64 protein-coding genes and 4 tRNA genes are annotated in these 55,290 nt (G+C 59.9%); 13 read left to right on the top strand and 55 right to left on the bottom strand.

Features of this window, described 5'->3' with window-relative positions; genetic code table 11:
- Positions 1-919 precede the first annotated feature (919 nt).
- From V0R59_RS02200 to trxA, 3 genes are read left to right on the top strand one after another with little or no spacing between them, the layout of a single operon-like run.
- A complete protein-coding gene (locus V0R59_RS02200; protein WP_330073273.1) occupies positions 920-1,369 on the top strand; it encodes a YbaY family lipoprotein in 450 nt (149 codons plus the stop codon).
- Complete coding sequence (locus V0R59_RS02195) at positions 1,370-2,029, top strand: class I SAM-dependent methyltransferase (RefSeq protein ID WP_330073274.1); 660 nt, start codon at positions 1,370-1,372, stop codon at positions 2,027-2,029.
- Positions 2,030-2,060: 31 nt separating this feature from the next.
- Positions 2,061-2,933 carry a thioredoxin gene (gene trxA, locus V0R59_RS02190; RefSeq protein ID WP_330073275.1) on the top strand — a complete coding sequence of 291 codons (873 nt, stop codon included), beginning with the start codon at positions 2,061-2,063 and terminating at the stop codon, positions 2,931-2,933.
- Positions 2,934-3,032: 99 nt separating this feature from the next.
- Here trxA and V0R59_RS02185 read toward each other — a convergent pair whose 3' ends face one another.
- Positions 3,033-3,380 carry a hypothetical protein gene (locus V0R59_RS02185; protein ID WP_330073276.1) on the bottom strand — a complete coding sequence of 116 codons (348 nt, stop codon included), beginning with the start codon at positions 3,378-3,380 and terminating at the stop codon, positions 3,033-3,035.
- 132 nt (positions 3,381-3,512) lie between these two features.
- Between V0R59_RS02185 and V0R59_RS02180 the strand changes: the two genes are divergently transcribed.
- The 5 genes from V0R59_RS02180 (at position 3,513) to V0R59_RS02160 (ending at position 7,444) form a co-directional block, all read left to right on the top strand.
- Entirely contained in the window at positions 3,513-4,088 is a 576-nt protein-coding gene (locus V0R59_RS02180; RefSeq protein ID WP_330073277.1) for a DUF2796 domain-containing protein, read from the top strand.
- 46 nt (positions 4,089-4,134) lie between these two features.
- Complete coding sequence (locus V0R59_RS02175) at positions 4,135-4,854, top strand: ABC transporter ATP-binding protein (RefSeq protein WP_330073278.1); 720 nt, start codon at positions 4,135-4,137, stop codon at positions 4,852-4,854.
- Positions 4,854-6,119, top strand: coding sequence for an ABC transporter permease (locus V0R59_RS02170; protein ID WP_330073279.1), 1,266 nt, complete (start codon positions 4,854-4,856; stop codon positions 6,117-6,119). The genes V0R59_RS02175 and V0R59_RS02170 overlap by 1 nt, the downstream gene beginning before the upstream one ends.
- Positions 6,120-6,130: 11 nt before the next feature.
- Positions 6,131-6,652 (top strand): DUF3299 domain-containing protein, encoded by a 522-nt coding sequence (locus V0R59_RS02165; protein ID WP_330073280.1) that lies wholly within the window; start codon positions 6,131-6,133, stop codon positions 6,650-6,652.
- A 108-nt stretch (positions 6,653-6,760) separates the two neighbouring features.
- On the top strand, positions 6,761-7,444 hold the full coding sequence (locus tag V0R59_RS02160) for an OmpW/AlkL family protein (protein WP_330073281.1): 684 nt from the start codon (positions 6,761-6,763) through the stop codon (positions 7,442-7,444).
- A 124-nt stretch (positions 7,445-7,568) separates the two neighbouring features.
- Here the strand turns inward: V0R59_RS02160 and V0R59_RS02155 are convergent, their stop codons facing one another.
- Together V0R59_RS02155 and V0R59_RS02150 are read right to left on the bottom strand one after the other, a co-directional pair.
- Complete coding sequence (locus tag V0R59_RS02155) at positions 7,569-8,498, bottom strand: NAD-dependent epimerase/dehydratase family protein (protein WP_330073282.1); 930 nt, start codon at positions 8,496-8,498, stop codon at positions 7,569-7,571.
- Entirely contained in the window at positions 8,491-9,375 is an 885-nt protein-coding gene (locus tag V0R59_RS02150; RefSeq protein WP_330073283.1) for a sugar nucleotide-binding protein, read from the bottom strand. Before V0R59_RS02150 ends, V0R59_RS02155 begins: the two co-directional genes overlap by 8 nt.
- Before the next feature lie 292 nt (positions 9,376-9,667).
- Between V0R59_RS02150 and V0R59_RS02145 the strand changes: the two genes are divergently transcribed.
- The gene (locus V0R59_RS02145) at positions 9,668-10,711 is read left to right on the top strand and encodes a hypothetical protein (protein ID WP_330073284.1); all 1,044 of its coding nucleotides are present in this window, start codon (positions 9,668-9,670) and stop codon (positions 10,709-10,711) included.
- 21 nt (positions 10,712-10,732) lie between these two features.
- The gene (locus tag V0R59_RS02140) at positions 10,733-11,530 is read left to right on the top strand and encodes a TSUP family transporter (RefSeq protein WP_330073285.1); all 798 of its coding nucleotides are present in this window, start codon (positions 10,733-10,735) and stop codon (positions 11,528-11,530) included.
- A 3-nt stretch (positions 11,531-11,533) separates the two neighbouring features.
- Here the strand turns inward: V0R59_RS02140 and V0R59_RS02135 are convergent, their stop codons facing one another.
- Positions 11,534-12,352 (bottom strand): helix-turn-helix domain-containing protein, encoded by an 819-nt coding sequence (locus tag V0R59_RS02135; protein WP_330073286.1) that lies wholly within the window; start codon positions 12,350-12,352, stop codon positions 11,534-11,536.
- A gap of 178 nt (positions 12,353-12,530) precedes the next feature.
- Here V0R59_RS02135 and V0R59_RS02130 point away from each other — a divergent pair, with 178 nt between their 5' ends.
- Positions 12,531-13,973: an alanine/glycine:cation symporter family protein gene (locus V0R59_RS02130; RefSeq protein ID WP_330073287.1), complete on the top strand. Its 1,443-nt coding sequence runs from the start codon at positions 12,531-12,533 to the stop codon at positions 13,971-13,973.
- 92 nt (positions 13,974-14,065) lie between these two features.
- A complete protein-coding gene (locus V0R59_RS02125) occupies positions 14,066-15,055 on the top strand; it encodes an asparaginase (RefSeq protein WP_330073288.1) in 990 nt (329 codons plus the stop codon).
- An 87-nt stretch (positions 15,056-15,142) separates the two neighbouring features.
- Here the strand turns inward: V0R59_RS02125 and V0R59_RS02120 are convergent, their stop codons facing one another.
- Positions 15,143-15,655: a single-stranded DNA-binding protein gene (locus V0R59_RS02120; RefSeq protein WP_042123551.1), complete on the bottom strand. Its 513-nt coding sequence runs from the start codon at positions 15,653-15,655 to the stop codon at positions 15,143-15,145.
- A gap of 9 nt (positions 15,656-15,664) precedes the next feature.
- Positions 15,665-17,059: an MFS transporter gene (locus V0R59_RS02115; protein WP_330073289.1), complete on the bottom strand. Its 1,395-nt coding sequence runs from the start codon at positions 17,057-17,059 to the stop codon at positions 15,665-15,667.
- Positions 17,060-17,188: 129 nt separating this feature from the next.
- On the opposite strand from V0R59_RS02115, the gene uvrA reads away from it, so the two are divergent.
- Positions 17,189-20,023 carry an excinuclease ABC subunit UvrA gene (uvrA, locus tag V0R59_RS02110; RefSeq protein WP_330073290.1) on the top strand — a complete coding sequence of 945 codons (2,835 nt, stop codon included), beginning with the start codon at positions 17,189-17,191 and terminating at the stop codon, positions 20,021-20,023.
- 71 nt (positions 20,024-20,094) lie between these two features.
- On the opposite strand, the gene bfr is transcribed toward uvrA, so the two are convergent.
- From bfr to birA, 49 genes are all read right to left on the bottom strand, one after another.
- Positions 20,095-20,559 carry a bacterioferritin gene (gene bfr / locus V0R59_RS02105; RefSeq protein WP_330073291.1) on the bottom strand — a complete coding sequence of 155 codons (465 nt, stop codon included), beginning with the start codon at positions 20,557-20,559 and terminating at the stop codon, positions 20,095-20,097.
- A gap of 243 nt (positions 20,560-20,802) precedes the next feature.
- Positions 20,803-21,189 (bottom strand): 50S ribosomal protein L17, encoded by a 387-nt coding sequence (gene rplQ, locus V0R59_RS02100; protein ID WP_009397469.1) that lies wholly within the window; start codon positions 21,187-21,189, stop codon positions 20,803-20,805.
- Between the two features lie 42 nt (positions 21,190-21,231).
- Entirely contained in the window at positions 21,232-22,233 is a 1,002-nt protein-coding gene (locus V0R59_RS02095; RefSeq protein ID WP_003186012.1) for a DNA-directed RNA polymerase subunit alpha, read from the bottom strand.
- A 22-nt stretch (positions 22,234-22,255) separates the two neighbouring features.
- A complete protein-coding gene (gene rpsD, locus V0R59_RS02090; RefSeq protein WP_075805180.1) occupies positions 22,256-22,876 on the bottom strand; it encodes a 30S ribosomal protein S4 in 621 nt (206 codons plus the stop codon).
- Between the two features lie 15 nt (positions 22,877-22,891).
- Positions 22,892-23,281: a 30S ribosomal protein S11 gene (rpsK, locus tag V0R59_RS02085; protein ID WP_002555466.1), complete on the bottom strand. Its 390-nt coding sequence runs from the start codon at positions 23,279-23,281 to the stop codon at positions 22,892-22,894.
- Between the two features lie 30 nt (positions 23,282-23,311).
- A complete protein-coding gene (rpsM, locus tag V0R59_RS02080) occupies positions 23,312-23,668 on the bottom strand; it encodes a 30S ribosomal protein S13 (protein WP_330073292.1) in 357 nt (118 codons plus the stop codon).
- A 131-nt stretch (positions 23,669-23,799) separates the two neighbouring features.
- Entirely contained in the window at positions 23,800-23,916 is a 117-nt protein-coding gene (gene rpmJ, locus V0R59_RS02075) for a 50S ribosomal protein L36 (protein ID WP_002555468.1), read from the bottom strand.
- Between the two features lie 26 nt (positions 23,917-23,942).
- On the bottom strand, positions 23,943-25,274 hold the full coding sequence (gene secY, locus V0R59_RS02070; RefSeq protein ID WP_330073293.1) for a preprotein translocase subunit SecY: 1,332 nt from the start codon (positions 25,272-25,274) through the stop codon (positions 23,943-23,945).
- Positions 25,275-25,709 carry a 50S ribosomal protein L15 gene (gene rplO, locus V0R59_RS02065; protein WP_330073294.1) on the bottom strand — a complete coding sequence of 145 codons (435 nt, stop codon included), beginning with the start codon at positions 25,707-25,709 and terminating at the stop codon, positions 25,275-25,277.
- Positions 25,710-25,712: 3 nt separating this feature from the next.
- Complete coding sequence (gene rpmD, locus V0R59_RS02060; protein WP_010220317.1) at positions 25,713-25,889, bottom strand: 50S ribosomal protein L30; 177 nt, start codon at positions 25,887-25,889, stop codon at positions 25,713-25,715.
- Between the two features lie 2 nt (positions 25,890-25,891).
- Positions 25,892-26,392, bottom strand: a complete 501-nt coding sequence (gene rpsE, locus V0R59_RS02055; RefSeq protein WP_042123536.1) for a 30S ribosomal protein S5 — start codon at positions 26,390-26,392, stop codon at positions 25,892-25,894.
- 3 nt (positions 26,393-26,395) lie between these two features.
- Positions 26,396-26,746, bottom strand: a complete 351-nt coding sequence (rplR, locus tag V0R59_RS02050) for a 50S ribosomal protein L18 (protein WP_042123534.1) — start codon at positions 26,744-26,746, stop codon at positions 26,396-26,398.
- Between the two features lie 10 nt (positions 26,747-26,756).
- On the bottom strand, positions 26,757-27,290 hold the full coding sequence (rplF, locus tag V0R59_RS02045; protein WP_042123531.1) for a 50S ribosomal protein L6: 534 nt from the start codon (positions 27,288-27,290) through the stop codon (positions 26,757-26,759).
- 12 nt (positions 27,291-27,302) lie between these two features.
- Positions 27,303-27,695 carry a 30S ribosomal protein S8 gene (gene rpsH, locus V0R59_RS02040; protein WP_330073295.1) on the bottom strand — a complete coding sequence of 131 codons (393 nt, stop codon included), beginning with the start codon at positions 27,693-27,695 and terminating at the stop codon, positions 27,303-27,305.
- 209 nt (positions 27,696-27,904) lie between these two features.
- Positions 27,905-28,210 carry a 30S ribosomal protein S14 gene (rpsN, locus tag V0R59_RS02035; RefSeq protein ID WP_075805186.1) on the bottom strand — a complete coding sequence of 102 codons (306 nt, stop codon included), beginning with the start codon at positions 28,208-28,210 and terminating at the stop codon, positions 27,905-27,907.
- Positions 28,211-28,223: 13 nt separating this feature from the next.
- Entirely contained in the window at positions 28,224-28,763 is a 540-nt protein-coding gene (gene rplE, locus V0R59_RS02030) for a 50S ribosomal protein L5 (RefSeq protein ID WP_009397500.1), read from the bottom strand.
- A gap of 20 nt (positions 28,764-28,783) precedes the next feature.
- Positions 28,784-29,098 carry a 50S ribosomal protein L24 gene (gene rplX, locus V0R59_RS02025; protein ID WP_009397501.1) on the bottom strand — a complete coding sequence of 105 codons (315 nt, stop codon included), beginning with the start codon at positions 29,096-29,098 and terminating at the stop codon, positions 28,784-28,786.
- Positions 29,099-29,109: 11 nt separating this feature from the next.
- The gene (gene rplN, locus V0R59_RS02020) at positions 29,110-29,478 is read right to left on the bottom strand and encodes a 50S ribosomal protein L14 (protein ID WP_009397502.1); all 369 of its coding nucleotides are present in this window, start codon (positions 29,476-29,478) and stop codon (positions 29,110-29,112) included.
- Between the two features lie 23 nt (positions 29,479-29,501).
- Entirely contained in the window at positions 29,502-29,768 is a 267-nt protein-coding gene (gene rpsQ, locus V0R59_RS02015; protein ID WP_003255478.1) for a 30S ribosomal protein S17, read from the bottom strand.
- Positions 29,769-29,770: 2 nt separating this feature from the next.
- Positions 29,771-29,962, bottom strand: a complete 192-nt coding sequence (rpmC, locus tag V0R59_RS02010; protein ID WP_002555481.1) for a 50S ribosomal protein L29 — start codon at positions 29,960-29,962, stop codon at positions 29,771-29,773.
- Entirely contained in the window at positions 29,962-30,375 is a 414-nt protein-coding gene (rplP, locus tag V0R59_RS02005; protein ID WP_009397508.1) for a 50S ribosomal protein L16, read from the bottom strand. The genes rpmC and rplP overlap by 1 nt, the downstream gene beginning before the upstream one ends.
- Before the next feature lie 12 nt (positions 30,376-30,387).
- Positions 30,388-31,074, bottom strand: coding sequence for a 30S ribosomal protein S3 (gene rpsC / locus V0R59_RS02000; RefSeq protein ID WP_009397510.1), 687 nt, complete (start codon positions 31,072-31,074; stop codon positions 30,388-30,390).
- 13 nt (positions 31,075-31,087) lie between these two features.
- Complete coding sequence (gene rplV, locus V0R59_RS01995; protein WP_003103908.1) at positions 31,088-31,420, bottom strand: 50S ribosomal protein L22; 333 nt, start codon at positions 31,418-31,420, stop codon at positions 31,088-31,090.
- An 11-nt stretch (positions 31,421-31,431) separates the two neighbouring features.
- Positions 31,432-31,707: a 30S ribosomal protein S19 gene (rpsS, locus tag V0R59_RS01990; protein ID WP_002555486.1), complete on the bottom strand. Its 276-nt coding sequence runs from the start codon at positions 31,705-31,707 to the stop codon at positions 31,432-31,434.
- A gap of 16 nt (positions 31,708-31,723) precedes the next feature.
- Positions 31,724-32,548 (bottom strand): 50S ribosomal protein L2, encoded by an 825-nt coding sequence (gene rplB / locus V0R59_RS01985; RefSeq protein ID WP_042123521.1) that lies wholly within the window; start codon positions 32,546-32,548, stop codon positions 31,724-31,726.
- Positions 32,549-32,562: 14 nt separating this feature from the next.
- The gene (gene rplW, locus V0R59_RS01980; RefSeq protein ID WP_010220306.1) at positions 32,563-32,862 is read right to left on the bottom strand and encodes a 50S ribosomal protein L23; all 300 of its coding nucleotides are present in this window, start codon (positions 32,860-32,862) and stop codon (positions 32,563-32,565) included.
- Positions 32,859-33,461 (bottom strand): 50S ribosomal protein L4, encoded by a 603-nt coding sequence (rplD, locus tag V0R59_RS01975; protein WP_330073296.1) that lies wholly within the window; start codon positions 33,459-33,461, stop codon positions 32,859-32,861. Before rplD ends, rplW begins: the two co-directional genes overlap by 4 nt.
- 12 nt (positions 33,462-33,473) lie before the next feature.
- Positions 33,474-34,109 carry a 50S ribosomal protein L3 gene (gene rplC, locus V0R59_RS01970; RefSeq protein ID WP_330073297.1) on the bottom strand — a complete coding sequence of 212 codons (636 nt, stop codon included), beginning with the start codon at positions 34,107-34,109 and terminating at the stop codon, positions 33,474-33,476.
- 81 nt (positions 34,110-34,190) lie between these two features.
- A complete protein-coding gene (gene rpsJ, locus V0R59_RS01965) occupies positions 34,191-34,502 on the bottom strand; it encodes a 30S ribosomal protein S10 (RefSeq protein ID WP_003186070.1) in 312 nt (103 codons plus the stop codon).
- Positions 34,503-34,643: 141 nt separating this feature from the next.
- Positions 34,644-35,837, bottom strand: coding sequence for an elongation factor Tu (tuf, locus tag V0R59_RS01960; RefSeq protein ID WP_330073298.1), 1,194 nt, complete (start codon positions 35,835-35,837; stop codon positions 34,644-34,646).
- A gap of 30 nt (positions 35,838-35,867) precedes the next feature.
- Positions 35,868-38,000 (bottom strand): elongation factor G, encoded by a 2,133-nt coding sequence (fusA, locus tag V0R59_RS01955; RefSeq protein WP_330073299.1) that lies wholly within the window; start codon positions 37,998-38,000, stop codon positions 35,868-35,870.
- Between the two features lie 30 nt (positions 38,001-38,030).
- Positions 38,031-38,501, bottom strand: a complete 471-nt coding sequence (rpsG, locus tag V0R59_RS01950) for a 30S ribosomal protein S7 (RefSeq protein WP_009397350.1) — start codon at positions 38,499-38,501, stop codon at positions 38,031-38,033.
- Between the two features lie 114 nt (positions 38,502-38,615).
- Positions 38,616-38,987: a 30S ribosomal protein S12 gene (rpsL, locus tag V0R59_RS01945; protein WP_003186084.1), complete on the bottom strand. Its 372-nt coding sequence runs from the start codon at positions 38,985-38,987 to the stop codon at positions 38,616-38,618.
- A 212-nt stretch (positions 38,988-39,199) separates the two neighbouring features.
- Positions 39,200-43,399 (bottom strand): DNA-directed RNA polymerase subunit beta', encoded by a 4,200-nt coding sequence (gene rpoC / locus V0R59_RS01940; protein WP_330073300.1) that lies wholly within the window; start codon positions 43,397-43,399, stop codon positions 39,200-39,202.
- A 65-nt stretch (positions 43,400-43,464) separates the two neighbouring features.
- Entirely contained in the window at positions 43,465-47,538 is a 4,074-nt protein-coding gene (gene rpoB / locus V0R59_RS01935; RefSeq protein ID WP_330073301.1) for a DNA-directed RNA polymerase subunit beta, read from the bottom strand.
- Positions 47,539-47,756: 218 nt separating this feature from the next.
- The gene (rplL, locus tag V0R59_RS01930) at positions 47,757-48,125 is read right to left on the bottom strand and encodes a 50S ribosomal protein L7/L12 (RefSeq protein WP_330073302.1); all 369 of its coding nucleotides are present in this window, start codon (positions 48,123-48,125) and stop codon (positions 47,757-47,759) included.
- A gap of 82 nt (positions 48,126-48,207) precedes the next feature.
- Positions 48,208-48,708, bottom strand: a complete 501-nt coding sequence (rplJ, locus tag V0R59_RS01925; RefSeq protein WP_009397369.1) for a 50S ribosomal protein L10 — start codon at positions 48,706-48,708, stop codon at positions 48,208-48,210.
- A 199-nt stretch (positions 48,709-48,907) separates the two neighbouring features.
- Positions 48,908-49,603 (bottom strand): 50S ribosomal protein L1, encoded by a 696-nt coding sequence (gene rplA, locus V0R59_RS01920; protein WP_330073303.1) that lies wholly within the window; start codon positions 49,601-49,603, stop codon positions 48,908-48,910.
- Complete coding sequence (gene rplK / locus V0R59_RS01915) at positions 49,603-50,034, bottom strand: 50S ribosomal protein L11 (protein WP_330073304.1); 432 nt, start codon at positions 50,032-50,034, stop codon at positions 49,603-49,605. The genes rplA and rplK overlap by 1 nt, the downstream gene beginning before the upstream one ends.
- Before the next feature lie 117 nt (positions 50,035-50,151).
- Positions 50,152-50,685 (bottom strand): transcription termination/antitermination protein NusG, encoded by a 534-nt coding sequence (nusG, locus tag V0R59_RS01910; RefSeq protein WP_042123502.1) that lies wholly within the window; start codon positions 50,683-50,685, stop codon positions 50,152-50,154.
- A gap of 9 nt (positions 50,686-50,694) precedes the next feature.
- Positions 50,695-51,063, bottom strand: a complete 369-nt coding sequence (gene secE, locus V0R59_RS01905; protein WP_330073305.1) for a preprotein translocase subunit SecE — start codon at positions 51,061-51,063, stop codon at positions 50,695-50,697.
- Positions 51,064-51,107: 44 nt separating this feature from the next.
- A tRNA-Trp gene (locus V0R59_RS01900) sits at positions 51,108-51,183 on the bottom strand.
- A gap of 54 nt (positions 51,184-51,237) precedes the next feature.
- Entirely contained in the window at positions 51,238-52,431 is a 1,194-nt protein-coding gene (gene tuf, locus V0R59_RS01895; RefSeq protein ID WP_330073298.1) for an elongation factor Tu, read from the bottom strand.
- 84 nt (positions 52,432-52,515) lie between these two features.
- Positions 52,516-52,591: transfer RNA gene (locus V0R59_RS01890), tRNA-Thr, on the bottom strand.
- Between the two features lie 27 nt (positions 52,592-52,618).
- Positions 52,619-52,692, bottom strand: a tRNA-Gly gene (locus V0R59_RS01885).
- Between the two features lie 23 nt (positions 52,693-52,715).
- Positions 52,716-52,800: transfer RNA gene (locus tag V0R59_RS01880), tRNA-Tyr, on the bottom strand.
- 145 nt (positions 52,801-52,945) lie between these two features.
- Positions 52,946-53,362 carry a hypothetical protein gene (locus tag V0R59_RS01875; RefSeq protein WP_330073306.1) on the bottom strand — a complete coding sequence of 139 codons (417 nt, stop codon included), beginning with the start codon at positions 53,360-53,362 and terminating at the stop codon, positions 52,946-52,948.
- A gap of 7 nt (positions 53,363-53,369) precedes the next feature.
- Entirely contained in the window at positions 53,370-54,116 is a 747-nt protein-coding gene (locus V0R59_RS01870) for a pantothenate kinase (protein ID WP_330073307.1), read from the bottom strand.
- Positions 54,106-55,062: a bifunctional biotin--[acetyl-CoA-carboxylase] ligase/biotin operon repressor BirA gene (birA, locus tag V0R59_RS01865; protein ID WP_330073308.1), complete on the bottom strand. Its 957-nt coding sequence runs from the start codon at positions 55,060-55,062 to the stop codon at positions 54,106-54,108. Before birA ends, V0R59_RS01870 begins: the two co-directional genes overlap by 11 nt.
- Between the last annotated feature and the right edge of the window lie 228 nt (positions 55,063-55,290).

Raw genomic sequence — 55,290 nt, 5'->3', positions numbered from 1 at the left:
CTGCGATCCCATACCCGCACAGCCAACAGTGTCCCTTACGGTTCACCTGCCCATAAGGCAGCTATACGGGCTTACCACGTTCCCTGTCTGTCACACGACTGGGTTAGGGCCCGCCTTTTCACCGGTGGTCTATATGGCGACGTATCACTACTCCCTACAGGGATAACCGACCACGTACCTTTTGGTTGGAGCCTAACAGCTGCTTTGGCTCCTTCATGCTCACGGTGTTTATCAGCGGTTCACTTGAGTTACCCATACCAGCCAGCCTAGCGCCTCAACCCGGTACAGCTCCGAGTATCCGCAGACCTACCTCACAGTAAGACTGCACCCATATGGGGGCTACATTGTCGGGCGAGCTTCGCACACTACCGTTGCCAGTAATGCACGTCGCCCTAGGCTACCGTTGGTCGCACAACGAGTCCGCTACTACCCCATATTGGCGGCAGTTGGACAATGACAGACAGAGCTTTCGCTCATGTCTCCGAGGAAGGAAAAACGGGGACAACTCGTCAGAGTCGCTCGTTTCTAATTGTAACCTCCTGTTTCTATCGAGCAGGAGGCGACCCCTGCGGGGGTCAGCGCTCCCGCGAGGGTTGGGTTTAGTGGGCTCTCCAGAATCGGGGGTGCCGATCCTGTGGTCGTGCTTCCGAGAGCTAGAACGACCTTTGGGTTTTGCCGTCCGCCGCAGCGGTAAGTCCTTGAAGGCAATAGACTTCCGGGTTTGGTTTTGGTCCTTGGGGATGGATACCCAAGTATTCGATTTCCTTGCGGAAACCCCATCAAGCTGACCATACAGCTTGGTGGTGGAGACACGCTACGCGTGTCGCACAGGGAGGGCCATGGTAGCGCATCCGACTGGCAAGACAAGCCAAAGGGGTTACCATCCAGTGAGGAAATACGCCCCCCAAGGAAAATGATCATGTCGTTTCGAGCGCTTGCCGTGCTCGGTTTCGCCGCCCTGCTGGCCGCCTGCAGCAGCGAAGCCCCCAAACCCGTCCCGCCGCCGACGCCGGCAAAAACCGTGGCCAAGCACGTTCACGTCCCCACGCCGCTGCCCGCCCACCAGCGGGAACTGAGCGGCAGCTTCACCAATATTCCCCGTGGTGCCGAGGTGGAGGTCGCCCTGCTGGTGATCGACGAACGCGGCCGGCCACAGCGTCTGCTGGCCAGCGACACCTACGATGGCACTGGCCAGGCCTTGCCGTTCCAGCTGCGTTTCAATCCGGACGTGTTCCCCGCTGGGGGCCGGGTCGAGCTGCGCGCCCGCGCCAGCCAGTCCGGGCAACTGATCCTGCACCTCAAGCCGCTCAGCGTGACCCGCGCGGACACCCAGGCCCTCGGCCCGCTGCAACTGGAAAAGGCGCCGTAGATGGCGCCGGTCGAACTGCAAGCGGCACTGGGCGAGCTGCTCGGCGATGCGCGCCTGGTGGCCAGCGAACTGCCCGACTGCGCGCTGAAGCTGTGGCTGATCGACGCCGACAACATGGACCGCGCCTTCAGCCCCGAGGAAACCCGACGCATCCTCGACGAACCGCCGTACTGGAGCTTCTGCTGGGCCAGCGGCCTGGCCATGGCCCGCTACCTGGCCGAACGCCCGGAGTGGGTGGCCGGCAAGCGCGTGCTGGACTTCGGCGCCGGCTCCGGGATCGCCGGGATCGCGGCGGCGAAGGCCGGGGCGCTGGAGGTGGTGGCCTGCGACCTCGACCCGCTGGCGCTGCAGGCGAGCCGGGCCAATGCCGCACTGAACGGGGTCGAGCTGAACTACTCCAGCGACTTCTTCGCCGAGGACGACCGCTTCGACCTGATCCTGGTGGCCGACGTGCTCTACGATCGGGCCAACCTGCCGTTGCTGGACCAGTTCCTCAGCCGTGGCCAGCAGGCGCTGGTGGCCGACTCGCGGGTCCGCGATTTCCGCCATCCGCTGTACCGCCAGCTCGACACCCTGCACGCGCTGACCCTGCCGGACCTGGCCGAACCCCACGAGTTTCGCCAGGTGAGCCTGTACCACGCCAGTCGCGGGGCCTTATAGTGGCGCCATTCATGCGTTCGCGAGAGTCGAGATGAGTCAGGAATCGCCGTACATTTTCGATACCACCGTCGCCAACTTCGATCAGGTGGTGATCGCCAACTCGCACCACAAGCCGGTGCTGGTGGACTTCTGGGCCGACTGGTGCGCGCCGTGCAAGGCGCTGATGCCGATGCTGGCGAAGATCACCGAGGAGTACCAGGGCGAGCTTCTGCTGGCCAAGGTCAACTGCGATATCGAGCAGGACATCGTCGCCCGCTTCGGCATCCGCAGCCTGCCGACCGTGGTGCTGTTCAAGGACGGCCAGCCGGTGGACGGCTTCGCCGGAGCACAGCCGGAATCGGCGGTGCGCGCCATGCTCGAACCCCATGTTCAGAAGCCGGCGCCGGCGGCGGCCGATCCGCTGGAACTGGCCCAGGCGCTGTTCAACGACGGGCGCTACAGCGAGGCGGAAGCCACCCTCAAGGCGCTGCTGGGCGAGGACAACACCAATGCCGGTGCGCTGATCCTCTATGCCCGCTGCCTGGCGGAACGTGGCGAGCTGGGTGAAGCGCAGACCGTGCTCGACGCGGTGAAGAGCGACGAGCACAAGGCGGCGCTGGCCGGTGCCAAGGCGCAACTGACCTTCCTGGCGCAGGCGAAAGCCCTGCCGGAAGTGGCCGACCTGAAGACCCGCCTGGCGCAGAATGCCGAGGATGACGAGGCGGCGTACCAACTGACCATCCAGCAACTGTCGCGCCAGCAGTACGAGGCGGCGCTGGAAGGGTTGCTCAAGCTGTTCAAGCGCAACCGCGGTTATGAAGGCGGGCTGCCGCACAAGACCCTGCTGCAGGTGTTCGAGCTGCTGGGCAACGATCATCCGCTGGTGGGGACTTATCGGCGCAAGTTGTTCGCTGCGCTCTACTGATCCTGGAGATCCTGTGGGAGCGGGTTCACCGGAACGCCGGACCGCCGCGATTGGGTCATCGCGGGTGAACCCGCTCCTACAGGGTGCTTTGCCGAAGCCTCAGCCGACCCAGTGATACACCGGCGCATCCGCCCCGCTTTCCACCTTCACTTCACTGCTATGGCGCAAGCGCACCAGCAGTCGCTTGCCCGCCGCCGTACTCCCCGCCAGGCCCTCCAGCAGCCCCAGCAGTTCCGGCCCGTCCAGTTGCCCGGCGTTGCGCAGCAGGTCCCGCGCTGCCATCCATTGTGAATCGTCCGCCTGCGACCGAGAGGCCACAGGCGCCGCCGTACTTGCCGGCACCGCCCCCTGCTCCAGCAGGCGCCCCGCCAGACCGGCCAGTTCTTCCGGTTCCAGTTCGATGGTCAGGTCCACCGGCCACTCGCCGATGTGTCCGCGAATTCGCATGTTTCCACCCTCAAAAGCTCCAGGGCGCCCATGCTCCCACGCTGGATGAAACTCGCCAAGGGACGCTGGCAAGCAGCGTTGACTTTGTTATAACATTTCAAAATCTTTCCAAGCCCGCTCCGGAGTTTCGCCATGCGTCGCCTGTTGCTCGCCTTGCCCCTCGCCCTGTTGCCACTCGCCGTCATGGCCCATGACGACCACGATCATGATCACGACCACCAGCACGGCAGCCTCGGTGCCCACGAGCACGGCGTCGCCCACCTGAACGCCGTGCTCGACGGCAACACCCTGGAGCTGGAGCTGGAAAGCCCGGCGATGAACCTGGTGGGCTTCGAGCACGCCGCCCAGAGCGACGCCGACAAGGCCAAGGTCGCCGCCGTCCGCGCCCAGCTGGAGCAACCGCTGAAACTGTTCGGCCTGACTGCCGCAGCCGGCTGCAAGGAAAGCGACCAGGAACTGGAAAGCCCGCTGTTCGGCGACGCCCCGGCCAAGGACGACGACGATGGCGACGAGCACGAACACGGCCACAGCGATATCCACGCCCACTACCGCTTCGAGTGCGCCAAGCCGGACCAGTTGGCGAGCCTGGACCTGACCCCGCTGTTCAAGACCTATCCCTCGACCCAGAAAATCCAGCTACAACTGATCGGACCGAATGGCCAGAAAGGTGTCGAAGCGACACCGGCCAACGCCAAGATCACTTTCTAAGTCATCCATTGCAGTGAAGCGCCCGGGGTAACCCGGGCGTCGACATATGAGCCAGGCACTGATTGAACTGACCGACCTGGGCTTCGCCTGGCCGGGACACCCCCTTCTGCTGGACATCCCCACGCTGCGCCTCGACGCCGGCGAATCGCTGTTCCTCAAGGGCCCCAGCGGCAGCGGCAAGACCACCCTGCTGGGCCTGCTCGGCGGCGTGCAGAAGGCCAACAGCGGCAGCATCCGCCTGCTCGGCCAGGACCTCGGCGAGCTGAGCCAGAGCGCCCGCGACCGCTTCCGCGTCGACCACACCGGCTATATCTTCCAGCAGTTCAACCTGCTGCCGTTCCTCTCGGTGATCGAGAACGTCGAACTGCCCTGCCGCTTCTCGAAAGCCCGTGCCGCACGAGCCGCACAGCGCCACGGCAGCGTCGCCGAAGCGGCCACCCTGCTGCTCGCCCACCTCGGACTGAAAGACCCAGACCTGCTGGTTCGCCGCGCCGACAGCCTGTCCATCGGCCAGCAGCAACGGGTCGCCGCAGCCCGCGCGCTGATCGGCCAGCCGGAGCTGGTGATCGCCGACGAACCCACCTCGGCCCTCGATGCCGATACCCGCGAAGCCTTTATCCGCTTGCTGTTCAACGAATGTCGCGATGCCGGTTCCAGCCTGCTGTTCGTCAGCCATGACCAGAGCCTGGCTCCCCTGTTCGACCGCCAGCTGTCCCTTGCCGAACTCAACCGCGCGGCCCGCCCCGCCAGCGACACGGAGGTCTGATGTACCTGCTCCGCCTTGCCCTGGCCAGCCTGGCCAACCGCCGTTTCACCGCGTTCCTCACCGCCTTCGCTATTGCCCTCTCGGTGTGCCTGCTGCTGGCCGTCGAACGGGTGCGTACCGAGGCCCGCGCCAGCTTCGCCAGTACCATCAGCGGCACCGACCTGATCGTCGGCGCTCGCTCGGGCTCGGTGAACCTGCTGCTGTACTCGGTGTTCCGCATCGGCAACGCCACCAACAACATCCGCTGGGACAGCTTCGAGCACTACGCCAACGACCGCCGGGTAAAGTGGGCGATCCCGATCTCCCTCGGCGACTCGCACCGCGGCTACCGGGTGATGGGCACCACCGCGGCCTACTTCGAGCATTACCAGTACGGCCGCAAGCAGAACCTCGAACTGAGCACCGGCCGCGCCTTCGCCACCGATCCGTTCGAAGTGGTGCTCGGCGCCGAAGTGGCCGAAGCCCTGCACTACAAGCTCGGCGACAAGCTGGTGCTGGCCCATGGCGTGGCGGCCATCAGCCTGGTCAAGCACGACGACAAGCCGTTCACCGTGGTCGGCGTGCTCAAGCGCACCGGCACCCCGGTGGACCGCACCCTGCACATCAGCCTCGGCGGCATGGAAGCCATCCACGTCGACTGGCACAACGGCGTGCCGGCGCGCGGCGACGGGCGCATCAGCGCCGACCAGGCGCGCAACATGGACCTCACGCCGCAGGCCATCACCGCGTTCATGCTCGGTCTCAACAACAAGGTGGCGACCTTCGCCCTGCAGCGCGAGATCAACGAGTTCCGCGGCGAGCCGTTGCTGGCGATCCTGCCCGGCGTCGCGCTGCAGGAATTGTGGAGCCTGATGGGCACGGCGGAACAGGCGTTGTTCGTGGTCTCGCTGTTCGTGGTCCTGACCGGTCTGATCGGCATGCTCACGGCGATCCTCACCAGCCTCAACGAACGTCGCCGGGAAATGGCCATCCTGCGCTCGGTGGGCGCGCGCCCCTGGCATGTCGGCGGGCTGCTGGTGCTGGAGGCGTTTTCCCTGGCCGTGGCCGGGATCGCCGCGGGCCTCGGCCTGCTGTACGCGGGAATCGCCGTGGCCCAGGGTTACGTGCAGGCCAACTATGGGTTATACCTGCCGCTGGCCTTGCCGAGCAGCCACGAATGGACCTTGCTGGCGATCATCCTCGGCGCCGCGGTGCTGATGGGCAGCATCCCTGCGTGGCGGGCCTATCGACAGTCACTGGCCGATGGCCTGTCCATTCATCTCTGAGTATCCGTGCAATGCGCCGTGCCCTGCTGTTGCTGCTGTTCTTCGCCCTGCCTGCCCTGGCGGGCGAACCGCGAACCCTGGAATGGCCGCAACTGATTCCCCCCGGCGCGCCGGTGATCAAGCCGCAACTGGCGCCGATCCACAACCTGTCCGACCTCTCGAACCTGGGCGACGCCCTGGCGGCCGAAGCGGCGCCGGCGGCGCACCAGCAAGTGCCTGATGCGCCGGTGGTGAAGGAACTGGACGGCCAGCAGGTCAAGCTGCCGGGCTATATCGTGCCGCTGGAAGTCAACGAGGACGGGCGCACCACAGAGTTCCTCCTGGTGCCCTACTACGGCGCCTGCATCCATGTGCCGCCACCACCGTCGAACCAGATCGTGCACGTGGTCAGCGAGATCGGCATCAAGGTCGAGGAGCTGTACCAGCCGTACTGGATCGAGGGGCCGATGCGTGTCCAGTCGTCGTCCAGCGAGCTGGCCGAGGCCGGATACCAGATGGAAGCCGAGAAAATCTACGCCTACGAACTACAATGAATGGCCGCGCGCGGACGCCTTCGCTTTCATTGAGCTGAGTCAAAATCCCCCTGCTGGCAGCTCCTTAACATTGGAACCATCGAATCCAAATGTCCCCTGGGAGCTTCCATGAACAAGTCCTTGCTCGGCGCCTCGCTGATCGCCCTCGCGCTCGCGGCCCCTGCCGCCCACGCCCACCAGGCCGGTGATTTCATCGTCCGTGCCGGTGCTGCCACCGTCGATCCGCACGAAGACAGCGGCAACCTGAAACTCGACGGCGCCAAGGTCAGCGGCACCAAGGCCACCGTGGACAGCGACACCCAGCTCGGACTGGCCTTCGCCTACATGATCACCGACCACGTCGGCATCGAGTTGCTGGCCGCCACGCCGTTCCAGCACCAGGTGAACGTGAAGGGCCTGGGCGCCGGCCTGGACGGCAAGCTGGCCGACATCAAGCACCTGCCACCGACCCTGTCGCTGCAGTACTACCCGATGGATGCCGGCTCGAAGTTCCAGCCGTATGCCGGTATCGGCATCAACTACACCCTGTTCTTCGATGAGAACCTGAGCAGCGAGCGCAAGGCCCAGGGCTTCAGCGACATGAAGCTGAAGAACTCGGTCGGTCTGGCCGGCCAGCTGGGCATGGACTACATGCTGACCGACAACCTGCTGTTCAACGCCTCGGTCTGGTACGTCGACATCAACACCGAAGCCAAGATCGACGGCCCGAGCGCACTGGGCGTCGGCCAGACCAAGGTCGACGTGGATATCGATCCATGGGTCTACATGGTCGGCATCGGCTACAAGTTCTAAGCGCAGAAAAACGGGGCCGCTTGGCGGCCCTTCGCGAGCAGGCTCGCTCCCACGGACTCAGCGGTCTCTGTGGGAGCGAGCTCGCTCGCGAAGGGCTGCGGAGCGGCCCCGTTTTTTTGCTGGATCAGCGCCCCAGCAAGCGCGCCAGCCCCACCGCCAGCGACGTGGCCTCGGGGAATTCAAAGCGCGCCAGCAGACGCCCGTTGTCCGCCCGCGAGTGACGGATATCGCCACTGCGCGCCGGTCCGTAGCTGATCGCCGGCAGATCCCCCAGCACCGTGCGCAACGCCGCCAGCAACTGGTTCAGCGAGGTCGCCTGGTTCAATCCGATATTCACCGCGCCCTCTTCCACCGCCGGCATTTCCAGCGCCTGCAGCATCACCGACACCAGGTCGCCGACATACAGGAAGTCGCGGGTCTGCTCGCCATCGCCGAACACGGTGATCGGCGTGCCGTTCAAGGCCCGCTCGCAGAAGATGCTGATCACCCCGGAATACGGCGAGGAGGGATCCTGGCGCGGCCCGAAGATATTGAAGAAACGGAACACCACCGGCTCCAGGCCATGCTGCCGGCGGTAGAAGTCCAGGTAGTGCTCGCTGGCCAGCTTGTCCGCGGCATAGGGCGTCAGCGGCGCCTTGGCGATGTCCTCGGCGATCGACTGGCCTTCGCCATTGTTGCCATACACGGCGGCGCTGGAGGCGAACAGCACGCGCTTGATCCCCGCCAGGCGCATGGCCTCGCAGACGTTCAGGGTGCCGATGAAATTGCTCTGGTGGGTACGCACCGGATCTTCCACCGAAGCCTGCACCGAGGCCACTGCAGCCAGGTGCACCACTGCGCGGCAGCCCTCGGCAGCCTTGGCCAGCAAAGCCGCATCGGCGACATCGCCGACGATCAGCTGCAGGTTCGGGTTGTCCAGCTGCAGGTTGTCGCGCTTGCCGGTGGACAGGTCGTCCAGCACACGCACCGCGTAGCCCTGGTCGAGCAGGGCATCGCACAGGTGGGAACCGATGAAGCCGGCGCCACCGGTGATCAGGATGGGGGCATCAGCCATGACGGTAGAATCGATCCAGTAGGGTCGGCAGGCCGGAGCGCCAGGCGCGCGGCTTGATGCCGAAGGTGTGGAGAATTTTCTTGCAGGCCAGCACCGCGTGCTGCGGCTCTTCGAAGGCATCCGGACGCGCGGCGTGGGCCTGGGGCGTAGGGGCCTCGACCGCCAGCTGGCGCAGTTGCGAGGCTTCGCCGAGGATCGCCTGGCCCAGCGCCAGCGGCGTGGTCGCCTCGTTGCCGGCGTAGTGGTAGGTGCCCCACAGCGGCGCGGCGCAATCGAGTTGCTTGAGTACCGAGAGGATCACCCGCGCGGCATCGTCCACCGGGGTCGGATTGCCACGGCGATCGTCCGCCAGCAGCAGCTCGTGGGCGCTTTCGGCGCGGGTCAGGAAACGCCCGAGCACGCCGTCGATGCTGTCGTCCAGAACCCAGCCGAAGCGCAGCAGCACATGTTGCGGGCAGGTGGCACGCACGCTCTGCTCGATGCGCCACAGGGCCTGGCCACGCAGCCCCAGGGGCACCGGCTCGTCCTTCTCGCTGTAGGCAGTGGCGCGAGAGCCATCGAACACGCGGTAGCTGGAGGGCTGGACGAGGATGATGTTGTGGTGCTGGCACAGCTCGGCCAGCCGCTCCACCGAGCGCTCCTGGGAGGCCAGGCGCTGCTCGCTGACCGACTCGGCCTGGAACCAGTCGAAGTAGTAGGCCAGGTTGACCAGGGCATCCGGGCGGGTGTCGTCGAGCAACTGGGTCAGGCTCGCGGCATCCCAGCCGTGTTCCGGCGGACGCGGCGCGAGAAAGCCGATGTCCTCCTCCGCCCCGAGGCGAATCAGCGCTTGCCCAAGGGCATTTCCACCACCCAACAGCATCAGGCGCATTCGCATACGTTCAGCAGGTCCGCTCAGGTTGATCGAAAAGGAAAGCGCATAGTTTGCGGCTTCCGCCGGGGGAAGTCCAACCCGGCCAGGGTCACGGAACGTTTAACCGGACAGGCCACCCAGAGCGCTTTCCCACACCTCTAAATAGGAATCAGCTTACACCGCCAAAAGAACTAACTGACTTCGACAGTTGAAAAAACCACCTTCAATAGTCCCTCACCGGTTACCTGTTGCGCAGTCAGGAGCCACATGGGGCATGGACTGCCCCCAATCCCCGGATCGCAAAGGAAGGTTGCCCATGAAGGACAGTGATGTCACTACCCTGCAGTTCGATGACGAACAACTCGACCAGTTGCACAAGGCCAGCCTCGACCTTGCCCGCCACGGCGGCCCGCAACAGGCCGGCGCCGCGCTGAAGGCCCGCCTCTGGGCACGTCTGCTGGAAAACAGCCTGGCGCCCCTGCAAAGGGCCACGGTGAACCTGTTTGCCGATGGCAAGCTGGCCGCGCTGCTGTTCGCCCGTCTGCGCGCGCCCAAGGACGACCCGCTCCCGGAACGCCTGCCGGCGCTGGCGGTGCTAGAGCGGGACTTCATCTGTCTGTATCTCGGCTCGCGCAACCAGGTTCTGCTGGAGCTGGTGCGCTATCGCGCCTTCGCCTTCGATATCGACAACGAGGGCAAGCATTTGCGCCTGGTCGGCAACTTCAAGGGCGGCGGGCGCCAGCCCAGGCCCGGCGAGGATCGCCGCGTCCCGGTGGAACTCAGTTCCCACGCCGGGCTGCGCCTCGGCCCGCACACCGAGGCGCCCTACCACTGCTCGGTGCAGGCTCGCGACGGGCACTCCCCGGCGCCGTCCGCGCTGGTGCTCAGCGCGCGCTGGAACCCCGCCAACCAACCGACCCGCATCGTGCCGCTGCGCGCTGTCATCGAAAGCCTGAGCAGCCTCGACGTACTGGCCCTGAGCTCGCGCGCCTTCGACTTCACCCGCAGCGAGTGCTTCGTCGATGGCCGCGGCGCGGGCGGCAAGGCCACCTCGATCATCGATTTCGACGCCCAGGGCGGCTTCAGCGTGCGCTACAACGCTTACCGCTTTTCCGTCAACGACCAGGCCAGCGACGCCGCCGCCCAGGCCTTCGATGCCTTCCAGTCGCGCCTGGCGCAAACCCCGCCGGTGGACTTCGTGCTGCAGCCGGACACCGTCCTGCTGGTCAACAACAGCTGCGCGCTGCACGGCCGCGAACTACTCGACGACAACCGTCGCCTGCTGGTGCGGCTGTTCGGCTACTCCCGCTTCGCCAGCCCGCTGATCATCAAGGAAGACCCGCTGCTGGTGCGCGGCTGAATGCTCTGGAGAACCTGTTTCATGCTGGAAGTCGATCTGTCCCTGTTGCTCGCCCTCGGCGCCGTGGCGCTGCTGGCCGGGTTCTTCGATGCCATCGCCGGTGGCGGCGGCCTGGTCACCCTGCCGGTCCTGTTCGTCGCCGGACTCGATCCGCTGGCGGCGCTGGCCACCAACAAGTTCCAGGCCGCCAGCGCCACGGTGTCGGCCACCTGTGCCTTCGCCCGCCGCGGCATGCTCGACTGGCATCGTGGGCTGCCGATGGCCGTGATGGCCTTTGCCGGCGGAGCCCTCGGGGCATTGTCGGTGAGCCTGCTGCCCCGCGACCTGCTGCAGGCCGGGGTACCGGTGCTGCTGGTGCTGATCGCCGCCTACTTCGCCTTCAGCCCACGCCTGGACGACAGCCGAATGCGCAAGCCACGGGTATCCCTGAGCCTGTTCTGCCTGCTGATCGCACCGTTGATCGGCTTTTATGACGGCGTCTTCGGCCCGGGAGTCGGTTCGTTCTTCATGGTGGCGTTCATGCTCCTGCTCGGCCAGGGCATGCTCCACGCGGTAGCCAACAGCAAGCTGTTGAATGCCGCTTGCAACCTCGGTGCGCTGCTGGTGTTCGCCGCCTCCGGCACGATTCTCTGGCCGTTGGCCCTGGTGATGGCGGTCTGCGCCATGCTCGGCGCGCAACTGGGTGCACGCTGCGCGGTGTATTTCGGGCCGCGCCTGATCCGGCCGCTGGTGGTCTGCGTGTGCGGCGCGATGGCAATGAAGCTGTTGCTGGACGCGGGCAACCCGCTGGTGGAATGGGTCGCCCTGGAATGGCCGTGAGGCTTATTCGATTTCGAACAGACCGTTGCGGATCGGCCCGGCGGTGAGGCGCTCGCGGACATCGTCGTCGATCCGCGGATCGTCCGGGCGGTACAGCTTGACCTGGCGATAGGCATTGATGCGGTTGATCTCCGGACCGAGGTATTCCCAGACCACCCGCGTGCAGGCCGGGGTTCGGCGGTCGCCGCTGGACACGCCGGTCTTGAGGCCGTTGAGGCGGGTGATGCGGCTCTTGAAGCTGGGGATCAGCACGGTCTGGCTCATCTCGTTGACGGTCAGCGACTCGTAGTCCAGCAGGAATACCCGGTCCTGCAACTGGAATGCCGCGCCGAGATAGCGGCAGCGCACCCAGTCCTCGGCCTGCACGTCAGTACTGCTGGAGCGTTCCTGGCGCTCCTGGCGCTCGAACAGGTAGTTGCCGTTTTCCTCGCGCAGGTGCACCAGGGACAGGAGGATGCTGCCCGGCACCGACATGCAGTTGGAATACTCGAAGTAGTAGCCGCAATAGCGCGACAGATTGCCGGCGTGTTCGCGCAGCGGTCGCAGCAGGTCGAGCAACGGGTCGCTCTGCACCGGGCTGGCGACGGCACTACTGCGCGCGCCGATCAGGCGGGCGAACTGTTCTGGCGGCAAGCCCAGTTCGTAGTCCTCGACACCGAAGAAGTCGCCGATGCGCTTCAGGTTGTACGCCGTCGGCTGGCTCTGGCCGCTCAGGTACTTGTTGAATTGCGCCCGGTTGAGCGACAGCTGCCGGCAAACCTCGGAGATAGAGCGGTAGTGGCTGCACGCCAACTTGAGGTTGATGGCGAGGTTTTCACTCATGAAGGGAGATCCGATTGATGCGATGAGCGCGAGTTTAGCATCAACTCGCACCAAAACAGAGCAAGTGGCGAAATTGTAACCACAGTTGTCATAGCCAAACATGCGCCCCATGGACCTGGTGCCTTGCCGCCAGCCTATCTGTCTTTCATGCAAAGAATAAGAATCCGAGGTCACTTCCATGCTCGAAGCGCTCAACGATTTCCTCTCGGGGAAACTCCTCATCGTGCTCATCGTCGGACTGGGTAGCTATTTCACCATCCGCTCCCGTTTCGTCCAGTTCCGCCATTTCGGCCACATGTTCGGTGTATTCAAGGAATCGTTGCGCGGCCAGGCTGGCCAACTGAGCTCTTTCCAGGCGCTGATGCTGAGCCTGGCCGGTCGTGTCGGTGCCGGTAACATCGCCGGCGTCGGTATCGCCGTTACCCTGGGCGGCCCTGGTGCCGTGTTCTGGATGTGGGTCACCGCGCTGGTCGGCATGTCCAGCAGCTTCTTCGAATGCACCCTCGCCCAGGTCTACAAGCGCGCCGATGGCGACGGCCTGTACCGCGGTGGTCCGGCCTACTACATCCAGCATGGCCTGAAGCTGAAGAGCATGGCCGTGGTGTTCTCCCTGCTGCTGCTGGTCACCTACGGCTTCGCCTTCAACGGCCTGCAGTCGTACACCGTGACCCACTCGCTGCAGAACGCCTTCGGCTTCGCCCCGAACCACACCGGTATCGCCCTGGCGGTGCTGCTGGCGATCGTCTTCGTCGGCGGCATCAAGCGTATCGCCGCGGTGTCCGACCTGCTGGTTCCGGTCAAGACCCTGGCCTACATCGGCGTCACCCTGTACGTGATCGGCACCCAGATCGAACACGTCCCGGCGATGCTGGAAACCATCTTCAAGAGCGCCTTCGGCCTGGATCCGGCCTTCGCCGGCCTGCTGGGCAGCGCCATCGTCATGGGCGTGAAGCGTGGCGTGTTCGCCAACGAAGCGGGCCTGGGCAGTGCGCCGAACGTCGCCGCCGTGGCCGCAGTGAAACACCCGGGCGCGCAGGGCGTAGTCCAGGCGTTCAGCGTGTTCCTCGACACCTTCGTCATCTGCACCTGCACCGCGCTGCTGATCCTGCTGTCGGGCTTCTATACCCCGGGCTTCGAAGGTGACGGCATCGTCCTGACCCAGAACTCCCTGGCAGCGGTAGTCGGTGACTGGGGCCGTGTGTTTGTCAGCGTCGCCCTGTCGCTGTTCGTCTTCACCTGCATCCTCTACAACTACTACCTGGGCGAGAACAGTCTGCAGTTCCTGACCCGCAACCGCGTGGTACTGATGGCCTACCGCGGCCTGGTGCTGGCCCTGATCGTCTGGGGTTCGGTACAGAACCTGGGCACCGTGTTCGCCTTCGCCGACATCACCATGACCCTGCTGGCCTTCGTCAACCTGATCGCCCTGGCCATGCTGTTCAAGATCGGCCTGCGTGTGATGCGCGACTACGACGAGCAACGCAAGGCTGGCATCTCGCAGCCGGTGTTCGACTCGGCCAAGTTCGCCGACCTGGACCTGGACCGTGCCGCATGGCCGGCCGGTGCCAAGGCTGAAGCGGCCGACAAGGCTGTTGCCGGCGAAGCGCAGACTCAGCGCTAAGCACTACTGATCGTCGCTCCACAAAGAGAGCCGCCCCTTCGCGGGCGGCTTTTTTTTGCCCGAATTTCCTGTAAATGCTCCGGAATACCCTTATGCGCGCAGTCCAGAATCTTCTCGTCCTCTACACCGGCGGCACCATCGGCATGCTGGAAACACCCCAGGGCCTTGCCCCCGCAGGTGGTTTCGAGGCGCGCATGCGTGCCTGGCTGGAGCAGAACCCGCAGGTCGACTGCCCGCAATGGACGCTACGAGAAATGTCACCCCTGCTGGACAGTGCCAACATGCAACAGGGCAACTGGCTGGCGATGCGCGATGCGATCGTCGAGGCGGTGAAGCAGGACGGGCATGACGGCGTACTGCTGCTGCATGGCACCGACACCCTGGCCTACAGCGCCGCAGCCCTGTCGTTCCTGCTGCTGGGACTGGAACTACCGGTGTTGCTGACCGGCTCGATGCTGCCGGCGGGGGCTGCGGACAGCGACGCCTGGGACAATCTCGGCGGAGCCCTGGCGCTGCTGGCCCAAGGTGTGGAAAACGGCGTGCAGCTGTTCTTCGCTGGCAAGCTGATGTCCGGAGTACGCGCCAGCAAGCTGCGCAGCGAGGCCTTCGATGCCTTTGCCGACCTGCCGCGCCATCGTGAAGGCGAGTCCGCTACCGAGTTGCCGGCAGTGCTCAGCTATGCCCAGCCGCGCACGCCGGTGAACCTGGCGGTGCTGCCGGTGTATCCGGGCTTGCAGGCTGCGCATCTGCGGGCATTGCTGAACACGGGGGTCAAGGGCTTGCTGCTGGAGTGCTATGGCAGTGGCACCGGCCCCTCGGACGACGAAGTCCTGCTGGAGGTGCTGCGCGACGCTGGCGACCGTGGCGTGCTGGTTGCCGCGATCAGCCAGTGCGCGGAAGGCAGCGTAGTCTTCGATACCTACGCGGCAGGCAGCCGGTTGCGTGATACCGGACTGGTCTCGGCAGGCGGGATGACCCGCGAGGCCGCGCTGGGCAAGATGTTCGGCTTGCTCGGTGCTGGGCTGGAACTGGGGACTGCGCGGCATTGGTTTGCGCTGGATCTGTGTGGGGAGCGGGCGTAGAAAGCCCACAACCGATATTTGCGCCCAACAAAAACCCCGCGAGAAGAACTCGCGGGGTTTTGGCATTTTCGTTTCGAAAGCTACGAATCAGAACGGAATATCGTCATCGAAGCTATCGAAGTCTGGAGCCGGCTGCGGCGCTGGCTGCTGTGGAGCCGGGCGCTGTGGCGCCTGTTGCGGACGCGGGGCTTGCTGGCGTGGAGCCTGCGGCGCCTGGTTGTAGTTGTCACGCGGTGCACCGCCATCCTGATTCTGCGGACGGCCGCCCAGCAGCTGCATGGTGCCCTGCATGTCGACGATGATCTCGGTGGTGTAGCGCTTGATACCGTCCTTTTCCCACTCGCGGGTCTGCAGCTTGCCTTCGATGTAGACCTGGGAGCCCTTGCGCAGGTACTCGCCAGCGATCTCTGCAACCTTGCCGAACATCGAGACACGGTGCCACTCGGTGCGCTCGACCTTCTGGCCGGTCTGCTTGTCGGTCCACTGCTCGCTGGTGGCCAGGCTCAGGTTGGTGACTGCGTTACCGTTCGGCAGGTAGCGAACTTCAGGATCCTGGCCACAGGTGCCGACCAAAATGACTTTGTTAACCCCACGGGCCATAACGTTCTCCTAGGCTTCGCACGCCGCGGACGCCGGATTGACCAGGCGCTCCAGGGTCGAGCGATCCAAAATTTGTGTATCCAGTTTGATATAGATGGCGGCTTCGTCTGCCACCACCACTGCGTCGGTCACACCCGGTACGGCCTTCAGGCGCTCGGTCAAGCCTGCTTCACGAAGCGCCTCGGGCGACAACGGCATGCGCAGGCTTGTTACATAAGGTGGTTCGTTCATGGTACCAGCAACGACGAGCCAGAGCGCGCACAAAGCGGCGCAACCGAGGAACACCGTGCTCAGGCCTCCATGCTGGAACATCCAGCCACCCAGGATCCCGCCCAGCGCCGCGCCGAGGAACTGGCTGGTGGAGTAGACCCCCATCGCCGTGCCCTTGCCGCCGGCCGGTGACACCTTGCTGATCAACGACGGTAGCGACGCTTCCAGCAGGTTGAAGGCGGTGAAGAAGATCACGGTTCCGATCACCAGTGCCGACAGGCTGTTGCCCAGCTCCCAGAAGAACAGCTCCGTGAGCAGCAAGACACTGACCGCACCCAGGAGGACGCGTTTCATCTTGCGCTTTTTTTCACCATAGATAATGAACGGAATCATTGCGAAGAATGAAATCAGCAAGGCGGTCAGGTAGACCCACCAGTGTTCTTCCTTGGGCAGCCCGCCACGTTCGACGAACGCCAGCGGCAAGGCGACGAAGCTGGCCATGAGGATCGCGTGGAGGACGAAGATGCCCACGTCCAGCCGCAACAGGTCCGGATGACGCAGGGTCGGCCCGAGGGCCTGCTTGGCCACGCCAGACTCGCGGTGATGCAATTGCGTGTTGGAGGCCGGCACGACGAAGGCGATCAGGGCGATGCCCACCAGCGCCAGCGCCGCCGTCGCCAGGAACAACCCCGACAGCCCGAAGGTACGGGTCAGCAAAGGTCCCACCACCATGGCCACGGCGAACGACAGGCCGATGCTCATGCCGATCATGGCCATGGCCTTGGTCCGATGCTGTTCGCGAGTCAGGTCCGACAGCAACGCCATCACCGCTGCGGAAATCGCCCCGGCACCCTGCAGGATGCGTCCGGCGATCACGCCCCAGATCGAGTCGGCCTGAGCCGCCAGCACGCTCCCCAGCGCAAAGATCACCAGGCCCAGGTAAATCACCGGGCGCCGGCCGATGCGGTCGGAAATGATGCCGAAGGGGATCTGCAATACCGCCTGGGTCAGGCCATAAGCGCCGATAGCCAGGCCGATCAGGGCCGGCGTAGCGCCCGCCAGGTCCATGCCATAGGTCGCGAGGACCGGCAGGACCATGAACATGCCCAGCATACGGAAGGCGAACACCAGGGCCAGGCCGCCTGCGGCGCGGGTTTCGCTGCCACTCATGCGTTCGCTGTGGGGATCGTGCATGGATTAACCTCGTGTGAACCGGCGGCGATTCTACCAGTCCCATCGGTTAACGGCATCTACGCGACGCTTTGCCGCGTACCGGTGGCGCGCCGTATACTTCTGGGTTTATGCCCGCCAAGCGAGGCCGTAGTGGACAAGATCCTGATTCGTGGGGCGCGCACCCACAACCTGAAGAACATTGACCTGACCCTGCCGCGGGACAAGCTGATCGTCATCACCGGCCTGTCCGGTTCCGGCAAGTCTTCCCTGGCCTTCGATACGCTGTACGCCGAGGGCCAGCGACGCTACGTGGAATCCCTGTCGGCCTATGCCCGGCAGTTCCTGTCGATGATGGAAAAGCCCGACGTCGACACCATCGAAGGCCTGTCGCCAGCGATTTCCATCGAGCAGAAATCCACCTCGCACAACCCCCGCTCCACTGTCGGCACCATCACCGAGATCTACGACTATCTGCGCCTGCTCTATGCCCGCGTCGGTACACCGCGTTGCCCGGATCACGATATCCCGCTGGAAGCGCAAACGGTCAGCCAGATGGTCGACCTGGTCCTGGCGCAACCGGAAGGCAGCAAGCTGATGCTGCTGGCCCCCGTGGTGCGCGAGCGCAAGGGCGAGCACCTCGCGGTGTTCGAGGAGCTGCGCGCCCAAGGCTTCGTCCGCGCCCGGGTCGACGGCAAGCTGTACGAACTGGACGAATTGCCCAAGCTCGACAAGCAGAAGAAGCACAGCATCGACGTGGTGGTGGACCGCTTCAAGGTCCGCGCCGACCTGCAACAGCGCCTGGCCGAGTCCTTCGAGACCGCGATCAACCTGGCCGACGGTATCGCCCTGGTCGCGCCGATGGACGACGAAGCCGGCGAGGAAATGATCTTCTCCGCACGCTTCGCCTGCCCCATCTGCGGCCACGCGATCAGCGAGCTGGAGCCCAAGCTGTTTTCCTTCAACAACCCGGCCGGCGCCTGTCCGACCTGCGATGGCCTGGGGGTCAAGCAGTTCTTCGATGCCAAGCGCCTGGTCAATGGCGAACTGACGCTGGCCGAGGGCGCGATTCGCGGCTGGGATCGGCGCAACGTCTACTACTTCCAGATGCTCGGCTCGCTGGCCGCGCATTTCGGCTTCAGCCTGGAAATGCCGTTCAACGAACTACCCGCCGACCAGCAGAAAACCATCCTCTATGGCAGCGGCACGCAGAACGTCGATTTCAAATACCTCAACGACCGTGGCGACATCGTCAAGCGCTCGCACCCGTTCGAAGGCATCGTGCCGAACCTGGAGCGGCGCTACCGCGAGACCGAGTCCGCTACCGTTCGCGAAGAGCTGGCCAAGTTCCTCAGCACCCAGCCGTGCCCTGACTGCCGCGGTACCCGCCTGCGCCGCGAAGCGCGGCATGTCTGGGTTGGCGAAAAGACCCTGCCGGCGGTGACCTGCCTGCCGATCGGCGATGCCAGCCAGTACTTCGGCGGGCTGAAGCTGACCGGGCGCCGTGGCGAAATCGCCGACAAGATCCTCAAGGAAATCTGCGAGCGCCTGCAGTTCCTGGTCAACGTCGGCCTCGATTACCTGACCCTCGACCGCAGCGCCGACACCCTGTCCGGCGGCGAGGCCCAGCGTATCCGCCTGGCCAGCCAGATCGGTGCCGGCCTGGTGGGGGTGATGTATATCCTCGACGAGCCATCCATCGGCCTGCACCAACGCGACAACGACCGCCTGCTGGCAACCCTCAACCACCTGCGCGATATCGGCAACACGGTGATCGTGGTCGAGCACGATGAGGATGCCATCCGCCTCGCCGACTACGTGGTGGACATCGGCCCTGGCGCCGGCGTGCACGGTGGGCAGATCGTCGCCGAGGGATCGCCGGCCGAGGTCATGGCCCATCCTGACTCGCTGACCGGCATGTACCTGTCCGGACGCAAGAAGATCGTCGTGCCGGCCAAGCGTACGCCGCGGGACAAGAAGCTGTCGATCAAGCTCAAGGGCGCGCGGGGCAACAACCTGCAGAACGTCAATCTGGAGATTCCGATCGGCCTGCTGACCTGCGTTACCGGGGTATCCGGCTCCGGTAAGTCGACCCTGATCAACAACACCCTGTTCCCACTGGCCGCCACCGCGCTGAACGGCGCCTCCACCCTCGAAGCTGCCGCCCACGACAGCTGCGATGGCCTGCAACACCTGGACAAGGTGGTCGACATCGACCAGAGCCCGATCGGCCGTACGCCACGCTCCAACCCGGCGACCTACACCGGGCTGTTCACGCCGATCCGCGAACTGTTCTCCGGCGTGCCCGAGGCGCGGGCGCGGGGTTATGGCCCGGGGCGCTTCTCGTTCAACGTCAAGGGCGGGCGCTGCGAGGCCTGCCAGGGCGATGGCCTGATCAAGGTGGAAATGCACTTCTTGCCGGACATCTACGTGCCCTGCGACGTGTGCAAGAGCAAGCGCTACAACCGCGAGACCCTGGAGATCAAGTACAAGGGCAAGAACATCCACGAGGTCCTGGAAATGACCATCGAGGACGCCCGCCAGTTCTTCGACGCAGTGCCGGCGCTGGCGCGCAAGCTGCAGACGCTGATGGACGTGGGCCTGTCCTACATAAAACTCGGACAATCGGCGACCACCCTGTCCGGCGGCGAGGCGCAACGGGTCAAGCTGTCCCGCGAGCTGTCCAAGCGTGACACCGGCAAGACCCTGTACATCCTCGACGAGCCGACCACCGGCCTGCACTTCGCGGATATCCAGCAGTTGCTGGACGTCTTGCACCGCCTGCGCGACCACGGTAATACCGTGGTGGTGATCGAGCACAATCTGGATGTGATCAAGACTGCCGACTGGCTGGTGGACCTTGGTCCGGAAGGCGGCTCCAAGGGCGGTCAGATCATCGCCTGCGGCACGCCGGAAGACCTCGCGAAGATGAAACAGTCCCATACTGGGCACTACCTGGCGCCACTGCTGGAGCGTGATCGCGCCTGACCCATGCGGTGACTAACGAAAAAGCCCCTGTCGTGTAAACGACAGGGGCTTTTTCTTGGACGCCGGAAAACTTACATCTGCGATTGCAGGTAGTTCTCCAGACCCAGCGACTTGATCAGGCCTTGCTGCTTCTCCAGCCAGTAGGTGTGATCTTCCTCGGTATCCGCCAGCTGCAGGCGCAGGATGTCGCGGCTGATGTAGTCCTTGTGCAGTTCGCACAACTCGATGCCCTTGCACAGGGCAGCGCGAACCTTGTACTCCAGGCGCAGGTCCGCGGCGATCATGTCCGGCACGCTGGTGCCAATGTCCAGGTCGTCCGGGCGCATGCGTGGGGTGCCTTCGAGCATGAGGATGCGACGCATCAGAGCATCAGCGTGTTGTGCCTCTTCTTCCATCTCGTGATTGATACGTTCGTAGAGCTTGCTGAAGCCCCAGTCCTCGTACATCCGCGAATGGATGAAATACTGATCGCGTGCCGCCAGTTCGCCCGTCAGCAACGTGTTGAGATAGTCGATTACGTCCGGGTGACCTTGCATCGTCCCGCATCTCCCTGTTTGAAAGACCCTAGTTTGAACCAGGATGACCGGGAGGTCACTGGAATTTGCGCAAAAACACGTAAAAAAGTGGGCGAACAGTAGTGATTTTCATTGAAAAGTGCGTCAAATGAGGTGAGTTCTTCTTTTCATTTCGACTATGGCGCAAGAGTGTTTTGCATTCTCGAATAGCCGACAACAAAAAACCGGGCACTAGGCCCGGTTTCTTGTAGAAGACTGTTCGTCTTACTCAGCGGCTTCTACCGAACCACCGACTGGACGATCAACCAGCTCGACGTACGCCATAGGTGCGTTATCGCCAGCGCGGAAACCGCACTTGAGGATACGCAGGTAGCCGCCCTGACGGGTGGCATAGCGCTTGCCCAGATCGTTGAACAGCTTACCAACGGCTTCTTTCGAACGAGTACGGTCGAAAGCCAGACGACGGTTAGCTACGCTGTCTTCCTTGGCCAGGGTGATCAGCGGCTCGGCAACGCGACGCAGCTCCTTGGCTTTTGGCAGGGTGGTCTTGATCAGCTCGTGCTCGATCAGCGACACCGCCATGTTCTGGAACATGGCTTTGCGGTGGGAGCTGGTACGGCTCAGGTGACGTCCACTTTTACGATGACGCATGATTCATTCCTTACCAAACAGTACGTTCGGTGATTACGACGATCAGGCAGTCGCCTTGTCGTCTTTCTTAAGACTTGCAGGCGGCCAGTTGTCGAGGCGCATGCCGAGGGACAGACCACGGGAAGCCAGTACGTCCTTGATTTCAGTCAGGGACTTCTTGCCGAGGTTTGGAGTTTTCAACAGCTCTACTTCGGTACGCTGAATCAGGTCACCGATGTAGTAGATGTTCTCCGCCTTCAGGCAGTTGGCCGAACGTACAGTCAATTCCAGATCGTCAACCGGACGAAGCAGGATCGGATCGATCTCGTCTTCCTGCTCGACTACCACGGGCTCGCTGTCACCTTTGAGGTCGACGAATGCAGCCAGCTGCTGTTGCAGGATGGTTGCAGCACGACGGATGGCCTCTTCAGGATCCAGGGTACCGTTGGTTTCCAGATCAATAACCAGCTTGTCCAGGTTGGTACGCTGCTCGACACGGGCGTTTTCCACCACGTATGCGATACGGCGAACCGGGCTGAACGAAGAGTCGAGCTGCAAGCGACCGATGCTGCGGCTTTCGTCTTCATCGCTCTGACGCGAATCGGCCGGTTCATAACCACGACCACGAGCTACGGTGAGCTTCATGTTCAGGGCGCCGTTGGACGCCAGGTTAGCGATTACGTGATCGGGATTAACGATCTCGACATCATGATCCAGCTGAATATCGGCAGCGGTAACCACCCCCGAACCCTTTTTCGACAAGGTCAGCGTAACTTCGTCACGACCGTGCAGCTTGATAGCCAGGCCTTTCAGGTTCAACAGGATTTCAATGACGTCTTCCTGTACACCTTCGATCGCGGAGTACTCATGGAGTACGCCGTCGATCTCGGCCTCGACTACTGCACAGCCAGGCATGGAGGACAACAGGATGCGGCGCAGCGCGTTGCCCAGGGTATGGCCGAAACCACGCTCGAGAGGCTCGAGCGTGATTTTAGCGCGGGTTGGACTGACGACCTGCACATCGATGTGGCGGGGCGTCAGGAACTCATTTACCGAAATCTGCATGGATGCACCTATTTTCTAGCCCTTACTTGGAGTAGAGCTCGACAATCAGGTTTTCGTTGATGTCGGCAGACAGGTCGCTGCGAGCAGGAACGTTCTTGAAAACGCCCGACTTCTTGGCAGCATCCACGTCAACCCACTCAACGCGGCCACGCTGAGCACACAGTTCAAGGGCTTGAACAATGCGCAGCTGGTTCAGCGACTTCTCGCGAACTGCGACCACGTCACCCGGACGAACTTGGTAGGACGGAACGTTTACAGTCTTGCCGTTGATGCTGATCGCCTTGTGCGAAACCAGCTGACGGGATTCAGCACGGGTAGCGCCGAAGCCCATACGATAAACGACGTTATCCAGACGGCATTCGAGCAGTTGCAGCAGGTTCTCGCCGGTAGCGCCTTTCTTGGCTGCTGCCTGCTTGTAGTAACCGCTGAATTGACGCTCGAGAACGCCATAGATACGACGAACTTTTTGCTTCTCGCGCAGCTGGGTGCCGTAGTCGGACTGACGGCCACGGCGCTGGCCGTGGATACCTGGGGCTGCTTCGATGTTGCACTTCGATTCCAGAGCGCGAACGCCGCTCTTCAGGAACAGGTCGGTGCCTTCACGACGAGACAGTTTGCATTTTGGACCAATGTAACGTGCCATTTATCTGTCTCCTGATTACACGCGACGCTTCTTCGGCGGACGGCACCCGTTATGCGGGATTGGCGTCACGTCGGTGATGCTGGCGATCTTGTAGCCGCAGCCGTTCAGTGCACGAACAGCGGACTCACGACCTGGACCTGGACCCTTGACGTTGACGTCGAGGTTCTTCAGGCCGTATTCCAGCGCAGCTTGACCAGCACGTTCAGCAGCTACCTGAGCAGCGAACGGGGTCGATTTGCGGGAACCACGGAAACCCGAACCGCCGGAGGTAGCCCAGGACAGAGCGTTACCTTGACGATCGGTGATGGTCACGATGGTGTTGTTGAAAGACGCATGGATGTGGGCGATGCCATCAACCACTGTCTTTTTGACTTTCTTACGAGGACGAGCAGCAGGTTTTGCCATGTCTAAATTCCTGTCGATTCGCTGGTGCGATTACTTGCGGATCGGCTTACGCGGACCCTTACGGGTGCGGGCATTGGTCTTGGTACGCTGACCGCGTACTGGCAGACCCCGACGATGGCGCAGACCGCGGTAGCAGCCCAGGTCCATCAAACGCTTGATTTTCATGTTGATGTCACGACGCAGATCACCTTCGGTGGTGATCTTCGCGACTTCGCCACGCAGCTGTTCAATCTGCTCGTCGCTCAGATCCTTGATCTTAGCGGCTGGGTTTACACCAGCGTCTGCACAGATTTTCTGTGCAGTAGTGCGACCGACACCATAGATGTAGGTCAGCGAGATAACAGTATGCTTGTTATCTGGAATGTTAACGCCTGCAATACGGGCCATTCAGTGGGACTCCAATTGACAGCTACCTACGCCCCGGAAGCCAAGAAATAGGGCGCGAGATAATATCGCTGTAGAAACAATTAATCAACCCAGCAGCACACTAGCTGCTGGGTTTGAAGCACAGATCACACTCAGCCTTGGCGCTGCTTGTGACGTGGTTCCGCGCTGCAAATTACTCGAACGACACCTTCGCGGCGAATAATCTTGCAGTTACGGCACAGTTTTTTCACCGATGCACGAACTTTCATCACCAACTCCTCGAACCTTAGGGGTTTCAGCGCAGCAGACTGCTGCCGCCATAGCCTTTCAGGTTGGCTTTCTTCATCAGGGATTCGTACTGGTGCGAAACGAGGTGCGATTGTACTTGGGACATAAAGTCCATCACAACCACTACCACAATCAGCAACGAGGTCCCGCCAAGGTAGAACGGAACGTTTGCAGCCACGACCAGGAACTGGGGCAGCAAGCAGACGGCCGTCATATAAAGAGCACCGAACATGGTCAGACGAGTCAGAACGCCATCAATGTAGCGCGCCGACTGCTCACCAGGACGGATACCCGGAATAAAGGCACCGGACTTCTTAAGGTTTTCCGCTACGTCCTTCGGATTGAACATCAGTGCGGTATAGAAGAAGCAGAAGAAAACGATCCCTGCACTAAACAGCAAAATGTTCAACGGCTGACCAGGAGCGATCGACTGCGCGACATCCTGCAACCAGCCCAAACCTTCGGACTGGCCGAACCAGGAACCCAGCGAAGCCGGAAACAGCAGAATGCTGCTTGCGAAAATGGCTGGAATAACACCAGCCATGTTCACTTTAAGCGGCAAGTGGCTCGTCTGCGCAGCGAAGACCTTGCGGCCCTGCTGACGCTTGGCGTAGTGAACGGCGATACGACGCTGACCACGCTCGATGAACACCACGAAGCCGATAATCGCTACTGCCAGCAGACCGATAGCGACCAGGGCGAAAATGTTGATATCACCCGTACGTGCAGACTCGAAAGACTGCCCGATTGCTCTCGGAAGACCGGCAACGATACCCGCGAAGATAAGCATCGAGATACCGTTGCCCACACCGCGCTCCGTGATCTGCTCGCCCAGCCACATCATGAACATTGCGCCAGCCACGAAAGTGGAAACCGCAACGAAATGGAAGCCGAAGCCTGCAGAAAACGCCACGCCCTGACCAGCCAGACCAATGGACATGCCAGTGGCCTGGACCAACGCCAGGATTACGGTGAGGTAGCGGGTGTACTGGCTGATCTTGCGACGGCCAGATTCACCTTCCTTCTTCAACTGCTCCAGTTGCGGGCTGACTGCACTCATGAGCTGCATGATGATCGATGCCGAAATGTACGGCATGATCCCCAGTGCAAATACGCTCATGCGCTCCAGCGCGCCACCGGAAAACATGTTGAACAAGCTAAGAATGGTCCCCTCATTCTGTCGAAACAGTTCCGCCAGCCGGTCCGGGTTAACACCTGGAACTGGGATATGCGCACCTATCCGATAGACGATGATCGCCATGAACAGAAAACGCAGACGAGCCCAAAGTTCAGACATCCCGCCTTTGCCGAGCGAAGAGAGAGCACCTTGCTTAGCCATTTATTCCTCGAACTTGCCGCCAGCTGCTTCGATAGCCGCACGCGCACCCTTGGTGGCTGCGATGCCCTTGATGGTGACCGCGCGAGTAACTTCGCCCGACAGCATGATTTTCACACGCTGTACGTTCTGGTTAATCACGTTGGCGTCCTTCAGGGACTGAACGGAGATCACGTCGCCTTCCACCTTGGCCAACTCGGACAGACGCACTTCGGCGCGGTCCATGGCTTTCAGGGAAACGAAGCCGAATTTCGGCAGACGACGGTGCAGCGGCTGTTGACCGCCTTCAAAGCCTGGAGCGATGGTGCCACCGGAGCGGGAGGTCTGACCTTTGTGACCGCGGCCACCAGTCTTGCCCAAACCGCTACCGATACCACGACCCGGACGATGCTTCTCGCGACGGGAACCCGGCGCTGGACTCAGATCATTGAGTTTCATCGATTAACCCTCGACGCGCAGCATGTAGTAAGCCTTGTTGATCATCCCGCGGTTCTCGGGAGTATCCAGGACTTCTACAGTGTGACCGATGCGACGCAGACCCAGGCCTTTAACACACAGCTTGTGGTTAGGCAGGCGGCCGGCGGTGCTTTTGATCAGCGTTACTTTAACGGTAGCCATGATCAGAGAATCTCCTCAACGCTCTTGCCGCGCTTGGCAGCAATGGATTCAGGAGATTGCATAGCCTTCAGACCCTTGAAGGTGGCGTGAACCACGTTGACAGGGTTGGTAGAGCCATAGCACTTGGCCAGGACGTTCTGAACGCCAGCAACTTCCAGGACGGCACGCATTGCGCCACCGGCGATGATACCGGTACCTTCGGAAGCAGGCTGCATGTAGACCTTCGACGCGCCATGGGCGGACTTGGTGGCGTACTGCAGAGTAGTGCCGTCCAGGTCAACCTGAATCATGTTGCGGCGAGCGGCTTCCATGGCTTTCTGGATCGCAGCTGGTACTTCGCGCGACTTGCCACGGCCGAAGCCGACACGGCCCTTGCCATCACCTACCACGGTCAGCGCGGTGAAGGTGAAGATACGGCCGCCTTTTACGGTCTTGGCAACGCGGTTAACCTGAACCAGCTTCTCGATGTAGCCTTCGTCGCGCTTTTGATCGTTATTTGCCATAACTTAGAACTCCAGCCCGCCTTCACGAGCAGCATCAGCCAGCGCTTTCACGCGGCCATGGTACTTGAAGCCGGAACGGTCAAAGGCAACTTGAGATACACCGGCGGCTTTCGCACGCTCAGCTACCAGCTTGCCAACCTTAGTGGCCGCGTCGATGTTGCCGGTGGCGCCATCACGCAGTTCTTTGTCCAAAGTCGAGGCGCTGGCCAGGACTTTGCTGCCGTCGGCCGAGATGACCTGGGCGTAGATGTGCTGCGAGGAGCGGAACACGCACAGACGCACGACTTCGAGATCGTGCATTTTCAGGCGTGCTTTGCGAGCGCGACGCAGACGAGTAACTTTTTTGTCGGTCATTTGCTATGCCCTACTTCTTCTTGGCTTCTTTACGACGGACTACTTCGTCCGCGTAACGCACACCCTTGCCTTTGTACGGCTCTGGCGGACGGAAGTCGCGGATTTCAGCGGCCACCTGACCTACCAGCTGCTTGTCGATACCCTTGATCAGGATGTCGGTCTGGCTAGGAGTCTCAGCGGTGATACCGGCTGGCAGTTCGTAATCCACTGGATGCGAGAAGCCGAGCGCCAGGTTCAGCACGTTGCCTTTGGCTTGTGCTTTGTAACCAACACCGACCAGCTGGAGCTTGCGCTCGAAGCCTTGGCTTACGCCCTGGACCATGTTGTTTACCAGGGCACGGGTGGTACCGGCCATAGCGCGGGTTTGTTGATCGCCGTTGCGAGCAGCGAAACGCAGCTCACCAGCTTCTTCAACAACTTCTACAGACGAGTGAACGTTCAGTTCGAGAGTGCCCTTGGCACCCTTCACCGAAAGCTGTTGACCGGCGAATTTGACTTCGACACCGGCTGGCAGCTTAACGGGGTTCTTAGCGACGCGAGACATGCTTATCCCCCCTTAGAACACTGTGCAGAGAACTTCGCCGCCAACACCGGCAGCACGCGCAGCACGATCAGTCATCACACCCTTGTTGGTGGAGACGATAGACACGCCCAGACCGCCACGTACTTTCGGCAGTTCTTCGACGGACTTGTACTGGCGCAGACCAGGACGGCTTACGCGCTTGACTTCCTCGATGACCGGACGGCCTTCGAAGTATTTCAGCTCGATGGAGAGCGATGGCTTGGCATCGGCGGTTACCTGGTAACCAGCGATGTAACCTTCGTCCTTCAGAACTTTGGCGACCGCAACCTTCAGAGTCGACGAAGGCATGCTTACGACGGACTTTTCAGCCATCTGGGCATTACGGATGCGAGTTAGCATGTCCGCTAACGGGTCCTGCATACTCATGGGCTAGACGCTCCTGATACACAAATAATTTAGCCTTTCGGCTACTACTCTCACCTGCACGGCCGAGCAAAAAACCCGGGCTCAGGTGAGCCGGTCATTCTAGACACATCCCTGAAACGAAACAAGCCCCAAAAGGGGCTTGTTTCGTTGCAAGATCACCGGTGGTCGGAGGTATCGCTCCCCCGCCACCAGGATGCTGCCGGTACGTCTTACCAGCTGGCCTTGACCAGACCTGGGACGTCACCGCGCATTGCTGCTTCACGCAGCTTGTTACGGCCGAGGCCGAACTTGCGGTAAACGCCGTGTGGACGACCGGTGAGGCGGCAACGGTTACGCAGGCGCGAGGCGCTGGCGTCACGTGGTTGCTTCTGCAGAGCGACAACAGCAGCAAAACGCTCTTCTGGACTTGCGTTCAGATCAACGATGGTTGCTTTGAGCTCAGCACGCTTCTTGGCGTATTTAGCGACCGTAAGCTGACGCTTCAGCTCGCGGTTTTTCATGCTCTTCTTGGCCATTTTCCTACTCCAATCAGTTGCGGAACGGGAATTTGAAAGCACGCAGCAGGGCGCGACCTTCGTCATCCGTACGAGCAGTGGTGGTCAGGGTAATGTCCAGACCGCGGAGAGCATCGATCTTGTCGTAGTCGATTTCCGGGAAGATGATCTGCTCTTTCACGCCCATGCTGTAGTTGCCACGGCCATCGAAGGACTTGGCATTCAGGCCGCGGAAGTCGCGAACCCGAGGCAGGGAGATCGCCAGCAGGCGGTCCAGGAACTCGTACATACGGTCACGGCGCAGGGTGACTTTGACGCCGATCGGCCAGCCTTCGCGGACTTTGAAGCCAGCGATGGATTTCCGGGCGAAGGTCACAACAGCTTTCTGGCCGGTGATCTTTTCCAGGTCGGCAACAGCGTGCTCGATGACTTTCTTGTCGCCGATCGCTTCGCCCAGACCCATGTTCAGGGTGATCTTGGTAACGCGCGGAACTTCCATCACGTTCGCCAGCTTAAGTTCTTCCTTAAGCTTGGGAGCGATTTCCTTCCGATAAATCTCTTTCAGTCGTGCCATGGTCTTCTACCTAGCAGTGTTCAAGCATCAACCGCTTTTTGGGTCGACTTGAAGACACGAATTTTTTTGCCGTCTTCTACTTTGAAACCAACGCGGTCAGCCTTGTTGGTTTCGCCGTTGAAAATGGCGACGTTGGAAGCGTGCAGTGGCGCTTCTTTCTCGACGATACCGCCTTGTACGCCCGACATCGGGTTAGGCTTGGTATGACGCTTCACCAGGTTGATCCCACCAACGACCAGACGGTCGTCAGCGAGAACCTTCAGCACCTTACCGCGCTTACCTTTGTCTTTGCCGGCGATCACGATGATCTCGTCGTCACGACGAATCTTTTGCATGTCGGATCTCCTTACAGCACTTCTGGGGCGAGCGAGACGATCTTCATGAACTTCTCGGAACGAAGTTCACGGGTCACTGGCCCAAAGATACGGGTGCCGATCGGCTCTTGCTTGTTGTTCAGCAGAACAGCAGCGTTGCCATCAAAGCGGATGATGGAGCCGTCAGCACGACGGACGCCATGGCGGGTACGGACCACGACAGCGGTCATTACCTGGCCTTTCTTCACCTTACCGCGAGGAATTGCTTCCTTGACGGTTACCTTGATGATGTCACCGATAGCGGCGTAACGACGGTGCGAACCGCCGAGAACCTTGATGCACATGACGCGACGAGCGCCGCTGTTATCGGCCACATCGAGCATGGATTGAGTCTGAATCATAAAATATCTCCGACCCTTAGCCCTTAGACTTCAACAGCGCGTTCGAGAACTTCAACCAGTGCCCAGGACTTGGTCTTGGCCAGCGGACGGGTTTCACGAATGGAAACCTTGTCGCCGATCTTGCACTGGTTGGCTTCGTCGTGCGCGTGCAGCTTAGTCGAACGCTTAACGTATTTACCGTAGATCGGGTGCTTTACGCGACGCTCGATCAGAACGGTGATGGTCTTGTCCATCTTGTCGCTGACGACACGGCCAGTCAGCGTACGGACGGTTTTTTCAGCTTCAGCCATGATCACTTACCTGCCTGCTGGTTGAGCACAGTTTTCACGCGAGCGATGTCACGCTTAACTTGCGAGAGCAGGTGCGACTGCCCCAACTGGCCAGTTGCTTTCTGCATACGCAGATTGAACTGGTCGCGCAGCAGGCCGAGCAGTTGCTCGTTCAGCTGCTGTGCTGATTTTTCACGAAGTTCATTCGCTTTCATCACATCACCGTCCGCTTAACAAAGGAGGTGGCGAGAGGCAGCTTTGCAGCAGCCAGGGCGAAAGCCTCACGCGCCAGCTCTTCAGAAACACCCTCGATCTCGTACAGGACTTTGCCTGGCTGGATCTGGGCAACCCAGTACTCAACGGAACCTTTACCTTTACCCATCCGCACTTCGAGAGGCTTCTTGGTAACCGGCTTGTCCGGGAATACACGGATCCAGATTTTACCGCCACGTTTTACGTGACGGGTCAGCGCACGACGCGCGGACTCGATCTGGCGGGCGGTGAGACGACCGCGGGCAACAGCTTTCAGGGCGAACTCGCCGAAGCTGACCTTGCTACCGCGCAGTGCCAGACCACGGTTGTGGCCAGTCATCTGCTTGCGGAATTTTGTACGCTTTGGTTGCAACATTTGGCGTACCCCTTACTTAGCAGCTTTTTTACGAGGCGCTGGTGCTTGTGGTTTCAGTTCTTCTTGGCGACCACCAATAACTTCGCCTTTGAAGATCCAAACCTTGACACCGATCACACCGTAGGTGGTGTGAGCTTCGTAGGTGGCATAGTCGATATCGGCACGCAGGGTGTGCAGTGGCACACGACCTTCGCGATACCATTCAGTACGTGCGATTTCAGCACCGCCGAGACGACCGCTCACTTGGATCTTGATGCCTTTGGCACCAATGCGCATGGCGTTCTGTACGGCGCGCTTCATGGCGCGACGGAACATAACGCGGCGCTCCAGCTGCTGAGCTACGCTCTGAGCAACCAGCATACCGTCGAGCTCCGGCTTGCGGATCTCTTCGATATTGATGTGCACAGGCACACCCATTTGCTTGGTCAGGTCCTGACGCAGTTTTTCAACATCTTCACCTTTCTTCCCGATAACGATACCTGGACGAGCGGTGTGGATGGTGATGCGTGCAGTTTGAGCCGGACGATGGATATCGATACGGCTAACGGACGCGCTTTTTAGTTTGTCTTGGAGGTACTCACGCGTTTTCAGATCCTTCAACAGGTAATCTGCGTAAGTAGCACCGTCTGCATACCAGACGGAGGTGTGCTCCTTGACGATTCCCAGGCGAATGCCAGTGGGATGTACTTTCTGACCCATCTGATCGACTCCGTTACTTGTCCGCAACCTTGACAGTGATATGGCAAGACCGCTTGACGATGCGATCAGCGCGGCCTTTGGCACGCGGCATGATGCGCTTCAGCGAACGCCCTTCGTTGACGAAAACGGTGGAGACCTTCAGGTCATCAACGTCTGCGCCTTCGTTATGCTCGGCGTTGGCTACGGCCGACTCGAGGACTTTCTTCATGATTTCAGCAGCTTTCTTGCTGCTGAAAGCCAACAGGTTGAGCGCTTCGCCCACCTTCTTCCCGCGGATCTGGTCGGCGACCAAGCGGGCTTTCTGGGCGGAGATGCGAGCGCCCGACAACTTAGCGGCTACTTCCATTTCCTTACCCCTTAACGCTTGGCTTTCTTGTCAGCCACGTGCCCGCGGTAGGTGCGGGTACCGGCAAACTCGCCCAGTTTATGGCCGACCATGTCTTCGTTCACCAGAACTGGGACGTGTTGACGACCGTTGTGTACGGCGATGGTCAGACCGACCATTTGTGGCAGGATCATCGAACGGCGCGACCAGGTTTTAACTGGTTTGCGATCGTTCTTTTCCGCCGCCACCTCGATCTTCTTCAGAAGGTGAAGATCGATAAAAGGACCTTTTTTCAGAGAACGTGGCACTGTCGTATCCCTCTAGTTACTTGCGACGACGGACGATCATGTTGTCGGTACGCTTATTACCACGGGTCTTCGCACCCTTGGTCGGGAAGCCCCATGGCGATACCGGATGACGACCACCGGAGGTACGACCTTCACCACCACCATGTGGGTGGTCAACCGGGTTCATGGCAACACCACGAACGGTTGGGCGAACGCCGCGCCAGCGTTTGGCACCAGCTTTACCCAGCGAACGCAGGCTGTGCTCGGAGTTCGAGACTTCGCCCAGGGTCGCACGGCACTCAGCCAGGACTTTACGCATTTCACCAGAGCGCAGACGCAGGGTCACATAGACACCTTCGCGAGCGATCAGCTGAGCCGAAGCACCAGCGGAACGAGCGATCTGTGCACCTTTACCCGGCTTCAGTTCGATGCCGTGAACGGTGCTACCCACTGGGATGTTGCGCAGTTGCAGGGAGTTGCCTGGCTTGATTGGAGCCAGAGCGCCTGCGATCAGCTGGTCGCCAGCACTCACGCCTTTAGGGGCGATGATGTAGCGGCGCTCGCCGTCTGCGTAGCACAGCAGTGCGATGTGAGCAGTACGGTTCGGGTCGTATTCGATACGCTCGACAGTGGCGGCGATGCCGTCCTTGTCGTTGCGACGGAAGTCGACCAGACGGTAATGCTGCTTATGACCACCACCAACGTGACGAGTGGTGATGCGGCCATTGTTGTTACGACCACCAGACTTCGATTTTTTCTCGATCAGCGGTGCGTGAGGAGCGCCTTTGTGCAGCTCCTGGTTGACCACCTTGACCACAAAACGGCGGCCAGGGGAAGTCGGTTTGCATTTAACGATTGCCATGATGCACCCCTTCCTTACTCAGCACTGCTGCTGAAATCGAGATCTTGGCCTGGCTGAAGCGAAACGATCGCTTTCTTCCAGTCATTACGCTTGCCCAGACCACGTGCGGTACGCTTGGTTTTACCCAGAACGTTAACGGTCGACACGTTTTCGACTTTTACGCCGAACAGGCCTTCGACAGCTTTCTTGATTTCCAGCTTGGTTGCATCGGTAGCAACCTTGAATACGAACTGGCCTTTCTTCTCAGCCAGAACGGTAGCCTTCTCGGAAACGTGCGGGCCAAGGAGGACTTTGAATACGCGTTCCTGGTTCATCCCAGCAGCTCCTCGAATTTCTTCACGGCCGAGACAGTGACCAGCACTTTCTCGTATGCGATCAGACTGACCGGATCGGTACCCTGGACGTCACGTACGTCAACGTGCGGCAGGTTGCGAGCAGCCAGGTACAGGTTCTGATCAACAGCATCCGAAACGATCAGAACGTCGTTCAGACCCATGCCGTTCAGCTTGTTCAGCAGATCTTTGGTTTTTGGCGCTTCGACAGCGAAGTCCTGAACCACGACCAGACGGTCGCTACGCACCAGCTCGGAGAGGATCGAACGCAGTGCTGCGCGATACATCTTCTTGTTGAGCTTCTGCGAGTGATCTTGAGGACGAGCTGCGAAGGTTACACCACCGCCACGCCAGATCGGACCACGAGTGGTACCGGCACGAGCACGGCCAGTACCCTTCTGACGCCATGGGCGCTTACCGCCACCAGCCACGTCGGAACGGGTCTTTTGCTGCTTGGTGCCCTGACGGCCGCCGGCCATGTAGGCCACGACTGCTTGGTGTACCAGCGTCTCGTTGAATTCGCCACCGAAGGTCAGTTCAGAAACTTCGATCGCCTGAGCGTCATTTACATTAAGTTGCATGTCAGTTTCCCCTTACCCGCGAGCCTTGACAGCCGGACGCACAACAACATCGCCGCCAGTAGCGCCAGGAACGGCACCCTTGACCAGCAACAGATTGCGTTCAGCGTCGACACGCACTACTTCCAGGGACTGAACGGTCACGCGCTCGGCGCCCATGTGACCGGACATTTTCTTGCCCTTGAATACACGACCAGGAGTCTGGCACTGGCCGATAGAGCCCGGGACGCGGTGGGAAACGGAGTTACCGTGGGTGTTGTCTTGACCGCGGAAGTTCCAGCGCTTGATGGTACCGGCAAAGCCTTTACCTTTGGACTGACCGGTAACGTCTACCAGTTGGCCCGCAGCGAAGAGTTCAGCATTGATCAAGTCGCCAGCCTGGTACTCGCCTTCTTCAAGGCGGAACTCCCAGACACCGCGACCAGCGGCAACGTTCGCTTTGGCGAAGTGACCTGCCTGAGCGGCAGTCACGCGCGAAGCACGACGCTCACCAACAGTGACTTGCACTGCACGGTAGCCATCGGTTTCTTCAGATTTGAACTGGGTGACACGATTCGGCTCGATCTCAATGACCGTGACCGGAATGGAGACACCTTCTTCGGTGAAAATGCGGGTCATACCGCACTTACGACCGATTACACCAATAGTCATGTTGTAAACCTCATGAGTGTACGGGGCTTTCACCCGCTATGGCCGCCCATTTCAGAGCGTTACACGACCAAGACCCGAGTCTTAGCCGAGGCTGATCTGCACTTCCACACCTGCCGCAAGATCGAGCTTCATAAGAGCGTCAACGGTTTTATCCGTTGGCTGGACGATGTCCAGAACGCGCTTGTGAGTACGGATCTCGTACTGGTCACGCGCGTCTTTGTTGACGTGCGGGGAGACCAGAACGGTGAACCGCTCTTTGCGAGTAGGCAGTGGAATTGGACCACGCACCTGAGCACCAGTACGTTTCGCGGTTTCCACGATTTCCTGGGTAGATTGGTCGATCAGGCGATGGTCGAATGCCTTCAACCTGATACGGATTTGCTGATTTTGCATTGGATTTCAGACTCCAGGCTGCTATTCCCACCGGGCGCACTACGCCCGTTAAAAGGAGGCGTGATTCTATAGACGCCCCTATTGGGTGTCAACCCAATAAAAAAGCCCCCGCTGAGCGGGGGCTTTTTCAACCGATCGAGATTACTCGATGATTTTGGCTACGACGCCGGCGCCGACGGTACGACCGCCTTCACGAATGGCGAAACGCAGACCTTCTTCCATCGCGATGGTTTTGATCAGGGTAACAGTCATCTGAATGTTATCGCCTGGCATAACCATTTCCACGCCTTCCGGCAGTTCGCAGTTACCGGTCACGTCAGTGGTACGGAAGTAGAACTGTGGACGGTAGCCTTTGAAGAACGGAGTGTGACGACCGCCTTCTTCCTTGCTCAGAACGTAGACTTCTGCGGTGAACTTGGTGTGCGGCTTGACCGAACCTGGCTTGGCCAGAACCTGACCACGCTCAACGTCGTCACGCTTGGTGCCACGCAGCAGAACGCCGCAGTTCTCGCCAGCACGGCCTTCGTCCAGCAGCTTGCGGAACATCTCAACGCCGGTGCAGGTGGTCTTGGTGGTGTCACGCAGACCAACGATCTCGACTTCTTCCTGGATGCGGACGATGCCACGCTCAACGCGACCAGTAACAACGGTACCACGGCCGGAGATCGAGAACACGTCTTCGATTGGCATCAGGAACGGCTTGTCGATAGCACGCTCTGGCTCTGGGATGTAGGTATCCAGAGTTTCAACCAGTTTCTTGACAGCGCTGGTACCCAGCTCGTTGTCGTCCTGGCCGTTCAGAGCCATCAGCGCCGAACCGATGATGATCGGGGTGTCGTCGCCTGGGAAGTCGTAGGTGCTCAGCAGGTCGCGAACTTCCATCTCGACCAGTTCCAGCAGCTCAGCGTCGTCAACCATGTCAGCCTTGTTCAGGAAGACAACGATGTACGGTACGCCTACCTGACGGGACAGCAGGATGTGCTCACGGGTTTGTGGCATCGGACCATCGGCGGCCGAGCAAACCAGGATCGCGCCGTCCATCTGGGCAGCACCGGTGATCATGTTCTTGACGTAGTCGGCGTGGCCTGGGCAGTCAACGTGCGCGTAGTGACGTACGTTCGAGTCGTACTCCACGTGAGCGGTGTTGATGGTGATACCACGAGCCTTCTCTTCTGGAGCCGAGTCGATCTTGTCGAAAGCAACGACGGCGGAACCGAAGACTTCCGAGCAAACGCGAGTCAGAGCTGCGGTCAGAGTGGTTTTACCGTGGTCAACGTGACCGATGGTGCCAACGTTGACGTGCGGTTTGTTACGTTCGAATTTTTCTTTAGCCACGACAGTGAACCTCTTGCCTAAAGGGCTGGATTAGCCTTGTTTTTTAACGAGTGCTTCGACGATGTTCGACGGAGCTTCGGAGTACTTGGAGAATTCCATGGAGTAGCTTGCGCGACCCTGAGACATGGAACGGACGTCGGTTGCATAACCGAACATCTCTCCCAGCGGAACTTCAGCACGGATAACCTTGCCGGAAACCGAGTCTTCCATACCCTGGATCAGACCACGACGACGGTTCAGGTCACCCATCACGTCACCCATGTAGTCTTCTGGGGTTACCACTTCAACCTTCATGATCGGCTCAAGCACAACACCGCCACCCTTCTGGGCCAGCTGCTTGGTCGCCATGGAGGCCGCCACCTTGAACGCCATCTCGTTGGAGTCGACGTCGTGGTAGGAACCATCAAACACGGTTGCCTTCAGGCCGATCAGCGGATAGCCGGCGACAACGCCGTTCTTCATCTGCTCTTCGATACCTTTCTGGATCGCCGGGATGTATTCCTTAGGAACCACACCACCTACAACCTCGTTGACGAACTCCAGGCCTTCGGTGATGTTGCCCTTCTCGTCCACAGCAGGCTGCGAGAAGCGGATCCAGCAATGGCCGAACTGACCGCGACCACCGGACTGACGAACGAACTTGCCTTCGATCTCGACGTTGTCCTTGGTGATCTTCTCGCGGTAAGAAACCTGCGGCTTGCCGATGTTGGCCTCGACGTTGAACTCGCGCTTCATGCGGTCAACGAGGATGTCCAGGTGCAGCTCACCCATACCGGAGATGATGGTCTGACCGGTTTCTTCATCGGTCTTGACACGGAACGACGGGTCTTCCTGAGCCAGCTTGCCCAGAGCGATACCCATCTTCTCCTGGTCCTGCTTGGTTTTCGGCTCTACGGCAACCGAAATCACAGGCTCAGGGAAGTCCATGCGCTCGAGGATGACAGGCTTGTCTGCGTCACACAGGGTGTCACCAGTGGTGACGTCCTTCATGCCGATCAGAGCCGCGATGTCGCCCGCGCGAACTTCTTTGATCTCTTCACGCTGGTTGGCGTGCATCTGCACCATACGACCAACGCGCTCTTTCTTGCCCTTGACCGAGTTGATCACGGAGTCGCCCGAGCTCAGGAAGCCCGAGTAGACGCGAACGAAGGTCAGGGTACCAACGAACGGGTCGGTGGCAATCTTGAACGCCAGAGCCGAGAACGGCTCGTCGTCGCTTGCGTGACGCTCGATTTTCGCTGCGTTTTCGTCTTCGACGTTGTCCGGGTGGATGCCCTGGATTGCAGGAATCTCGGTCGGAGCAGGCAGGTAGTCGATAACGGCATCGAGAACCAGAGGAACGCCCTTGTTCTTGAAGGACGAACCGCAGACAGCCGGAACGATCTCGCTAGCCAGGGTGCGCGCACGCAGGCCGGCCTTGATCTCTTCGACGGTCAGCTCACCTTCTTCAAGGTACTTGTTCATCAGTTCTTCGTTGGCTTCTGCAGCGGCTTCGACCATGTTGGCGCGCCATTCTTCAGCCAGCTCGAGCATATCGGCAGGAATTTCTTCCTCGCGATAGGTGGTGCCCTTGTCGTCGTCGTTCCAGTAGATCGCCTTCATCTTGATGAGGTCGACCTGGCCCTGGAAGTTCTCTTCCGAACCGATAGCCAGCTGAACCGGGACCGGGGTATGACCCAGGCGGTTCTTGATCTGACCAACGACACGCAGGAAGTTGGCGCCGGCACGGTCCATCTTGTTCACGTAGACAACACGTGGAACACCGTATTTGTTGGCCTGACGCCATACGGTTTCGGACTGAGGCTCGACACCGGAGGTGCCGCAGAAAACAACGACCGCGCCGTCGAGTACACGCAGCGAACGCTCTACTTCAATGGTGAAGTCAACGTGGCCGGGGGTATCGATGACGTTTACGCGGTAGTTGTCGTACTGACCACGGGAACCCTTCCAGAAGGTGGTAACGGCAGCGGAGGTAATGGTGATACCCCGCTCCTGCTCCTGCACCATCCAGTCGGTGGTCGCGGCGCCGTCGTGCACCTCGCCCATCTTGTGGCTCAGACCTGTGTAGAACAGGATCCGCTCGGTAGTGGTAGTCTTGCCCGCGTCAACGTGAGCACAGATACCGATGTTACGGTAGCGGTTAATTGCTGTAGTACGAGCCATAAAGCCCTCGCAAAAAGATTGATGCTTGAATTAGAAGCGATAGTGCGAGAAAGCCTTGTTGGCTTCAGCCATACGGTGCACGTCTTCACGCTTCTTGACTGCAGCACCTTTGCCTTCAGCGGCATCCAGCAGCTCGCCAGCCAGGCGCAGCGCCATGGACTTCTCGCCGCGCTTGCGGGCGAAGTCTACCAGCCAGCGCATTGCCAGCGCGTTACGACGGGATGGACGAACTTCAACAGGGACCTGGTAAGTAGCACCGCCAACACGGCGCGACTTTACTTCGACCAGCGGAGCGATGGCGTCGAGAGCTTTCTCGAAGATTTCCAGGGGATCGCTGTTCTTGCGTGCTTTGACGGTATCCAGGGCACCGTAAACGATGCGCTCGGCTACGGCCTTCTTGCCGCTTTCCATCACGTGGTTCATGAACTTGGCGAGGATCTGGCTTCCGTATTTCGGATCGTCCAGGATCTCACGCTTGGCTGCTACACGACGTCTTGGCATTGATAAGCCCTCAAACGGTCTTCAGGTTAGCCCGGGACATCCAACTCATGGAGTTCACGCCCGACCTTACTCTTATCGACTCAATAAAATGAATGAACTGCTGCAAACGACCGATTACTTCGGACGCTTGGTACCGTACTTCGAACGACCCTGGTTACGGCCTTTGACGCCGGAGGTATCCAGAGAGCCGCGAACGGTGTGGTAACGAACACCTGGCAAGTCTTTTACACGGCCGCCACGGATCAGGACGACGCTGTGCTCTTGCAGGTTGTGGCCTTCACCACCGATGTACGAGGAAACCTCGAAACCGTTGGTCAGACGCACACGGCACACTTTACGCAGTGCCGAGTTAGGTTTTTTCGGCGTGGTGGTGTACACGCGGGTGCACACGCCACGACGTTGCGGGCAGTTCTGCAGCGCAGGAACGTCGGATTTCTCGACGATACGCTTACGCGGCTGACGTACCAGCTGGTTGATAGTTGCCATCTACTAGCTCCACTGATTGTCTTGCGACGCTATTGTCTTGCAAGAAAAGCAAAAATTGGCAGGACGGAGCCCTACCAAATTTAGGGGTACAAGAGTCTAAAGAGGATCTTGTACGCAGTCAAGACGAAGCCCCGGCTCGCCCTCCCCGGTCATCGGCGACAAATCATGTCGCCGAATTTCGGAGAAGTTGTGCCGGGGCCTCACCCAGTCTGTCAGTTGCCGCTGGAGTTCAGCGCTTCAGTCAGTGCGGCTTCCACCTCACTGGCACTTACGCGCAGCGGCTTGTCGGCATCACGGCGACGCTTGCGCTCGCTGTGGTAGGCCAGACCGGTACCGGCCGGGATCAGGCGACCCACGACCACGTTCTCTTTCAGGCCGCGCAGATAGTCGCGCTTGCCGGTTACCGCCGCTTCGGTCAGAACACGGGTGGTCTCCTGGAAGGAGGCCGCCGAGATGAACGACTCGGTGGACAGCGAGGCCTTGGTGATACCGAGCAGTACGCGCGAGAACTTCGACACGAACTTGTCGTCACCAGCCAGGCGCTCGTTTTCGACCAGCACCTGGGTCAGCTCCATCTGGTCGCCCTTGATGAAGCTGGAGTCACCGGACTCGGTGATTTCAACTTTACGCAGCATCTGACGCAGGATGGTCTCGATGTGCTTGTCGTTGATCTTCACGCCTTGCAGGCGGTAAACGTCCTGGATCTCGTTGACGATGTACTTGGCCAGCGCGCTCACACCCAGCAGACGCAGGATGTCGTGCGGATCGCTAGGACCATCGGAGATAACTTCGCCGCGGTTCACTTGTTCGCCTTCGAAGACGTTCAGGTGACGCCACTTCGGAATCAGCTCCTCGTACGGATCGCTGCCGTCGTTCGGAGTGATGACCAGACGACGCTTGCCTTTGGTTTCCTTGCCGAAGGCGATGGTGCCGCTGACTTCCGCCAGGATCGACGCTTCCTTCGGACGACGCGCTTCGAACAGGTCGGCAACGCGTGGCAGACCACCGGTGATGTCACGGGTCTTCGACGTTTCTTGCGGGATACGCGCGATAACGTCACCGACACCGATCTGAGCACCGTCAGCCACACCGACGAGGGCGTTGGCAGGCAGGAAGTACTGGGCAGGTACGTCGGTACCTGGCAGCAGCAGATCCTTGCCGTTAGCGTCGACCATCTTGATTGCCGGACGGATTTCCTTGCCTGCGGCAGGGCGATCCTTGACGTCCAGAACCTCAATGTTGGTCAGACCGGTCAGTTCGTCGGTCTGGCGCTTGATGGTGATGCCTTCTTCCATGCCCACGAAGGTCACGGTACCTTTCATTTCGGTAACGATCGGGTGAGTGTGCGGGTCCCACTTGGCGACGATGGCGCCAGCGTCGACCTTCTCGCCTTCCTTGACCGAAATCACCGCACCGTAAGGCAGCTTGTAGCGCTCGCGCTCACGACCGAATTCGTCGGCAATGGCCAGCTCGCCGGAACGCGATACCGCGACCAGGTTGCCGTCGGCGCGCTCGACCTGCTTCAGGTTGTGCAGACGAACCATACCGCCGTTCTTCACCTGGACGCTGTCGGCAGCCGAGGTCCGGCTTGCAGCACCACCGATGTGGAACGTACGCATGGTCAGCTGGGTACCCGGCTCACCGATCGACTGTGCAGCGATAACGCCGACAGCTTCGCCGATGTTCACCTGGTGACCACGAGCCAGGTCACGACCGTAGCACTTGGCGCAGATGCCGTAGCGGGTTTCGCAGCTGATCGGCGAACGCACGATCACTTCGTCGATGCTGTTCAGCTCGATGAACTCGACCCACTTCTCGTCGACCAGGGTACCGGCCGGAACGATGACGTCGTCGGTGCCAGGCTTGAACACGTCACGGGCGATCACACGACCCAGAACACGCTCACCCAGTGGTTCTACAACGTCGCCGCCTTCGATGTGCGGAGTCATCAGCAGGCCTTGCTCGGTACCGCAGTCGATCTCGGTCACGACCAGGTCTTGCGCAACGTCTACCAGACGACGGGTCAGGTAACCGGAGTTCGCGGTTTTCAACGCGGTATCCGCCAGACCTTTACGAGCACCGTGGGTCGAGATGAAGTACTGGAGTACGCTCAGACCTTCACGGAAGTTCGCGGTGATCGGTGTCTCGATGATGGAGCCGTCCGGCTTCGCCATCAGGCCACGCATACCGGCCAGCTGACGAATCTGGGCAGCCGAACCCCGGGCACCGGAGTCAGCCATCATGTACATCGAGTTGAAGGACTCCTGCTCGACTTCGTCGCCATTGCGGTCGATGACCTTCTCTTTCGAGAGGTTGGCCATCATCGCCTTGGACACTTCGTCGTTCGCCTTGGACCACAAGTCGATGACCTTGTTGTACTTCTCGCCCTGGGTTACCAGGCCGGAGGCGTACTGGCTCTCGATTTCCTTCACTTCATCGGTAGCAGTACCGATGATGCGGGCTTTCTCGTCCGGGATAACGAAGTCGTTGACACCGATCGAAACGCCGGAAATGGTCGAGTAGGCAAAACCGGTGTACATCAGCTGGTCAGCGAAGATCACTGTCTCTTTCAGACCAACCACGCGGTAGCACTGGTTGATCAGCTTGGAGATCGCCTTCTTCTTCATAGGCTGGTTGACCACGTCGTACGACAGGCCGGCCGGCACTACCTGGAACAGCAGCGCACGGCCGACGGTAGTGTCGACGATGCGGGTGTTCTTGACGCTGTTGCCATCACGATCGTTCACGGTTTCGTTGATACGAACCTTGATCTTCGCGTGCAGGGCTGCTTCGCCGGCGCGGAATACCCGGTCGACTTCCTGCAGGTCGGCGAACACGCGACCTTCGCCCTTGGCATTGATGGCTTCACGGGTCATGTAGTACAGACCCAGTACCACGTCCTGCGACGGAACGATGATCGGCTCACCGTTGGCTGGCGACAGGATGTTGTTGGTCGACATCATCAGCGCACGCGCTTCCAGCTGGGCTTCCAGCGTCAGCGGCACGTGAACGGCCATCTGGTCACCGTCGAAGTCGGCGTTGTACGCGGCGCAGACCAGCGGGTGCAGCTGGATTGCCTTGCCTTCGATCAGCACCGGCTCGAACGCCTGGATGCCCAGACGGTGGAGGGTCGGTGCACGGTTGAGCAGTACGGGGTGTTCGCGAATCACTTCGGCGAGAACGTCCCACACCTCTGGCAGCTCGCGCTCGACCATCTTCTTGGCAGCCTTGATGGTGGTCGCCAGACCACGCATTTCCAGCTTGCCGAAAATGAACGGTTTGAACAGCTCGAGAGCCATCTTCTTCGGCAGACCGCACTGGTGCAGACGCAGGGTCGGACCTACGGTAATTACCGAACGACCGGAGTAGTCAACACGCTTACCGAGCAAGTTCTGACGGAAACGACCCTGTTTACCCTTGATCATGTCGGCCAGGGATTTCAGAGGACGCTTGTTCGAACCGGTAATTGCACGACCACGGCGACCGTTGTCGAGCAGGGCGTCGACGGCTTCCTGCAGCATGCGCTTTTCGTTGCGCACGATGATGTCCGGAGCGGACAGGTCGAGCAGGCGCTTCAGACGGTTGTTACGGTTGATCACCCGACGATACAGGTCGTTCAGGTCGGAAGTCGCGAAGCGACCGCCATCCAGCGGAACCAATGGACGCAGGTCTGGCGGCAGAACCGGCAGAACGGTCAGGACCATCCACTCAGGCAGGTTGCCCGAACCCTGGAAGGCCTCCATCAGTTTCAGACGCTTGGACAGCTTCTTGATCTTGGTTTCCGAGTTGGTCTGCGGGATTTCCTCGCGCAGGCGGCCGATCTCGTGCTCCAGGTCGATAGCGTGCAGCAGCTCGCGGACAGCCTCGGCCCCCATGCGGGCGTCGAAGTCGTCACCGAACTCTTCCAGCGCTTCGAAGTACTGCTCGTCGTTCAGCAACTGGCCTTTTTCCAGGGTGGTCATGCCCGGGTCGATAACGACATAGCTCTCGAAGTAGAGAACGCGCTCGATATCACGCAGGGTCATGTCCATCAGCAGGCCGATACGGGACGGCAGGGACTTCAGGAACCAGATGTGGGCAACCGGCGAAGCCAGCTCGATGTGCGCCATGCGCTCACGACGAACCTTGGCCAGGGCGACTTCAACGCCGCACTTCTCGCAGATCACGCCACGGTGCTTCAGGCGCTTGTACTTGCCGCACAGGCACTCGTAGTCCTTGACTGGGCCAAAGATCTTGGCGCAGAACAGGCCGTCACGCTCGGGCTTGAACGTACGGTAGTTGATGGTTTCCGGCTTTTTTACTTCACCGAACGACCACGAACGGATCATCTCAGGCGAGGCCAGTCCGATACGGATGGCGTCGAACTCTTCGACTTGACCCTGGTTTTTCAGCAAATTCAGTAGGTCTTTCAAGGCCTTTCCTCCTGGCGGAGCAGGGAGCGCGCTGCTTCAGCCGCGCTCCCGATTCGCGTCACGTGTTATTCGGTTTCCAGATCGATATCGATACCGAGCGAACGGATCTCTTTGATCAACACGTTGAAGGACTCGGGCATGCCCGGCTCCATACGGTGATCGCCGTCCACGATGTTCTTGTACATCTTGGTACGGCCGTTCACGTCGTCCGACTTCACTGTGAGCATTTCTTGCAGGGTGTATGCCGCGCCGTATGCTTCCAGCGCCCACACTTCCATCTCCCCGAAACGCTGACCACCGAACTGCGCCTTACCACCCAGCGGCTGCTGGGTAACCAGGCTGTAAGAACCAGTGGAACGCGCGTGCATCTTGTCGTCCACCAAGTGGTTCAGCTTGAGCATGTACATGTAACCAACGGTCACTGGACGCTCGAACTTGTTGCCGGTACGACCGTCGAACAGCTCCATCTGGCCGCTTTCCGGCATGTCTGCCAGTTTCAGCATGGCCTTGATTTCGCGCTCTTTGGCACCGTCGAAGACCGGGGTAGCCATCGGCACGCCCTTCTTCAGGTTGTTCGCCAGCTCGAAGATCTCCTGGTCGGTGAACGACTCCAGGTTCTCCTGGCGCCCGCCGATCTCGTTGTAGACCTCGGTCAGGAAACCACGCAGTTCCGCGGCCTTGCGCTGCTCTTCGAGCATGCGGTTGATCTTCTCGCCCAGGCCCTTGGCCGCCAGGCCCAGGTGGGTTTCGAGGATCTGACCGACGTTCATACGCGACGGTACGCCCAGCGGGTTCAGTACGACGTCGACCGGAGTACCGTTGGCGTCATGCGGCATGTCTTCGACCGGCATGATTACCGAGACCACACCCTTGTTACCGTGACGACCGGCCATCTTGTCGCCTGGCTGGATGCGACGACGGATTGCCAGGTAGACCTTGACGATCTTCAGAACGCCCGGTGCCAGGTCATCGCCCTGCTGCAGCTTGCGCTTCTTGTCTTCGAACTTGTCGTCCAGCAGACGGCGGCGATCGACGATGTACTGCTGAGCCTTTTCCAGCTGCTCGTTCAGTGCATCTTCGGCCATACGCAGTTTGAACCACTGGCCATGCTCCAGACCGTTCAGGACTTCGTCGCTGATCACGGTGCCTTTCTTCAGGCCCGCGCCACCGTCGACCACCTGGCCGTTCAGAGCCGAACGCAGACGCTCGAAGGTCGCGCCTTCGACGATGCGGAACTCTTCGTTGAGGTCCTTGCGGATCTCGTCCAGCTGCATCTTCTCGATGGACAGCGCACGGCTGTCGCGCTCGACGCCATCACGAGTGAAGACCTGCACGTCGATGACAGTACCCTTGGTGCCGGTCGGCACGCGCAGGGAGGTGTCCTTCACGTCGCTGGCTTTCTCACCGAAGATCGCGCGCAGCAGTTTTTCTTCCGGAGTCAGCTGGGTTTCGCCTTTTGGCGTGACCTTGCCGACCAGGATGTCGCCGGCGCCGACTTCGGCACCTACGTAGACGATACCGGCTTCGTCCAGCTTGTTCAGCGCAGCCTCACCCACGTTCGGGATGTCCGCAGTGATTTCTTCTGGGCCAAGCTTGGTATCACGAGCCACACAGGTCAGTTCCTGGATGTGGATCGTGGTGAAGCGGTCTTCCTGAACCACGCGCTCGGACAGGCAGATGGAGTCTTCGAAGTTGAAGCCGTTCCACGCCATGAACGCGATGCGCATGTTCTGACCCAGCGCCAGCTCACCCATGTCGGTGGACGGGCCGTCGGCCATGATGTCACCACGCTGGACCACATCACCCTTGTTCACCAGCGGACGCTGGTTGATGCAGGTGTTCTGGTTGGAGCGGGTGTACTTGGTCAGGTTGTAGATGTCGACACCAGCTTCACCGGTCTCGACTTCGTCATCGGCTACGCGAACGACGATACGGCTGGCATCGACGGAGTCGATCACGCCACCACGACGAGCCACGACGCAGACGCCGGAGTCACGGGCAACGTTGCGCTCCATGCCGGTACCTACCAGCGGCTTGTCGGCGCGCAGGGTCGGTACAGCCTGACGCTGCATGTTCGAACCCATCAACGCACGGTTGGCGTCGTCGTGCTCGAGGAACGGGATCAGCGACGCTGCGACCGAAACTACCTGCTTCGGCGAAACGTCCATCAGGGTCACGTCTTCCGGCGCCTTGACGGTGAACTCGTTCAGGTGACGAACAGCAACCAGCTCGTCGATCAGCTGCTTTTTCTCGTTCATTGCGGCCGAAGCCTGTGCAATGACGTGATCCGCTTCTTCGATCGCAGACAGGAACACGATGTCGTCGGTGACCACACCCTCTTTCACCACGCGGTACGGGCTTTCCAGGAAGCCGTACTGGTTGGTGCGGGCATAGGCCGCCAGGGAGTTGATCAGACCGATGTTCGGACCTTCAGGGGTCTCGATCGGGCAGACGCGACCGTAGTGGGTCGGGTGTACGTCACGGACTTCGAAGCCTGCACGCTCACGGGTCAGACCACCTGGGCCAAGTGCGGAGACACGGCGCTTGTGGGTGATCTCGGAGAGCGGGTTGTTCTGGTCCATGAACTGCGAGAGCTGGCTGGAGCCGAAGAACTCCTTCACCGCCGCCGCTACCGGCTTGGCGTTGATCAGGTCCTGCGGCATCAGGCCTTCGCTCTCGGCCATCGACAGACGTTCCTTGACCGCGCGCTCTACACGCACCAGGCCAACGCGGAACTGGTTCTCGGCCATCTCGCCGACGCAACGGACGCGACGGTTACCCAGGTGGTCGATGTCGTCGACGATGCCTTTGCCGTTACGGATGTCGACCAGGGTCTTCAGGACCTCGACGATATCTTCCTTGCTCAGCACGCCCGAACCTTCGATCTCGGTACGACCGATACGACGGTTGAACTTCATGCGGCCGACGGCGGACAGGTCGTAACGCTCGGCGCTGAAGAACAGGTTGTTGAACAGGGTTTCGGCGGCATCCTTGGTTGGCGGCTCGCCAGGACGCATCATCCGGTAGATCTCGACCAGCGCTTCCAGTTGGTTGCTGGTGGAGTCGATCTTCAGGGTATCCGAGATGAACGGACCGCAATCGATGTCGTTGGTGTACAGGGTCTCGATGCGGACTACCTGAGCCTTGGCGATCTTGATCAGCAGATCGGTGGTCAGCTCGGTGTTGCATTCAGCCAGGATCTCGCCGGTAGCCGGGTGCACGATGGCCTTGGCAGTGGTGCGACCCAGGACGTACTCCATCGGAACGTCCAACTGCTTGACGCCAGCTTTTTCGATCTGGTTGATGTGACGCGCAGTGATACGACGACCCTGCTCGACGATGACCTTGCCGGTCTCGTCCTGGATGTCCATCACTGCAACTTCACCACGCAGGCGCTGAGGAACCAGTTCCAGGCTCAGCTTCTGGTCGCCCAGGTGGAAGACGTTGGTGGTGTAGAAGGCGTTCAGAACCTCTTCGGTGCTGTAGCCCAGCGCGCGCAGCAGAACCGATGCCGGCAGTTTGCGGCGACGGTCGATACGGACGAACACGCAGTCTTTCGGGTCGAACTCGAAGTCCAGCCACGAACCGCGGTAAGGAATGATACGTGCCGAGTACAGCAGTTTGCCGGAGCTGTGGGTCTTGCCACGGTCGTGGTCGAAGAACACACCTGGCGAGCGGTGCAACTGGGAAACGATCACACGTTCGGTACCGTTGATTACGAAGGTACCGTTTTCAGTCATCAGGGGGATTTCACCCATGTAGACTTCTTGCTCTTTGATGTCCTTGATCGCTTTGTTCGACGATTCTTTGTCGAAAATGATCAGGCGCACTTTTACCCGCAGCGGAACGGCATAGGTCACGCCACGCAGCACGCATTCTTTGACATCAAACGCCGGCTCGCCCAGACGATAGCCAACGTACTCCAGGGCAGCATTGCCGGAGTAGCTGATGATCGGGAAAACCGATTTGAAGGCCGCATGCAGGCCGACGTCGCGGAACTGATCCTTGGTCGCTCCCGCCTGCAGGAATTCACGATACGAATCCAGCTGGATGGCCAGGAGGTAAGGCACATCCATGACGTCCGGCAACTTGCTAAAGTCCTTGCGGATACGTTTTTTCTCAGTGTATGAGTAAGCCATCAGCGTTCCCCAGCTTGGTCACCTGCTTGTTTGGCTCCTCCCGGCGGGAGCAGCCAGAAAATCGTGCAAACCCCTTGGTTTGCGCCACCGTTCGTGGTGGATACCGCTCGTCACTGGCATCGAACCGGTCGACTACCAATAACGGAAAAAGGCCGGTGGCCATAGCCACCAGCCTCAGCCGTTTGCTTAACGCTCGGGCTGGAGTCGCAAGGTCGAAATTACTTGACTTCGACTTGAGCGCCTGCTTCTTCCAGCTTCTTCTTCGCGTCTTCAGCGGCTTCTTTCGAAACGCCTTCCAGCAGGGTTTGAGGAGCGCCGTCGACTTTCTCTTTGGCTTCCTTCAGGCCCAGGCCGGTCATTTCACGAACAGCCTTGATCACGTTGACTTTCTTGTCGCCAGCGGCGGTCAGAATAACGTTGAACTCGGTTTGCTCTTCAACAGCGGCAGCAGCGGCAGCTGGGCCAGCGGCAACAGCGGCAGCAGCGGTAACGCCGAAGGTTTCTTCCATCGCTTTGATCAGTTCAACGATTTCCAGAACGGTTTTCTGGCCGATCGCTTCGATGATTTGCTCGTTAGTCAGAGACATGACTATGAATTCCTGTATTGGGGGATAGCCTACGCGGCCATCAAATTAAACGTTTGATTTCGAAAGAGACTACGCGGCCTTATCAGGCAGCAGCGGCTTCTTTCTGGTCGCGCAGCGCTGCCAGGGTACGAGCCAGTTTGCTGGTTGCACCTTGGATTACGCTCATCAGCTGTGCGATAGCCTCGTCGCGAGTTGGCAGGGTTGCCAGCACGTCGATCTGGTTAGCGGCAAGGAACTTGCCGTCGAACGCAGCTGCCTTGATCTCGAACTTGTCCTGACCCTTGGCGAACTCTTTGAACAGACGAGCAGCAGCGCCCGGGTGTTCGTTGGAGAAAGCAATCAGGGTCGGGCCTTTGAACGCGTCGTTCAGGACCGAGAATTCGGTACCTTCAACAGCGCGCTTGAGCAGGGTGTTACGTACGACACGCACGTAAACGCCAGCTTCGCGGGCCTCTTTACGGAGTCCGGTCATTGCGCCTACAGTCACACCACGGGCATCAGCCACGACAGCGGACAGAGCGACTTTGGCAGCCTCGTTGACTTCAGCGACGATGGCCTTCTTGTCTTCGAGTTTAATTGCCACGGGTTTACTCCTGGTTTTTACCGTTGCATCCAACCGGAGCCGGATGTCGTTTTGGTGTCTGATTCGGTAACGAATCGGGAGCACCATCTGCGTAGGCTGGAGGTTTAAGGCTTGCGCCGCCTACGGTCTTGGATAGCCCCCGCCAGGCAGGGACCCCAATTTTTTCAACGAGGGGGTGATCGCTCACCCCAACGTTTTCTTAAGCGTTCAGCGAGCTCTGGTCGATGACCAGACCTGGGCCCATGGTGGTGCTCAGGGTAACGCGCTTGACGTAGATGCCTTTCGAGGAAGCCGGCTTGATACGCTTCAGGTCGGCAATCAGGGCTTCAACGTTTTCCTTCAGCTTGACGGCTTCGAAGCCGACCTTGCCAACGGAGGTATGGATGATACCGTTCTTGTCGGTGCGGTAGCGAACCTGACCAGCCTTGGCGTTCTTGACAGCACCCGCGACGTCCGGGGTTACGGTACCGACTTTCGGGTTAGGCATCAGGCCGCGAGGACCCAGAACCTGACCCAGTTGACCTACAACGCGCATGGCATCCGGGGAAGCGATGACGACGTCGTAGTTCAGGTCGCCGCCTTTCATTTCGGCAGCCAGATCGTCCATACCTACACGGTCAGCGCCGGCAGCCAGAGCGGCTTCAGCAGCAGGGCCCTGGGTGAAGACGGCAACACGTACGGTCTTGCCAGTGCCGTGTGGCAGCACGGTAGCGCTACGAACGACCTGGTCGGATTTACGCGGATCAACGCCGAGGTTGACGGCAACGTCGAAAGACTCGGTGAACTTCACGGCGGACAGTTCAGCCAGCAGGGTTGCTGCTTCTTCGAAGTTGTAAACTTTGCCAGCTTCCAGCTTGGAAGCGATGGCCTTTTGGCGCTTGGTCAGCTTAGCCATTACACACCCTCCACGTTGAGGCCCATGCTGCGAGCAGAACCGGCGATGGTACGCACGGCTGCATCCAGGTCAGCAGCGGTCAGGTCGGCAGACTTGGTCTTGGCGATCTCTTCCAGCTGAGCACGGGTCACAGTACCGACTTTAACGGTGTTCGGGCGAGCCGAACCGCTGGCCAGGCCGGCGGCCTTTTTCAGCAGAACCGAAGCAGGGGTGCTTTTGGTTTCGAAAGTGAAGCTGCGGTCACTGTAGACAGTGATGATCACAGGAGTCGGCAGACCTGGCTCTTGACCCTGGGTACGGGCGTTGAAGGCCTTGCAGAATTCCATGATGTTCACACCGTGTTGACCCAGTGCTGGACCAACGGGTGGGCTTGGGTTGGCCTGGCCGGCCTTAACTTGCAGCTTGATGTAAGCCTGAATCTTCTTAGCCATGAGCTACTCCAATATCGGGTACGATCGCCTGGCGGCTCCCCGGTTTACTTGCGTTTTATCCCGGTGACGAAAAAACCCCGCAGCGCAAGGCTGCGGGGTGTGGGATGCTTCGCTCAACTAGACCTTTTCGACCTGGCTGAACTCGAGCTCTACCGGAGTAGAGCGACCGAAAATGAGCACTGCAACCTGCAGACGGCTCTTCTCGTAATTAACCTCTTCGACAGTGCCATTGAAATCAGCAAATGGACCATCGATAACACGAACCACTTCACCCGGCTCGAACAGGGTCTTCGGCTTCGGCTTGTCGCTGCCATCAGCGACACGACGCAGGATAGCGTCAGCTTCCTTGTCTGTGATCGGAGCAGGCTTGTCTGCCGTACCGCCGATGAAACCCATCACACGAGGGGTATCCTTGACCAAGTGCCAAGTCCCTTCGTTCATTTCCATCTGAACCAGCACATAGCCCGGAAAGAACTTGCGCTCGCTTTTGCGCTTCTGGCCGTTACGCATCTCAACCACTTCTTCAGTGGGAACCAGAATTTCGCCGAAGCCGTCTTCCATGCCTGCCAGCTTCACGCGCTCGATCAGCGAGCGCATTACATGCTTCTCGTAACCCGAGTAAGCATGCACAACATACCAACGCTTAGCCACAGGACACCCTTAGCCAACAATCAAGGAAATCAACCAGCCGAGCAGGGAGTCGAGCCCCCACAACAGCAGCGCCATGACCAACACCACAACCACAACGATCAGCGTGGTCTGGGTAGTCTCCTGGCGGGTTGGCCATACGACCTTACGAATCTCGGTGCGAGCTTCCTTAGCCAACGCAAAGAACGACCGCCCCTTGACCGTCTGCAGCGCAACAAATGCAGCAGCAGCAGCCAGAACGAGGAGGACGATCACGCGATACAGGATTGGCGACGCAGAGTAATACTGGTTACCAACAACCCCTACAACCACCAAAGCAACAACAGCAAGCCACTTGAGCAGATCAAAACGAGAGTCTTGGGCTTCAGACTTGGAAGTCATACAGAAGGATCCTGTGAAAAGAAAGCCAGATACACGAGAGAATCTGGCAGGTCAGGAGGGAATCGAACCCCCAACCTACGGTTTTGGAGACCGTCGCTCTGCCAATTGAGCTACTGACCTAAAAGCTTAATCAGGCCGACCAATATACCGGCCTGATAGAGATAAATCAACTACTTATTCGATAATCTTGGCTACGACGCCGGCGCCGACGGTACGACCGCCTTCACGAATGGCGAAACGCAGACCTTCTTCCATCGCGATGGTTTTGATCAGGGTAACAGTCATCTGAATGTTATCGCCTGGCATAACCATTTCCACGCCTTCCGGCAGTTCGCAGTTACCGGTCACGTCAGTGGTACGGAAGTAGAACTGTGGACGGTAGCCTTTGAAGAACGGAGTGTGACGACCGCCTTCTTCCTTGCTCAGAACGTAGACTTCTGCGGTGAACTTGGTGTGCGGCTTGACCGAACCTGGCTTGGCCAGAACCTGACCACGCTCAACGTCGTCACGCTTGGTGCCACGCAGCAGAACGCCGCAGTTCTCGCCAGCACGGCCTTCGTCCAGCAGCTTGCGGAACATCTCAACGCCGGTGCAGGTGGTCTTGGTGGTGTCACGCAGACCAACGATCTCGACTTCTTCCTGGATGCGGACGATGCCACGCTCAACGCGACCAGTAACAACGGTACCACGGCCGGAGATCGAGAACACGTCTTCGATTGGCATCAGGAACGGCTTGTCGATAGCACGCTCTGGCTCTGGGATGTAGGTATCCAGAGTTTCAACCAGTTTCTTGACAGCGCTGGTACCCAGCTCGTTGTCGTCCTGGCCGTTCAGAGCCATCAGCGCCGAACCGATGATGATCGGGGTGTCGTCGCCTGGGAAGTCGTAGGTGCTCAGCAGGTCGCGAACTTCCATCTCGACCAGTTCCAGCAGCTCAGCGTCGTCAACCATGTCAGCCTTGTTCAGGAAGACAACGATGTACGGTACGCCTACCTGACGGGACAGCAGGATGTGCTCACGGGTTTGTGGCATCGGACCATCGGCGGCCGAGCAAACCAGGATCGCGCCGTCCATCTGGGCAGCACCGGTGATCATGTTCTTGACGTAGTCGGCGTGGCCTGGGCAGTCAACGTGCGCGTAGTGACGTACGTTCGAGTCGTACTCCACGTGAGCGGTGTTGATGGTGATACCACGAGCCTTCTCTTCTGGAGCCGAGTCGATCTTGTCGAAAGCAACGACGGCGGAACCGAAAACCTCGGAGCAAACGCGAGTCAGCGCTGCGGTCAACGTAGTCTTGCCATGGTCAACATGACCAATGGTACCGACGTTAACGTGCGGCTTGTTACGCTCAAACTTTTCCTTAGCCATCGATACCATCCTCCAACAGAAGAATTTAGCTGCGATACCAACCATTAAAACAAAGGCAGATACTTTCATATCTGCCTTGTCATATGGAGCTCTTGAGCGGATTTGAACCGCTGACCTCACCCTTACCAAGGGTGTGCTCTACCAACTGAGCTACAAGAGCTAAACACTTTTTGCAACAGCTGCAATCTGGAGCGGGTAGCGGGAATCGAACCCGCATCATCAGCTTGGAAGGCTGAGGTTCTACCACTAAACTATACCCGCGGAGCTTGCAGCTCTCGCTAAACTGGTGGAGGGGGAAGGATTCGAACCTTCGAAGTCGTAGACGTCAGATTTACAGTCTGATCCCTTTGGCCGCTCGGGAACCCCTCCTGAGCTTGGTCGGCATTCTCTACCCTTGCCGTCCTGCTGTCAAGCTTTTTCTCTTTAAAATCTTGATGTTAGCTTCGTTGACAGCAGCTTCTCAGTTCAGCCACTTAGTGGTTATCCCTGTGAAGCGGGCGCCATTCTATGCAAACTATTCGACAGTTGCAATACCCTCGCACTGCATTATTTTACTCTTTAAGTCATTGAAATCACGGGAAAGACTACCGACCAGGGTTTCATCCAGCAAACGCCGGCTTTCCGGGCGGATCTGCAGCCACCAACCAGGGCTGTCCACCACCTTGCCAACAACCTTCCTGGAAGCAATATCCAGGGTAATCAAACGCTGACGCAGCGCTTCGAGCACTTCTGGCGTGGCCAATCCCCCCAGGTACAGACAATCTCTCTCGGGTTTCGCCTGCTTGGCCTCGCTCAACAGCTGGATTTCCTGCTGACTTCCCTTATAGAGAGAAAGCGACTCGACCTCCTTGGCCTTGAGTGGAGCTTCCTGCTGGTGCCAGACGTAATAAAAGGCATTCAGGACCAGCAGCAGAAGAAACAACCAACGCATACGCACCTCAGTCCAATGGACAAGCGATAGCAAGGCCAACGAATACCAGGTCAGGAACCACCTGAGCCGATGGCACCGCCTGATTCACCAGTGGCGCATCCCCCCCGGTGATAAACAAGGTGAACTCTTCCCCCCAGAGAGCGCGCGCTTGCTCGATCTGGGTCAGGACGAACCCCTGCAGCATCAGCATACAACCCCGCTCCACTGCCTCGACCGTCATCCTGCCGGGCGCAAGACTGGACAGAGCTTGCTCTGCCGAAGCGTCGTCATAGCGAATACGCCGCGTATGAGTGCGCAATTGATTGCGCATCAGCGGCATTCCCGGGCAGATAAAGCCCCCGAGATGCTCGCCACTCGCATTCACGAAGTCGGAGGTCACCGCAGTACCCAGGTCAATCACCACGCAAGCGCGCTTGACCAGGTGATAGCCCCCCAGGAGAGCCAACCAACGGTCGAGACCCAGACGCTCGAAGTCCTCATAGCCGTTGCGAACACCTGCGAGCTCGCGCGCGGGCCCGGCCCTCCTCACCTCAAGCGCGAATGCAGACACCAGGGATTCCACCAGCACGCTGGTTTCTTCCTCGCTGCGCACACTCACCAGGCGACAGAAACCTGGAGCCATACCAGTCGCCTCGATCGCCAGAAGCAGCGCCTTATCCGAATCGACCACACCACCAGCCAAGACCGCGGCATCCGCACGACGAATGATCCGCCACTTGATGAAACTGTTTCCGCAATCGAGCTCAAGAATCATTGCGTAACCTCAAGCTGAGCTCTCCCCCACTGAAACTCTTTTCCACACCATTCACATCCAGGCGCAGCGCCCCCTGATGGTCGACACCCAAAACCGTGCCATCGATGCTCGTGGAACCGGCGATCAGAGAGACCGAACGACCTTGCCATAGATGCGCCTGCTCCCACTCCTCCTGCAGAGCGGAGAACCCATGCTCGCGGTGGCGAACCAAATAATCCCGCAGGTTATCGCCGAGCAGGGCTGCAAGCTGATTGCGATCAACCAACTGCCCACTTTCGAGACGCAGCGAGGTCCAGGCCTGATCAATCTCGGCCTCCTGCATATTGACGTTGATGCCAATGCCAAGGACGACATGACAGACATCTGCCGGGTCGCCGACCAACTCCAGGAGAATACCGGCGACCTTGCGGTTACCCACAAGCACATCGTTCGGCCACTTCAATCCCGCCGAGGCGACACCAAGGGAAAGCAAAGTCTGCCTTACTGCCAGCCCCACCACCAGGCTCAGCCCCTCAAGCTGGCGCATCCCCCCCTCCACGCGCAGCACGAGGCTGTAATAGAGATTCTGGGCAAACGGACTCAACCAGGCACGACCACGACGTCCCCGCCCCGCGCTCTGCCGTTCGGCCAGCACCAGGAACGGCGCAACCTGCCCACTGGCGATCAAGCGCAACGCTTCGGCATTGGTGGAGTCGACTTCGTCGTGGATAAACGTAGGCCACGAGCCGTTGCCAGCCATCAGGTCGATCCTGCTTGCGTCGAGCAGCATCAAGGGCGCCGCCAGTCGATACCCTCGACCGCGAACCTTATACACCGCCAGATCCAGTTCCGACTCAAGGAGCTGCAATTGCTTCCAGACAGCACTGCGACTTACACCCAGCGCTATACCTAGGGCTTCGCCGGAATGAAATCGACCATCCTTGAGGAGCGTTAACAACTTCAGCATGCGAATCTCGATACACAATGAGGCAGGCATGATAGCCATGCCCGGAGAGATTGCATAGAAAGCAGCACCCAGGCGGGCAGTGATTCGGCGTAGATACGGTAGGGATTCAAAGGGAATCGACCAAAGGCTCACTTCGGCTTTTTTGACCGCCAAAGACAAAACCCCTACCTGCTTAAGCAGATAGGGGTTTCGGAATTTAATCTTGACGATGACCTACTCTCACATGGA

Origin of the sequence: Pseudomonas ulcerans (assembly GCF_036324125.1) — a bacterium.
Taxonomy (GTDB): Bacteria; Pseudomonadota; Gammaproteobacteria; order Pseudomonadales; family Pseudomonadaceae; genus Aquipseudomonas; species Aquipseudomonas ulcerans.
Note: the sequence above shows the minus strand (reverse complement) of the source record. Positions and strands in the feature narration are given on the sequence as shown.

Bases quoted from the DNA above. Each gene is read 5' to 3' on its own strand.
- V0R59_RS02200 (WP_330073273.1), top strand. From the start codon at position 920: ATGTCGTTTCGAGCGCTTGCCGTGCTCGGTTTCGCCGCCCTGCTGGCC.
- V0R59_RS02195 (WP_330073274.1), top strand. From the start codon at position 1,370: ATGGCGCCGGTCGAACTGCAAGCGGCACTGGGCGAGCTGCTCGGCGAT.
- trxA (WP_330073275.1), top strand. From the start codon at position 2,061: ATGAGTCAGGAATCGCCGTACATTTTCGATACCACCGTCGCCAACTTC.
- V0R59_RS02185 (WP_330073276.1), bottom strand. From the start codon at position 3,380: ATGCGAATTCGCGGACACATCGGCGAGTGGCCGGTGGACCTGACCATC.
- V0R59_RS02180 (WP_330073277.1), top strand. From the start codon at position 3,513: ATGCGTCGCCTGTTGCTCGCCTTGCCCCTCGCCCTGTTGCCACTCGCC.
- V0R59_RS02175 (WP_330073278.1), top strand. From the start codon at position 4,135: ATGAGCCAGGCACTGATTGAACTGACCGACCTGGGCTTCGCCTGGCCG.
- V0R59_RS02170 (WP_330073279.1), top strand. From the start codon at position 4,854: ATGTACCTGCTCCGCCTTGCCCTGGCCAGCCTGGCCAACCGCCGTTTC.
- V0R59_RS02165 (WP_330073280.1), top strand. From the start codon at position 6,131: ATGCGCCGTGCCCTGCTGTTGCTGCTGTTCTTCGCCCTGCCTGCCCTG.
- V0R59_RS02160 (WP_330073281.1), top strand. From the start codon at position 6,761: ATGAACAAGTCCTTGCTCGGCGCCTCGCTGATCGCCCTCGCGCTCGCG.
- V0R59_RS02155 (WP_330073282.1), bottom strand. From the start codon at position 8,498: ATGGCTGATGCCCCCATCCTGATCACCGGTGGCGCCGGCTTCATCGGT.
- V0R59_RS02150 (WP_330073283.1), bottom strand. From the start codon at position 9,375: ATGCGAATGCGCCTGATGCTGTTGGGTGGTGGAAATGCCCTTGGGCAA.
- V0R59_RS02145 (WP_330073284.1), top strand. From the start codon at position 9,668: ATGAAGGACAGTGATGTCACTACCCTGCAGTTCGATGACGAACAACTC.
- V0R59_RS02140 (WP_330073285.1), top strand. From the start codon at position 10,733: ATGCTGGAAGTCGATCTGTCCCTGTTGCTCGCCCTCGGCGCCGTGGCG.
- V0R59_RS02135 (WP_330073286.1), bottom strand. From the start codon at position 12,352: ATGAGTGAAAACCTCGCCATCAACCTCAAGTTGGCGTGCAGCCACTAC.
- V0R59_RS02130 (WP_330073287.1), top strand. From the start codon at position 12,531: ATGCTCGAAGCGCTCAACGATTTCCTCTCGGGGAAACTCCTCATCGTG.
- V0R59_RS02125 (WP_330073288.1), top strand. From the start codon at position 14,066: ATGCGCGCAGTCCAGAATCTTCTCGTCCTCTACACCGGCGGCACCATC.
- V0R59_RS02120 (WP_042123551.1), bottom strand. From the start codon at position 15,655: ATGGCCCGTGGGGTTAACAAAGTCATTTTGGTCGGCACCTGTGGCCAG.
- V0R59_RS02115 (WP_330073289.1), bottom strand. From the start codon at position 17,059: ATGCACGATCCCCACAGCGAACGCATGAGTGGCAGCGAAACCCGCGCC.
- bfr (WP_330073291.1), bottom strand. From the start codon at position 20,559: ATGCAAGGTCACCCGGACGTAATCGACTATCTCAACACGTTGCTGACG.
- rplQ (WP_009397469.1), bottom strand. From the start codon at position 21,189: ATGCGTCATCGTAAAAGTGGACGTCACCTGAGCCGTACCAGCTCCCAC.
- V0R59_RS02095 (WP_003186012.1), bottom strand. From the start codon at position 22,233: ATGCAGATTTCGGTAAATGAGTTCCTGACGCCCCGCCACATCGATGTG.
- rpsD (WP_075805180.1), bottom strand. From the start codon at position 22,876: ATGGCACGTTACATTGGTCCAAAATGCAAACTGTCTCGTCGTGAAGGC.
- rpsK (WP_002555466.1), bottom strand. From the start codon at position 23,281: ATGGCAAAACCTGCTGCTCGTCCTCGTAAGAAAGTCAAAAAGACAGTG.
- rpsM (WP_330073292.1), bottom strand. From the start codon at position 23,668: ATGGCCCGTATTGCAGGCGTTAACATTCCAGATAACAAGCATACTGTT.
- rpmJ (WP_002555468.1), bottom strand. From the start codon at position 23,916: ATGAAAGTTCGTGCATCGGTGAAAAAACTGTGCCGTAACTGCAAGATT.
- secY (WP_330073293.1), bottom strand. From the start codon at position 25,274: ATGGCTAAGCAAGGTGCTCTCTCTTCGCTCGGCAAAGGCGGGATGTCT.
- rplO (WP_330073294.1), bottom strand. From the start codon at position 25,709: ATGAAACTCAATGATCTGAGTCCAGCGCCGGGTTCCCGTCGCGAGAAG.
- rpmD (WP_010220317.1), bottom strand. From the start codon at position 25,889: ATGGCTACCGTTAAAGTAACGCTGATCAAAAGCACCGCCGGCCGCCTG.
- rpsE (WP_042123536.1), bottom strand. From the start codon at position 26,392: ATGGCAAATAACGATCAAAAGCGCGACGAAGGCTACATCGAGAAGCTG.
- rplR (WP_042123534.1), bottom strand. From the start codon at position 26,746: ATGACCGACAAAAAAGTTACTCGTCTGCGTCGCGCTCGCAAAGCACGC.
- rplF (WP_042123531.1), bottom strand. From the start codon at position 27,290: ATGTCTCGCGTCGCTAAGAACCCCGTTAAGCTGCCAGCCGGTGTCGAA.
- rpsH (WP_330073295.1), bottom strand. From the start codon at position 27,695: ATGAGTATGCAGGACCCGTTAGCGGACATGCTAACTCGCATCCGTAAT.
- rpsN (WP_075805186.1), bottom strand. From the start codon at position 28,210: ATGGCCAAGAAGAGCATGAAAAACCGCGAGCTGAAGCGTCAGCTTACG.
- rplE (WP_009397500.1), bottom strand. From the start codon at position 28,763: ATGGCACGACTGAAAGAGATTTATCGGAAGGAAATCGCTCCCAAGCTT.
- rplX (WP_009397501.1), bottom strand. From the start codon at position 29,098: ATGCAAAAGATTCGTCGTGACGACGAGATCATCGTGATCGCCGGCAAA.
- rplN (WP_009397502.1), bottom strand. From the start codon at position 29,478: ATGATTCAGACTCAATCCATGCTCGATGTGGCCGATAACAGCGGCGCT.
- rpsQ (WP_003255478.1), bottom strand. From the start codon at position 29,768: ATGGCTGAAGCTGAAAAAACCGTCCGTACGCTGACTGGCCGTGTCGTC.
- rpmC (WP_002555481.1), bottom strand. From the start codon at position 29,962: ATGAAAGCGAATGAACTTCGTGAAAAATCAGCACAGCAGCTGAACGAG.
- rplP (WP_009397508.1), bottom strand. From the start codon at position 30,375: ATGTTGCAACCAAAGCGTACAAAATTCCGCAAGCAGATGACTGGCCAC.
- rpsC (WP_009397510.1), bottom strand. From the start codon at position 31,074: ATGGGTCAGAAAGTACATCCCACTGGCATTCGCCTGGGAATCGTCAAG.
- rplV (WP_003103908.1), bottom strand. From the start codon at position 31,420: ATGGAAGTAGCCGCTAAGTTGTCGGGCGCTCGCATCTCCGCCCAGAAA.
- rplB (WP_042123521.1), bottom strand. From the start codon at position 32,548: ATGGCAATCGTTAAATGCAAACCGACTTCCCCTGGCCGCCGTTTTGTG.
- rplW (WP_010220306.1), bottom strand. From the start codon at position 32,862: ATGAACCAGGAACGCGTATTCAAAGTCCTCCTTGGCCCGCACGTTTCC.
- rplD (WP_330073296.1), bottom strand. From the start codon at position 33,461: ATGCAACTTAATGTAAATGACGCTCAGGCGATCGAAGTTTCTGAACTG.
- rplC (WP_330073297.1), bottom strand. From the start codon at position 34,109: ATGACTATTGGTGTAATCGGTCGTAAGTGCGGTATGACCCGCATTTTC.
- rpsJ (WP_003186070.1), bottom strand. From the start codon at position 34,502: ATGCAAAATCAGCAAATCCGTATCAGGTTGAAGGCATTCGACCATCGC.
- fusA (WP_330073299.1), bottom strand. From the start codon at position 38,000: ATGGCTCGTACTACAGCAATTAACCGCTACCGTAACATCGGTATCTGT.
- rpsG (WP_009397350.1), bottom strand. From the start codon at position 38,501: ATGCCAAGACGTCGTGTAGCAGCCAAGCGTGAGATCCTGGACGATCCG.
- rpsL (WP_003186084.1), bottom strand. From the start codon at position 38,987: ATGGCAACTATCAACCAGCTGGTACGTCAGCCGCGTAAGCGTATCGTC.
- rpoB (WP_330073301.1), bottom strand. From the start codon at position 47,538: ATGGCTTACTCATACACTGAGAAAAAACGTATCCGCAAGGACTTTAGC.
- rplL (WP_330073302.1), bottom strand. From the start codon at position 48,125: ATGTCTCTGACTAACGAGCAAATCATCGAAGCGATCGGCCAGAAAACC.
- rplA (WP_330073303.1), bottom strand. From the start codon at position 49,603: ATGGCTAAGCTGACCAAGCGCCAAAAGGCCATCGCTTCCAAGCTGGAA.
- rplK (WP_330073304.1), bottom strand. From the start codon at position 50,034: ATGGCTAAGAAGATTCAGGCTTACATCAAGCTGCAAGTTAAGGCCGGC.
- secE (WP_330073305.1), bottom strand. From the start codon at position 51,063: ATGACTTCCAAGTCTGAAGCCCAAGACTCTCGTTTTGATCTGCTCAAG.
- tuf (WP_330073298.1), bottom strand. From the start codon at position 52,431: ATGGCTAAGGAAAAGTTTGAGCGTAACAAGCCGCACGTTAACGTCGGT.
- V0R59_RS01875 (WP_330073306.1), bottom strand. From the start codon at position 53,362: ATGCGTTGGTTGTTTCTTCTGCTGCTGGTCCTGAATGCCTTTTATTAC.
- V0R59_RS01870 (WP_330073307.1), bottom strand. From the start codon at position 54,116: ATGATTCTTGAGCTCGATTGCGGAAACAGTTTCATCAAGTGGCGGATC.
- birA (WP_330073308.1), bottom strand. From the start codon at position 55,062: ATGCTGAAGTTGTTAACGCTCCTCAAGGATGGTCGATTTCATTCCGGC.